Here is a 57,671-nt window from a genome sequence, read left to right as displayed (position 1 = left end):
GCCTGACGAATGTATACATCATTTTTATTCCCGTTTTCTAATTTGAAACATTCATCGTAAGAAAAATTCAATATTTCATCTAAAGAATTCCCAATAAAACATAATAATCTCATAGCCTCAAGTGATTTGCTTTTATTATAATAATCAAGTATCTCATTTTTATATTTTTTAACAGTACCATAATATTTAGTTTTATAAAAGAATGGCGTATTAATAAAATGCTTTTCTCCCAATGCTATTCTTGCAAGAAATATACATGCCAATTCTGAAGCATTATTATTGAACTTCAGTAAATCTGCCAAATAAGGAACAGCCATTTTTGAAGATTTATAAACACTTCCTTGATGAGTAGTTGCTGCATAAAGTCCATAAACTCCGAAATTAACATCATTATCATCATCGCTAGTTAAAGCTTCTATATAATAAGGTGTTAAATCTGCTTTACCGTAAGCATCATAAACATTCTCCCATTTTTCATCATAAAGTCCATTAGGAACATATCTATTTTTTCCAGTTAATGGAGGACGATCTGTTTTATCTGCTTGGAATTTAGAATTTTCATCATTATTTATATAATAATTATCCCATTTTGGAAGTAATTCTATATTCATAATAATTTATGCTCCTTACAAAATTTAATTGCTGCTTCAAAATTTTTATTCGCTAATTCTAATACATAATCTTTAAATTCATTTAAATTATCTTCATCTTCTAAAGCTAACTCATATGATTTATTTATATCTTCAAATGCTTCATCATTTAACTTTTTTAAATCATCAATATTTTTTTTAGCAAATTCAAATTTAATTTCTGCCCTATTTAAATACAAAATCCAATACTTACTGTCTAATTCAATAGCTTTATTGCAATCTTTAATGGCTTCATCGTATTTATTTAACTTATATAAAACAAAACCTCTATTTCCATAAGCCTCTATATAATACTCATCTATCTCTAATACTTTATTATAAAGATTTAAAGCCTTCTCATAATTTTCATTAATATCATAATATAATGCCTTATTAAAATAAGCATTTATATTATTATCAATTTCTATAGATTTATCATAATCTGCTATAATATCTTCTTCATTATAATTTAGTTCATCCTTTACATTTCCTCTGTTATTATAGGCATTACTGTACTTAGGATTTATTTCAATAGCTTTATCAAAATCCATTAATGCATTTTGATAATCTTCTAAATTATATTTTGCAAGTCCTCTATTATAATAAAATTCTGCATCATTTTTATTTAATTTTATAGCACAAGTAAAATCTTTAATAGACTTTTCAAATTCTCCTAATGCTGCATAACATAAACCTCTATTATTATAAACATCGCCAATGGTATTATCAAGTTTTATACTTTTAGTGTAATCTTTAATGGCTTTCTCATAATCACCCATATCATATTCAGTTAAACCCTTATTATAATATATATCTGCATTATTATTATCTAATTTCAAAGCAGTATTAAAATCTTTTAATGCAGCTTTATATTTACCTAACTTGTTATTTGCAAGTCCTCTGCAATTATAAATTTCCGCATTATCTCCATTATAAAATATTAGTTTATCATAATATTCTATTGACTTTTCATAATTTCCTGCATCGAATGCTTCATTTGCTAATTTGTAAAAATCATCAATCATACTTTATCCTTTAAAAAATTATTATAACTCTTTTACTAAACCGCATATTGAAGACACAAATCTTTTATCTAATTCCAAAGGATTGCTTGGACAATTAAAATTAAAATTATTATCTTCATCTAATTTATAAAATACTGCTCTTTCAATATCAACATCTTCTTCCTGTACATAACCAACCATCAAATAATTAAAATGAATAACAAACATTATTTTTGCAATTTCATCTTTTAAATTATATTCAAAAAAAGTTCCAGCATCTAAAATTTCTCCTTTTTTCATATCAAGAGAAGAAGCAAATTTCATTAATGCATAAGGATTTACTTTTTTATCATGATATACTATTTCAAGATTTTTATTTATATCTTTTTCTTCAGGAAGTTCATAAATCATATTAAACTGTTCTATAGGCTGTGCAATATCATAATCTGCTAATTGATTTTTCCATTTCAATAAAATTTCATTATCAAGTTCTATAGGGTGAATTAATGTTATATTTTTTTTATTTTTTAATTCATCTTTAAATATATATTCTTCATCATACACTGTATTAAAAGAACCGTCTTCTGTATATCTGAATGATTCTATTAATTTATTATTATCATCATAAATTCCCCATATAAGTTTTTGAGCGAATATATTCATTAAAGGATTATCCACAAATACTTCTTTAAATCCTTTATAACTCCATTTCCTACCATTAAGCAGAACTTTTTTAAGTCTTATAATTTGATTTTCTACAGTATTTTTTATAGATTTTTTTAATTCTGTTAATTCTTTTTTTGCTTTTGAGGCTGTATCTTTATCATCTTTATTATTTGGAGCAGGAAGAGATTTTATTATTTTATCATTTTGATTATCTTTAATTGATAAACTAAAATCATTGTTTATGCTTATAGTAAAAGTTCTTTGAGCCTCTCCTCCATAGGATAAAATCTTTTGTCCTTTATTGTCAAAATCAAAATCAGGTATTATTTTATCAATAAGTTCACCTCTTGTAATTCCAAGTATAGAAGAAACATTTTCTAATGCAGTTTTAGCAGCATTTTTAACTTGATTATTTTTATATTTTAAAGAAATAGAATCAAGCATGACAAGTACCAATTTATTTCCATTCAATGCCATACATTGTACTATATGTGCAGCCAATGCTCCTCTGGCATTATTAGTTAAATAATCTACTTCATTTTTTAATTTTAATACTGTTTCATCATCCATATATAAAGAGTAAAGAATATATATATTTTTTAATTCTATAGGATATTTCAAATTAACAAATTCATTATATATATTTGACAAAGCATTTCTGAAAGATTCTATATCAAAATGATTAATGATTTTTTTCTATATCTATTAATTTATTTATTTCTTTTAATGCTATATATTCGGTAAAAATATACTTCATTACTTTTAACGGCACTAATGTTTTTTTATCTTTAAATAATACATTTGATATTTCTTTTTCTATAAAATTATATTTATTGATTTTTTCTTCGTATCCTTCATTATAATATTTATCTACATGAGAGTTTATTTCTTCTATATTTTCAAATTCAAAACTTTCATTAAATCTGCTCATATCCCAAATTCTTATTATGCTTTTTAATGAAGTTTCAAATTCTCCTTTAGATTTACCAAGTTTTTGAAGTACATCATCTTTTACTTTACTTTCTGATTTTTCTAATATTTTAATGCAAGTCTTCTTTATCTCTTTTGATTTAGATGTTTCAAGAAGTTTTAATACTAATTTATAATTTTCTATTTTACTTTCTTTATTATATAAAGTATTCAAAAGATGTATGGTGAAATTAATATCCTTAGAGATCTTTTTTATAAACTTATCATCATCTATAAACTTATAAATATCTTCTAAATAATCATTGCCTATTTCTGTAATATTATATATATTCAATAATGTTTTTTTCTTGTTATCTGCAGAATATATGGCACTCGTATAAATATAGTAAGTTAAATAAATATGTGTTATGTTAACTTTATCATTTAAAGTAAATATTTCTTTTACAATATTAAAAACTGTTTCATCATATAAATAATTTCTAGCTGAAATAAAACTATTTATTGTAATATAAGAATAAAGAGTAGAGTTTATGAAGTTTTTAGCCTTATCATTATAATCATATAATAAAGCAAGCATATATGTATGATACTCAAATATATTATGTATCAAATATTTATAATCATTATAATCATCATAACATTCAGGAAGCGGGTATAAAAAATTAAATAGAAAATCTAGAGCCCTATCAATTACATTATTATCTATAATTTCATTTTCTTTTTTATTAAATAAAAATGCAGACATAAGCAAATAAATATCAATACAATTGTCTACAAAATGCATGTTATTATATTTTAATTGAGGGTTAGAATTATTATAATCAAGCAAAACAGATTCCTGATATAATTTATGCATATTATAAAAATTATCTTTATCTTCATTGTATAATGATTCTATTAATTCCAATTTGATATTCTGAGAATTAGATTTAAATAAATAAAATATTTTTTGTAAGATTTGAGGAAGTTCATTGATAAATGGATATGTTAAAGTTACATTATTATATTTATTATCAGATGAAGTATAATTAACATCTATTATATATCTTATAAAATATTCGCTTTTATAAAAAACATTAATATCCTTCATAAATAAAGCTGATGAACCTTTATTATTTGATAAAATTTCTACAAATTTATTTTTTATTTCCTCTGATACATCAATTATTAAAAACAAAGAATATAAAATATTTCTAATTATTATATTTTCTCTGTCTTCTATTTTTGAAATTATAGATAATAATTTATTAGCCAAGTTTTTATCTTTGGTATGTATTATTAATTGAGATAAAATATATAATGGGCAGTATATTTTATAATCTTTATATTCATTAATTATTTCATCATCAGTTTTATTTTTTATTTCTTCTATAAATCTATTAAAAGAATTTTTTATTTTATTATCTATTTTCACTAAATCTTTAAAAATTAAATTATAGCATTTTAACAAATCTATAAAAAAATGAATTCCTATAATATTTTCTTTGTTTTCAAAAATATAATAAAGAAATGCATTTTTTACAGACTCATCTAAATAATAAAATTTTATAATATTATAAGTATTATTTTCTCTATATTCATAATTATTATGTATGTAAAGGATAAGAAGTCTTTTATATGATTCTCTCTCATCTTGTCTACATTTACTTAAATCATTAATAAAAGCATCAAAATCATTTCTATTCATTATAGAATGAACTCTTTCAGGTACTTTATCACTTTTTAAATATACATAATCTTCAATACTGCGTCTAAGCTCATCTGAAATATCTTTATTATTTGTAACTTTTTTTATATGACTTTCTATACTTCCCATAATTTATTCTTATATAATTTAAATAATACAAAAAATATATAATGAAACTATTTTTTAATCAATTTTATTGTTATTGAGATATGTTATAAGTGTTTATTGATTGATTAATATAATAATATTAGATTGGAATTTAGAAAAATCATTTAAAAAAATAAACCGCTTTTGTGGGATGAACAAAGCGGCTTATTACAAATATAGTTATTGGGGGGTAGTCCAATCAACTAAGTATATTATCGGCCGCTCATAAATTAACTTTAATATTTTATAAAAATTATAATTTAATAAAAATAATATTCAGGAAATTAATATTAATTTTTTTATAAAAATATATTTTTTTATAAATTACATTGACAATTATATAAAAATAAATTATATTAATAGTGTAAGCATAAGTTATGCTTATTCGATCTTTCATAGAAGATGACTTAACTATTATTTAATAGTTCCATATGGATGGGTTTTTATTTTTAGTTAATTTAGAACCGTCTGCTATAAAGCAGATTTAACTCATCTACGGAGGATTATTAATGAATAAGTTAGGCTTACCATCTTCATTACAATCTTTTTATAATTGTACACTATCATCAGGTGTATCTTATCAAATAAACTCTGTTGTTTTTATTTTATCAGATTATAGGCTAAAACTTTATTCTTATAATCCTCCTCTAGATGATATAAAAATAATAATTCATCATAATAAGGAGGACTATATGTCATTAAAAAAATACTAAACAAAAATAATATTAACTTATTAAAAAAGACTCTATTAATTGCATTAGTAATATCATTAAATTATTCCTTAGCATTTACTAAAGAAATAAAAGAAAAACAATACGATGTTGCAAAGTTTTATCTAGAGAAAACAAAAAGTGTTACAATAATGCCTATCAATGGACCAGTTCAGAAAGATAATGAAATATTATATAACTTATTATCAATCAAATTATCAGAAATACCTCAATTAAAATTCAAATCTGCTAAAAATAATATTATAGATGCATATATAAAAAACACTATGAATAATAATTCATATGCTAAAATGTCAACTCTTAATTATGAAAAATTTGTAGCAGACAATCTAAAACATATAGAATCGAGTTATGTATTAACAGGAGATATAGTACCAAATACAAAAAGAAGTGTACTATTCATAAAATTTTTGGATAGAAACGGAAACTTAGTTAGCGGACAAGAATTTTATTTTGAAAATGACATCATGGATTTAGTAAAAAGAATTGATAATATATCTTATTCCATCAGTAATAAAATGCTAGAAAACTATATTAATTGGTACTAATACTATATGTGGTTTGGGTATCAGGATAGAAAATATTCTGATGCCCCACAAGAAACTTAATAATATGATTAATGATATAACAATATGATTAATCATATGATTATGTTTCAACATAACAAATAGCTCTTTGACATAACAATGAATGGTGGATTTTATGAGGGGAACAAATCCAGCATTAATAAAAAATAATAATAAGGAGGTACATATGATTAAAATTAATTCATTATTACTGTAATAAAAAATAATTATTATGGAGTTTTTTATGAGTAAAAGAAATTTATATATTACAAAATGACAAGGAGAATTCTATGAGAAAAAAAATATTATATATATTATTAGTATTAACAGTTATCTGTTCTTCTGCATTCGCTAAATCTAATTATGACAGTGTAAAAAGTATAGGTATAATCACATTCCAAGGTCCTGATGATGAAACCAATGTTGCATTATCTAGTTTATTCGCAATCAAATTGGCTAATTCTGGAAACTTCAATGTAATAAGTGGTAAAGGTGAAAAAAGTCAAATAGAATCAGAAAATACTTACAGTTCTTTGTACTCATCTGACTATGAGAATGAAGCTATAAGAATAGCAAAAAAACTTGATGTTAGCTACATACTTCTAGGACAGATCAATAGATTGGGTGATAAAAATAAACTAATGATAAGAGTAATAGATGTTAAAGGAAATCATATAGCTGGTGCTCAATGTAGTTTCGAAGAATATGAGGATATAGAAAGATGGATAGATAGTATGTGTATGAAAATATCGTCTGATATAGATTCCAACAACAGTCAATACTAATTAGCATTTTTGGTATGGGTGTTAGGATAGAAAATATTCTGACACCCTATAAGAAACTTAATAATATGATTAAATAGCTCTTTGACATAACAATGAATGGTGGATTTTATGAGGGGAACAAATCCAGCATTAATAAAAATAATAATAAGGAGGTACATATGATTAAAATTAATTCATTATTACTGTAATAAAAAATAATTATTATGGAGTTTTTTATGAGTAAAAGAAATTTATATATTACAAAATGACAAGGAGAATTCTATGAGAAAAAAAATATTATATATATTATTAGTATTGACAGTTATCTGTTCTTCTGCATTTGCTTACAATAATAATAATAAGAGTATAGTTGTAATCACATTTCAAGGTCCTGTTGATATTGACAATGTAACTCTATCCAATTTATTTGAGATAGAATTAATCAATTTGGAAGGTATAAAAGTTAAAAGCGGTAAAGGTTTATATAACTCTTCATATGATAGAGGTAAAGTAAGCGATAGTAAAGAATACTACAGATCATTATATTCATCTACATACGAAAATGAAGCTATAAAGATAGCTAAATATCTTCGCTCTGATTATGTACTAATAGGACAAATAAATAAATTGGGTAATAAAAAAAGATTGGTAATAAGAGTAATAGATACTAACAGAAATCATATAGCTGGTGCACAATGTACATTTGAAAATCCAGAGGATATAGCAGGATGGATAGCCACTATGAGTAAAAGAATAGTTGATGGTATAAATAATTCAAGCAAAAGATATTAATTATTAGGGAGGTACAATAAGTCGGTATGGTTATAGCATAATCATGCCGGCTTTTAAATATAAAATTAAGGAGTTTATTTATGTTTAGATTTTTAATAATATCAATGTTAATTACATCAAGTTTATTCTCAGAAACATTAATACTATTTCCATTTAACGGAATTGAACACAATGATAATATAAGCATATTAGAAATGTTCAATGAACATATATCAAAAACAGATACTATCAAAATAATAAATCCTCCATTAATGAATTATGATTTTAATTCATTAAATATGAAAGAATATAACGAAATAATGATGAATTATGCTATAAAATCAAATGCTGACTATGTATTGTTTGGTTATCTAAGCTATATAAATGAAACAAAAAAATTAAATATCAAAGTAATGAATATAAAAAATAACAACATTATATATTCATATCCATGGTCTTTTGAATATATAGAAAGAATAGAATATGAAATATCTCAAAAAATATATCCTGATATAGTTATAAAAATATTAGATGATTCAAGTATGCAATTTTAATAAAAAATTAAAGGAGTTATATATTATGAAAAAAACGATTATCGTTTCATTTATTATATTAATGGCAATTATTTCATGTGCTAAAGCTACTAATCCGGAAAAAAAAGAAATATCATATTTTGCAGGAAAATATGAAGGGAGCATGTACTTTAAATATCCAAATGTAATAATATCAGAAAATTACACAACAGTATATATCAATGAATCAGAATCTCTTACTATCAATAATAAATATATACACAATGATTACTATAGTACATATATAAGAAAGCTAGCACTATATTCATTTAAATACACTGATAATAATTCAGTTTATGATGGAAAAATAGATATATTAATAGCAAACAATTCATTTACATTAACTATGACTGTAAGTAAAGATAATGAGGTACTAATACCTATATTCAATGTTGTTAAATATAATCAAATATAGACATTTATATTGTATATATCTAAAACCTAATAAATGGAGGAATATATGAGAAAAATTATTGTATTAAAAATAATATTTATATGCTTTTGTATGAATGCTTTGGCTGAAATTCCAGGTAGTATAAAAAAATTAGAAAAAAATATATAAAAAATAATGAATACTTATATTCTATAGGAGAAGGTATGAGTATTAAAGAGGCAAAAATAAATGCTTATATAAATATGGCTGATAAATACTTTTATGTTGGATTTAAAGCAGATAGTATATTCCTAGATAAATATAAATCAAAAAATATTAATATAGCATATATACCTTTCTTGGAAGAAAACAAAAGTTTGCAGGGTTATGCTGAGATATTTGATATAGAATTCATAGAAGAAAAATATAATAAAGAAGAAAATAAATATTATGTATTCTCTATAGTTAATAAAATAAAACTATATTCTATTCTAAAAAATAGAATTCTTAAAAATGAAAATAGTATCAATACATATAATGAATATTTAATATCTGAAGAAGATCCTTTCAATAGATTTGTATATTTAGAAATGATGTATATTCTATCTAGAAAGAATCATACTTATAATAAGCAAATTGAATATATGAATTTTGAATGCTTGGAGCTTGAACATAAATATGATGATATTTTACCTAAATTAAAAGAAGCAGAAAATAAATTAACATTTAAAGTATCCCCAACTGGTATAGGAATAAGTAAACAAATAATAGATGTACTAAATTATGATATTAACCAGTATGGATTCAATATATCTTCAGATGATAATGCATCTTATGTATTTCAAATAAATATTACATTAAAACAAGTAGAAGATAAAGACACACACAGAAATAATTATGAATCACATTTTAGTTTATACATTTTAAATAATAACGTTACTATACACACTTTTCAATTCCAAAAAATTCCTGAAGATAATTATATAGATAATTTTGAGAAAGCTAAAGATTTAGTTAAGTATAATGTAGAAAAAATATTAAGAGAGGAGTTCTCTATAAAATTAAAAGAATTCCTTGATAATAAAATAAAAATTTATAATTGGAGTATTAATAATATGAAAAAATATTTATTTTATTTATTGTTTTAAATGCTTTCTATATTTATGGCCAAACTAATGATCATATAGAAAATGGCAAGAAAAGAATTATATTAACATCATTTGATAAGCAAAACATCATTGATGATGATAATGAATTTTATAATAATGTATTTGTAAATCTATCTAAAATTTTGATAAATGAACTTAGTAATCATGAATATAAAAATTTTGTAATCTTAGATAAAGATATAAAATATTATAGAAATGAAGAAATTGACTATCAAAGCTATAATTTAAATTATGAAAATGTAAACAGTTTCACTAATAAATACAATGCTGAATATATAATGATTAATAAAATATCAAGAAGCCCTCTAAATGAATATTTTTTAAGCAGTAAAATGATAAATATGATAAATGGAAAAATATATTTAAACAAATATGAAAAAATAGATAACTATGAAGAATTCTTAACTAATTCAAATGTTGTACTTGAAAAAATAACAAATTTAGCAGCATCAATATCTGCTCAATTAAAAAAATAAATTAAATAATAAGGAGTTAATATATGCAAAAATTTTATGCTTTATCAATACTATTTTTAATGCTTTTCGTAAGTTCATTATCAGCAAACGTTAACGATTACAAAAATTATAGAATATCAATAAGACCTTTTAATTTTGATCCTAATTATGACACTTATATAGAAGAAATAATAGAAAGTGTTTTAACAGATAATGGATTAAATGTTTTTAATAGGGATAAAAATATTGATAAAATGATGCTAGAAGAGCAAGAAAATATAAAAATAAATAATCCAGATGCACAATCAATAAATAAATCACTAATAACACATGTTGTATCAGGTAATATCATGAAATTAGAAGATAAATATATCTGTTCAATATCCATAAAAAATATTAATACATACGAGCCTGAAAAATCAGTAACTAAAGTTCTAAATGATTTGAGCTATAACAATATAGTAAAATTATCTTTAGACTTATATGAGAAAATAACAGGACAGCAATCACATATTAGAGTAGAAACTCATCAAGTTCTACATAATTATAAGATACAAAATACAATACCAACTAAAAAAATCAGCAGAATACCAGCTATGGTAACAGGAGTATTATTCATAGCTTCAGGATTAGCTGGCACTATATATTCAAGTGTTGAATTAGATAGTTGGCATCGTGAGATAGGAGGAAGTGCAGCAAATGAATACTATCTTTATAAAAATCCTAATTCATCTCTTTCAGGAGTAATACAATACAGAAAACTAACTTTATACAATGCTTGGAAAAAAGGAGAAATTAATACAAAACCTGATAATATGCCTTACTTTACTCCTGTAGGAAGCAGTATTATATTAGGCACATCTATTGCCTTTACTATAATAGGTCTTGGTTTATTTGGATGGTCATTATCAGATCAGCCATACTTTGCAAGCAATTTCGATATAAAACCTACCATATTTGATGAAAACGGATGCTTTGATTTAGGATTGCAAGCTACATTCATTTGTAAACTATAAAAAAGGAGTTAAACATATGAAAAAAACATAATAAACATTACTGCCATAAGCCTATTAATAATGAGTATTATATCATGCACTGCTAATACTAAACCTAATATTTATCACTCTTTAATAACAATAAAGTCTGAATCACATACTAGAAAACCTATGTCTATTTATGTTTCTAAAACTACAGAAAATAACTATGAGCTTATGGGAATAATAACTACTGATAAATATTCAGAAGAATATGATACAGGAAAAGATTCATATAATATATCATTCTATCTAGACGGTGGAGTTTATGATATAAAATTTATTTGGTACGAATATAAAAGTGTGTATCCTGATCCGCCTTACAAAGACTATAAAGAATATATATTACAAGGTAAACAAATTGAAAAAGGTATAAATTATAAAATTGATATAGATGAATTAATAAAATGATAAAAAATAATAGGAGTAATCATATGAAAAAAATAATATCAAATATATTCTCATTAATAAAATCTATTATAATCATAATAATATTATTACATATTGCAGATATATTTTTGTTTGGAAATACATTAAATATTCCTAAAAAAGGAAGGCAAATATTTAATAAAATTTCTCAATATGATTCAAAATATTTTATGGATTCGGTAAAAAACATAAAATATCATATAAACAATAATTTTAATAAATATAAATCAAAATGGGAGAATATATCATCAGGTAATGATAAAGCTGTATAGTATTTTAATTTAGTAAAAAACTCAGGTACTCTTATGAAAGCTAATTTTTAATTAGTGTACTAATAAAGCAGCATTTGAGTTATGGTTTACATAGTATTGTAATATAATAAAATATATTTCTATTAGTCTGTAAATAAAAAATAAATATTTATTTGCAATAGATGATATAAATTATGAAAATTATTTTAATTTAATATCATATTATAAAAAATTAATACTACATATATAATTTATCTCTCACATTTGATGCCCATTCTTTTATATTTACTATTGAAGCTTTATTATGTAAACCTTTAAAAGCTATTTTATATCCTGCCCCAGTGATCTTTGATAAATCTATTATTATTGACAAAGCTTTATCAATATTGGATTCATTATCCATTAATATTTCTATTAAATATAATGAAAGCATCCTCATATAATTAAAAGTACCTAATTGACCTTTCATAAAAGAATAACATTTTTTCAAATATTGAGTATCAATCTCACCATCATTATATTTATATAATAATAAGCCATATTCTTTTTGTATATCTACATCTTCCAATGATACTATATTATTTTCTATAAAATGTTTATGATTAGTAATTAATAAATTAGCAATTTCTTTTGATTTTTTGGTTATTTTAAATGTATTACAGTATCTTAAAAGTCTGATAACAAAAAATTCATAGCCTTTATCTTTATTAGATAGAGATAAATATGTATCAATTTTATTATTCAACTCTACAATATTTTTATAATCATCTGATATTAAATTCAAATATTTTTCAGTATATTCTAAAAATTCATTTTCATCTTTAGCAGTTATAGCCACATTCTGTAAATAACTATATTCTCTAATAATTTCAAGATTATTATTATTAAAATAATTTATAGCCTTTATAAATGCATCTTTTGCATTAATCAAATCATTTGTATTATTTGTAATATAATAATTAATATTATAGCTTTGTCCTAAAGTTCCATGTAGTCTAGCTTTTTCATAGTCTTCTATTTCTATATTTTTATTAGATAAAGTTTGTTTTAATGCCTTTATAGAATACTTAGTGTTATATTTATACCAATATACAATAGAACTTATATTATCAAATAATACAACTATATCTATAAAATCAACACTTTTAAGCACATCATCTCTGTAATTTTTATTATCTTCTACTACTTCACGAGCCTTTTCATCATCATCTGCATGATTAAAAACATATAATTTTCCTGTGTTAATAGCAAATATAATGGCACCGTTTAAAACTTTATCGTTTGTTAAAACATTATTCTTTGCTAAATCTATCAAAACATTATAAGAATCTATAATATCGCTATAATTTCTAATAAAATCAGATTGATATTCAATATTTTCTAAAATAGATTTTAAAGCTCCAACTATATATCTATTTTTATTTGTATGATTATCAGTTTTTAAATATTCGATAATTTTTGCTACTAATTTTTTAGAATATTCTCTTGTATATTTGGTTACTTTATCAGAACTAGATATTTTTTTATATAAAATAACTCTTTTTAAAATATTATAATAATCTTTCATATTAAAATCAAAATCAATTTCACTATTAAAAGGATTATATTCAATATTTGTATATATCATATATCCAAAAATATCTATAAGATTTTTTAATTCTTCTACTTTAATAAAATTAAAATAGAAATTACAAAAATAATCTGCAATAACTAAATCAGGAGTCATAGATGCCATTTCAAAATCAAGTATTTCATAGTCAATATTCTTAGTATTTAAACCGTATTTTATTTTAACTTGTTCTATGCCATCATATATAACAGGCGAAATATCTAATTTTTCAATATATCTCTCTCTTGTTAAATATTGATCAGCATCACTTTTCCATTTATCTAGTATTTCAGAAACTTCTATTTTAGAATCTATAGCATTTGTCAAAAATTTTTCTACATCTTTAAATTTAAATGTTATACTATTATATTGATCTTTATAACTCCTAGATGATACTTTTATTATTAATAATAACTTATCATCTATTAAATTTATTTTATTTTCTACAATTATTGTTCTTACAGTATACATAATTAATTCTGAAAGAAGTGAAATATAATATCTCCTTGAAAATAAATTATTTTTAACTTTATTTTCACATATAGAAATAAACTTTCCATTATTTATTTTAACAAAATTAAATACATCATAAGTAATATTCTTTTTTAATTTTTTATTTTTTATTTCATTTCTATGATATATAATTTTTTTATTTGAGATATTATTACTATATTTACCTAGTATATTATAAAATAATCTTCTTGCTTTCTCATTCCAACACCTAAAATTTATATCTTCTATAAAATAACCACCTACCAAAAATTCTTCATTATTAATTATTTTTCCGCTTTCGTCTATATAAATATTATATATTTTTGTATCTGCAAATATAAAATTTATTATATTATCATCTAATCCTAAATTAATACAATACATATAAATATCTTTATCAGAAATACACTGTCTAAAAATAATTAATAAATATAAAAACGGTAAATCAAAATAATCTTTATTAAAATTTTCTTGCCAATTCTCTAATTTAAATAAATAATCTTTAAAATCTTTTTTTGATTTTTCTATTGTTTCAATAATAAACTTTCTTGTTTTTTCTTTTAATTTTTTTAATTCTTCATTATCTAAATTACTTATTTTTAATACTTTATTATCTTTATTATCTTCTTTATATACAATTTCTATTTCATACTTTTCTTTATCAATTTTTGTCAATAAATCATTTATAATATTTATAAAGTTGTTTCCAAATAAATTCAGTAAATCTTTGAGATATATCAATTTTTTATTTTCCAATAAAACTATATTGTTTATTCTTATCAAATCAGTTGAATCAGCATTATTCTCTGAAGCAATCGCTAACAAATAAACAATAGGTAAATTTTGAGTATCAGCCTTAGATATTTCTTCTATATAGCTGTTAATCTCTTTCATTTCTAATGCTTCTTGTTTAAGTTTAAGTTTTTCGAATTCTGTTTTTATATATTTTATATCATCAGAATTAATATTATTAATACTTAATTCATAATCATCATTATTTATATTTTTTATTTCTATGGAATTTAGTATATTCTTTATATTAGTATTAGAATCATTTTTAGAATTTTTTTAGCTATATATATAAATTCTTTCAATCTTTTTTTTAATTCTTGATCCATTTCATTAATTGCTTCTACTGCATATATTAATTCATAACCATATTCCATAAATATATCCTTATATAATTTTTATAAGTTATTAGAAATATTATCATAAAATACTATAAATACAAATATTTTTATATAATCTCAAAAATTATAAAATTTAAGCTATAAATACTTGAAATAATATAAAAATTTTATTATAATATAAATATACAATTATTAGTTCTTTTATATATTATTTCTTGAATATAGATTAATTATTTTTAGTACAAATTGGAATCGTGATATTTTCAATATCATTAAATCTATATTAAAAGGAGATAATATGAAGAACATATTAATACTATTTATACTTATATCTTATAATGCTTTTACTTATAATTTCGTTTCTATAATTAATGATTATAGAATAGCAAATGGAAAGCATCCTATTAAACAAAATAACCAGTTAGATAGAGCTTTAGCTAAGATGGCTAAAATGTATGCTCATAAAGGTTATATCGATTATGAATATATTTCAGATGCTAACTTAAATATTACTGATTATTCAATAGTATATACATATGGATTTACTTCTTCTAGTTCATTAGTTAATTTTTGTGTACATAATGATAATTTTTTAAATAATTATGATTATGCCTCAGTTGCTGTTTATAAGATTGAAAATTATAATTATGTGGTAGCTGGTGTTTTTAATGGAATTAATTATGACGATGAAGTTAATGAAGTATATGATTTAATAACAGAAAATAGAAACAATAATGGAGCCATAACAAAATTAAAAAGAGATAAAAATTTAGAAAAAATGGCAATGGCTAGAGCAAAAGAATTATTTGAAAAGTATTCGCATACTAGACCAAATGGAAAAGAATTCTATACAATAATGGAAGACTTGAATATAGAAAATTACTGGAATGGAAATGGAGAAAATATAGCAAGCGGATATAAAAATGCAAAAGAAGTTATGAAAGCATGGATGGAATCTAAGGGACATAGAGAAAATATTCTTGATAAAAGATATACAAGTGTTGGAGTAGGATTGTATGTAAAAAATGGAAAAGCTTATTGGGTACAAATATTTGGAATAGATAATCCTAAATATAAAGATACTGACACTGAATATCAAGACAATAATAACAGCACTTATGATTCTTATAAAAACTACGATGAATACGGAGATAATTATAAAAATGATTCCTTATATTGAAAGTTTATTATATATATGATAAACTTTATCAAAGTTGGCGGAATTATGATTGGTGTAGTTAGGTGGTCTCGATACCCTGTTGCTTATGGATTAAAGAGCAGTTTTAATAAACTGTTTCTGGATATACAGGAAAGCGGGATTATACGACATTCCATCGGTGCTTTGTGTAGTCTCGATACCCTGTTGCTTATAGCTTAAAGAGCAGTTTTAATAAACTGTTTCTGGATATACAGGAAAGCGGGATTAATAGCTCTGTTAAGGTTCAAAATCTTGACAGGGCTTTTAATATTTTAATTAGATTTTTTATATGTTTATGCTTATTAATGATATTAAATTGTTTCTACATATAAATAATGTATTTATTAAATTTGAAATTAACAATATATACTTAAATAACTATATTTTGTCAAAAATAAGTTTATATTTTTGTTTTTATATCTGGGGCTTTGCCCTTACAAGGTACACAGCGTGCAGCACCCAAGTTCTTTTACGACCGAAGGAAGTACTGTAAGTATTGGTATAAGGCGACGCCCGCCTAACGAAGTGTGCCTACGGCAGGCGAGAACCTATATCCTCGACAGGTTAGTATACGCTTCGCGAACAACTGCATTTTTACCCTAAAATTAGGGTATTACACCATATTTAATAGATATTCTTAAATATAAAGTTCTAGTAATTGAGTTTTTCGCGTAGCGTATCCGAAGGATAAAAACTTTGACGAAGTCCGCAGAGCGTGTGCAGCAAAAAAGTTGATAAAATTTAGATAAAGTCCATCAGTTAAGAAAGTTAAAAATTTTTAGTATATGCCGAATATATACAACTGAAAAATAAATATGCATTATTTTTTATTGTATTTATTATTTTTTAGATATACATCTTGTAAAGATTTTTCTAAAGTTCTTTTCATAGCATCATCTAATATAGATATAGCAGACTTATAATTAAGTTCACAACTTTTATCAAACAATCTTCCATGAGCCAACATATTTCTAACATTTATTATTCTAATATCAAGAGCAGAATTATTTTTATGATTATCTAAATATTTTATTTGTTCTATATTTTTATTATGTAAACTAACTAAATCTCCGAAATTGAAATATCCATCTTCTCTTGTTAATTCATCTATTTCAGCTTGAGTATATATTTTATTTAGTGTATATATAATATTAGCCTCCATATTACAAATAAAATATAATAATTCCTTTTGAGCCCATATCAAAACTTTTACCATATCTTTTATATTATCTGCATTTAAAATATCTTTACCAATCTCTGCAGAAACTTTAGGACATTTATTTTTTAATATATCGTGAGAAGTAATGATTTTATAAGATCTAATAACATTAGTAAGACATTTCTGTAAATCTTCCTTTCCTTCAATTTTACCTTCTTCTTTTATTCTTGAAACATCAAATATCCAATTTAAAGCAGAACGTATATCTTTTTTCATATAGTCTTTTATATCAATCTTAATGATAGGATTTAATTCCCATATTAAATTAAATTTTAAAGGGCTATTATCAGTTTTATCCTCATAACTTTCTAATCTGAAATAAGAATTTCTATTTTTATTCATATTATTAACATATTGTAAAGATATATATGTTAATATCATTTCTTCTGCTATAATATTTCTAATTTCTTTATTTCTGTATTTATCTATTTTATTATTTTTAATATAATCATTATATATATCAACTAAATGAGGCGGAGTCATTTTTTCTTGTTCAAAAACTTTTGACAGTATATCAAATAAATCCGCATTTTTATTTTTAATATCATATTTAGTTTTTATATTATTCCATTGAAGTATGTCTGAAATTTCTTTATTTTTCTCATTATAAGGAAGAAATGCAAATTTACTCCAAGTTTTAAAAAGTAAATTATCAGAATCGTTTTTTATTTCTTTATTGGGAATAGTAAATAAAGTAAAAGATTGATTAAGCATTTCAGATAAAGTATGACATTTTAAGATATTTTTCACTTTATCAGAAAAATTACTTGTATTAACTTTGTATCTATGCATAACAGCAATAATATCATCATATACATTTCCATTTCTATTATCCAATAAATATAAAACTCTAGCAAATTCCTGAAAGAAAGCAACACTATCTCTGTTATGTAATTCCTCATTTTTCATGGCACTTCTTCTAATGACTTTAATTATAAAAGAAGCCTGCTGATATCTATTCCAATTTTCACTTTTCTTTTTAATAGCATCAATTAATAATCTATCATTATTAACTTTATTAGTTTCTTTATTATTAGAAGGGGGGCAATTATCTGATGCAGTAGTTTTTAATTTTTTGAATTCCACTCCTCCATTAATTAAAATAGAAGTTATTAATGCTCTTAAATTATATCTGTTTAAACTATATCTTTCTGCATTTTTTTTACTGTACACTATTTTATATATGGAATGTAATCCATTTTTTGAAGGCTTAACTTTTCTTCTAACATCGAATAATATATCATCATTAGGCTCAATCCATATAATAGTATTTCCAGCTATAGTCCAAGTATCATTTCCAAATTGACTTTTATATTTTAAAGATAAAAATTCAGCTGCCTCTTTAATAAAAATATCTTCATTTCTAAACACATTAGTTAATAAAGGTATAATATTTTTATAATCAGTTTCCAAACTAGGTACAGGCTGTTTTATTAATTTTTTATTATACTCTACTTTAGCATTATGCTCTTCGACATTTCTATTAAACTCTATTATACCTTCAATTTTATTTTTATTGGCATTCGCTATTTCTTTCGCTTTAAACTCTCTTATTAAATCTTCAAATTCTTCAATCTTTGGGAAACTTGTTCTATAACTATAGAATTTCAAAATCTTTTTATAAACTGCAAAATCATTATTAACATCAATATCATTAATATTGAAATATGATAAGTTTTTTTTAAGTCTTCTTCCTGTAGTAGAAACTTCATCATTAACTATGTATTCATTTTCTATCTGTTTTAAATATAATTCATCATCTTCTAAAGAAATACCCGGAACAAAAGTTTTATATCCGCCTCTTAAAGAAAATGAAAGTATAAATTCTTCAATAAATTTTTTCAATTTTATTAAGTCCAAAATATCTTTTATATACTTACTTTCAACAAACATAGCCAATATTGATAAAGCATATATAAATGGTACATTGGCAAAATTTTCTCCCATTCTTTCAGCATTCATTTCCAATACTTTTTTTATATATTCATTTTTAATCTCAAATTTATCAGATGATAATTTTATACCTTCTTCTTTATTTTTTTCTTTTAATAAAGATTTTTGTTTATCATTGATTCCAAAAGCAGCCTTCATATTAAGTATTAAAAATGTAAATAAATCTCCTTGAAATTTTTTAAATTTACATCTTGAAAAAGTATCTTCTTTTACATTTTTATGCATCATTATATTTCTAAAATCTCTTAAAAATACTGCAGCCTCAGTAAAAGCATTATTGATTTTATACTCCAACACATTCTGTCTAATAAGCATATTATCTTCTTTGATAAATTCATCTTTATATTCTGAAGGAAGTTTTTCAAATCTATTTCTTATAACAACTGCAAAATCTTTTTTAAGATGTGATTTTTCATCTTTAAATTGTTTATTTTCAACAATAAATGTAAGAAGCGGTATTAATAGTTTTTTAATTTTATTTTTATCTCTATCATTGTTCTTCTTATCTTCTCTCAAAAAATAAGATAAATAATATATTTCATTATTATTTCTGTTATTATTATTATTTCTGTTATTATTATTATTTCTGTTATTATTATTATTTCTGTTATTATTATTATTTCTGTTATTATTATTATTTCTGTTATTATTATTATCGCTGTTTACAGTATTTTCATCAGAATTAAATAATTGATCAAATGGATTATAAGTTTGAGAATCGGGTGTATATGAATATCTTTTTTTACTATGATTATTAGACATATAAAAATCCTTTAAGAATATGTAATTTTATTATATTATAAAAAATTATAAAATCAATGATATAAATTATAAAATAATATTAATATGTTATGATCATTGACATATTAATGTTTAGTGTTAAAATAATATAACTAAATCGTAGTTAATATACGGATTCGCCCACCAGTCTCGATACCCTATTAGATATAGGAAAGCGGGATTTATTTCATTCGGTGACATGCTATATTTGTCTCGATACCCTGTTGCTTATGGCTTAAAGAGCGGTTTTAATAAACTGTTTCTGGATATACAGGAAAGCGGGATGTTAATTGGTCCTATAATTATTTCTACAAGTCTCGATACCCTGTTGCTTATGGCTTAAAGAGCGGTTTTAATAAACTGTTTCTGGATATACAGGAAAGCGGGATATAAAAATTATTTTCTATTATAGTTTTATAGGTTTTATTTGATGTTGATAGAAAATTTGATAAAAACGGCTTATAACTCTTTTGTTGTAAGCTGTTTTTTATCGATTTAATAGATTGAATGAAATTAAATTATTGAAATGTTTTTTTATAATTCTTAAAAATATTTACAGATGATTTAGGTTATTAAGATTTTAGATAGAAGATTATTTTATTAATAAAGTTATATTTTTGTATTGACATAAATATAAAATATGTTAGAATATACTAACAAAAGAAAACGTATACCTAACAAATAAAGCTCTTTGTATCTTTAATATGATACTATATTTTATAACCTTCATTTAATTAAATTGTATGCCCCCTATTTTTAGGGGGCATAAAAAATAAATGCTTCCTTATATTAAAACCGCATATAAAAAAATATGTAAAAAAATATTACTATTTGACATTATAAATAATATTGCTATAATAAAATAATATTGTTTATGTAGAATATTAATAATTGTTATGGATAATAAAAAATGAAAGTTATAAAATTGCTGAAAAGAATAAATAAAGAAAAAGAATTAGATATATCAGAATATAAAAATAAATATGTAGAAACTAAAAAAGATAAATTACGTTTTGATAAAATGCTTCAAAAGTCAGTTTCTATGGGACTGGTAATGAAGAAATCTAATACTTTAAAACTTACCAATGAAGGAAAAATATATTTAGAAAGAGAATTAAAACAAATAACAAATAAAGAAAGAGATATATTAAAAGATAGAAAGTCAAAATCAAAAAATAAAAAAAATGATACAGGCAATAAAAAAACAAGCATACCAAAACCAGAAATAAAAATAGATGTTAATAATGCTAAAAAAGATGCTGAGATAATAGCAAAAGCATATAATGTGCCGACTGAATTTCCAAAAAAATGTTTGGAAGAAGCTAAACTATTACCAGACAGCATGGAAAATGTAGAATTAGAATTTGACAGAATAGATTTAAGAGATATAAGGACTGTAACAATAGACGGAGCAGACTCAAAAGATTTTGACGATGCAATAAGTATAGAAAAATTAAATGACGGTTATAAATTAGGTATTCATATTGCTGATGTTAGTCATTTTGTAGTTATGGGAAGTGCTTTAGACAGAGAGGCAAGAAAAAGAGGAAACAGCGTTTATTTAATAGATACAGTTTATCCAATGTTCCCGCATGAGCTTTCAAATGGAATATGTTCTTTAAATGAAGGTGTAAGCAGATTCACGATGACTGTATTTGTAACAATAGACAATCAAGGAAATGTAAAAGAAAGTACTTTTCATAAAAGCGTTATAAAATCAAGCAGAAGATTAACTTATGATTATGCTCAAGATGTTTTGGACGGTATAGAACAAGATGAAGATTGGCTTGTAGAATTACTAAAAAATGCTGATGATGTAAAAAAAATACTTCTTCAAAAAAGAATAGACAATGGAAGTATAGAGTTTAATCTTAATGAAACTCAAATAATATTGGATAAAGGCGGAAATCCTAAAGACTTCTTTATCGGTGAAAGAAAAGAAACTCATAAAATAATAGAAGAATTAATGCTTATTGCTAACTGTGAAGTAGCTAAGAGATTAAAAAATATAAAAGGTTCTATATACAGGGTGCATGATAGTCCAGATCAAGAAAAGCTAGACACATTCACAAGAATAGCATTTAATAGAGGCTACAGAGTTACAAGAGATGCAGACGGTAATTTGGACTTTCATTCATTTATAGAATCTATAATGGGGAAACCGGACGAAAAATTGCTTCTTACCCTACTCTTACGTTCTATGAAGCAAGCTATATACGATGTTAATAATATAGGACACTTCGGATTAGGTTTTGAATATTATACCCATTTTACTTCGCCTATAAGAAGATACACTGACTTACTAACTCATAGACTTTTAAAGCAGGCATTAGAAGGAGTAAATAATTTAAAACCTACTATGCAGCAGTTTTATACTAATTCAGCTCAATGGTGTTCAAAAACTGAAAGAATAGCAGTTGAATGCGAAAGAAGTTTGGATAAAGTAAAAGCTGCAAGATTTATGAAAGACAAGGTTGGAAATGAATATAACGGAATAGTAAGCGGCGTTACAAATTTCGGAATATTCGTTGAAATAGAAGACAGAGGAATAGAAGGTTTAATAAGATACGCTGTTTTAAAATCACATTACAGATATGATGAACATGAACAGGCGGCCTACAGCGAGGAAGATGCTAAATGGTACACATTGGGCGACAGAATAAGAATAGTAGTTTATAAAGTTGATGTTAAAGAATTATTCATTGACTTCATACCTGCAAGCGAATTTGATAATAGTTTCGATGACAGAGATATAATAGACAGTAGAGATTTTTTGAAGAAAAAGAAAAACAAAAAAGAAATATATTCAAGAAAATCTCATAAATCAAGCAAAGATAGAAAAAGAGGTTCAAAAGACAGAATAAATAGAAAAGAAAGAAAAAAATCAAAAAAGAGAAGATAATATTTAATTAATATATTTAATCAATAATAAAAGGCTTACTTATTCATTTAAGAAAGCCTTTTTATTTATAATTATCAAAAGCTATACAATAAAAAAGGCTTCTCATAATACAATGAAAAGCCTTTTTTTGTTTATTATAAATTTTATTATGGCACTACATAACCTACTTCTTCTTCACCGTACATATCTCTATACTGCACTTTAACATTCAAAGCCCTAAACTGTCCTGACTGAGCTAAATTTTTAAAGCTGTTATAGTATATAAAATATCTTCCAAAATTTATATTCTTCATTTTATCAAGCTCATCAGTATAATTTATAGAGTGATCAGCATCTATAATATAACCATAAGTATTCTTAGTCATTAAATCCAAGAAATAATTAGACTTATTTGTACCTATATAAACTTGGTTTAGTGATACAGCATTGTTCTTAGCAAAACTTGCTACATCATTAAAGTTCATCATATCAAATACTCTGTCATCAGGACTAGTTACAGAAAAATGTATTATAGCAGTTTTCTTAAAGCTATTTCCTGAAAGTCTTATTGCCTCATAATAAGCATCATCTAAAGCAGATATTCCTCCTGTAAAATGGAAGTTATTAGCATTTTCAAGTATTCTTAAATTTCTTGCATCATAATTATCAGCCTTATAAACCTGATCATTATAATGTATAACTAAAACTTCATCATTATTAGTTAAACTCATAGTAAAGTTACTAATTTCTTCTTTTATATTACTTTCATAAGCCTTGGCTGCAAGACTGTCTTCTATTAAATATATAAATCTGTATTCATGTAATTCAGGGGCATCATAAAAATTAACTTTATGAGAAACACTTGAATTCTCTGTAACAAAGAAATTCTCAGGAGTCAATCCAACTACAGGATTCATAGCTCTATCTCTTACTGTAACAGAAGCTACAACAACAGGGAATTTATTTAAATATTCTCTGTCTACAAATACATCCAAATTAGCATAATATTCTTCTTTTCTAGTATATACATCTATTCTTCCTGACATAAAGTCTGTCAAATATATATTACCATTAGGACTTTCAGCAACAGATGTAGGAGTTACAGTATATCTTTCAGAATTATTAAATATAGTAAATTCAGATTCAACTATATCATAATAAAATACTTTACTACCATCAGCTATATAAAGGTTTCCATCTCTAGCAAAAGATAAACCTCTAGGCTCATTAAATAAATTATGCTTAATAGTTTGTATATAGTTTCCGCTCAAATCAAATTGTTGTATTCTTTTATTACCCATATCAGCAACATAAATATATTGATCATTAACAGCTATACCAGCAGGAGAAAAGAACTCTCCATTATTTTCCCCAAGCTTTCCAAAACTATATAAGAAATTTCCTTCTACATCAAACACAACTATTCTATTATTTCCTGTATCAGAAACATATATATTACCTTCTTTATCAACAGCAACAGCAGAAGGGCCAAGAAGCTGACCGTTACTTACTCCTGTTACACCAATATTTGTAATATAGTTATGATTAGAATCATATTTCAATATTTTATCTTTTTTAGTATTTGCTATATATATGTATCCATTTGAATCTATATCAAAACCTCTAGGGTTTTCTAATTTTTCATAAGGATAAACTTTAGCCACAAACTGAAGTACATTTTTCCACCAGCTAGTCTGCTGTTTTTCCAATCTTTTTCCATGTGCTATTTTTCCTATTAATCTTCCATTAATATCAAATTTTTTCAAAGAAGAATCACTGTAATCTAAAACATATAAACTTCCATCAGCCATTACTTTTATCTGTATAGGCTGATTTATATTTTTTCTAAAATTAAGATTAGTAGAGAATGCTTTTAAATAAATAAAATTACTCAAAGTATCTTCTTTTTCTTCATTAACATTTGCAGAATCATATTTGTTAATTTTAGAAAGTATTATAGGATCCTCATAACCCATTCTTGTAATATTAAGCCATTCATTAATAGCCAAAGACATATATCCGGCTTTATATAAAGACTTACTATACCAATATCTTATGAACTTATCAGTAGGATTTGTATTAAGAGAGTTTCTAAAACTAGCTATTGATGCATCATAACGTTCTTGATTATAATAATGCACCCCTCTCAATAACTCTCTGTATGAGTCATAAGTTTCTGTGTTTACATAATATGGAGTTTTGTCGAAAGCGTATGAAAGCGATATAGTCATTAAAAATAATACTATACCAGCTAGAAGTTTTATTCTCATAAATCCTCTTTTATAGTTTGTGATATTTTTCTTTATAATAGTGAACAAAAGCCCGCTATCGGGATCGAACCGACGACCCTCACCTTACCATGGTGATGCTCTACCTGCTGAGCTAAGCGGGCAAATTTGTAAAATATTATAAAATTACAGAATAAAAAAGTCAAGTAATATGTTAACTTACTTTATATATCCTATAATGTTTTTAACATAGTTTTGAGTTTCCTCTATATTAGGAATTCTCTGTAATCTGTCTACCAAAGCAGGTCCGGCATTATAAGCAGATAAAGATAAATCAAGTCTTCCATTATATCTGTTTAACATCTGTGATAAATATCTGCTTCCAGCCATTATATTAGTATATGGATCTTTAAGCATTTCTTTATCTGTGATACCTAAACCAACACCTGTTTGAGGCATTATCTGCATCAAACCAACAGCACCTTTATTACTAACAGCAGTAGGTACATAATTTGATTCCTGCTTTATAACTGCTTTTATCAAATTTTCAGGTAATGAATATTTTTCAGCAGCCTCTTTAATTATATCATCATATTTAGTAGGAAAACTTTCTACTGAAGCTTTTTTATAAGCATTTATAGCCTTAGCAAAATTATTTGTAGCACCATCATAAACGCCAAAAGATATATTTCCTTTGAAAGCATCAGAAGAAGTATCTCCGCTAATTACTTTTCCATTATCTAATTTTTTATTTGTATCATTAACAATAGAACCATCAATATTATTTACTTTGTTTTCAGTATTATTTTCAGCCATAGCCTCATTTAAATGCTCTGCAAAAGGTTTAGTAGGAAGCTGAGTATTAATAGGAGCGAAACCTAATTTATTAAAAGTGTCCTGAATCTCACCTATTCTGGCATGTATTCTTTGTACAGACTCTATCATAATAATACCTCTTAATTTTATCAATATTCATAAGCATCGCTAGAAACATATTCTTTCTTCCATTCATCTAGCTTAGCCTGTTCTTCTTTATTCATTAATTTTTTATATTCTAATAATTTCTTTTCTTTTAAAAGTTCAACAGCTCTTCTCTGCCTTGAAGCCTCCTGTAAAACTTCCTGCCTTTTCCTAAGTTCAACACTTATTTCAGCCATATTATCTTCATGAATAGCTATCTGAGAATTCAAAGCACTTATATATTCTCCAAGATAAATACTCATAGTTAGCATTTCATTATTATCTTCCATACTATCAACGATTCTTATACCATCATTGATTTTTGAAATGCAGTCATCTTTTCCATCTCTTTCTTTATTATATAGAGCAGAAACCTCAGCCACTTCAGCTTGTTTTTGCTTTTCTATATTTTTTCTAAGTTTATATAAAGGCTCAAGTTTAAAATCAAATTTCTTCATAATATTACCAACAATTTATATTATCTTTTTTCTACAATATTACAACATCATTAGCATATTCTACATTGTCGGAAATATCTGTTCTGTCAGCTGCTTTTTTTACGTCGCCGCTATTTACTAAATCCTCTTCTATCTCTTCCTGAGAATAGAACATAGATAAAAGAGCCTCTTTACTATCAGCAAAACTTGAAACTTCATATACATCTTGCTGTAAATATCTATCCATCATAGGCTTATAATCAATAGCCCTGTCAACCTCAGGCATACTTCCTTTAGCATAACCGCCTATCATTATAAGTTCTTTAGCTTCATTATAGTCAGCACTCATTTTTAAAAATTCTCTTGCTGCTCTCTTATGCATATTAGAAACTACTTCATTCATAATCCTAGATATGCTTTTATTAACATCAATAGCAGGGAAATGTCCTCTATTAGCCAAATCTCTAGATAGAACTATGTGTCCGTCTAATATACCTCTAACAGCATCTGTAATAGGTTCGTCCAAATCATCACCTTCTACCAATACATTGTAAAATGCTGTTATAGAACCTTTATTTGAAGTACCAGTTCTTTCCAAAAGTTTAGCAAGTTCAGAGAATACACTAGGAGTATAACCTCTAGTTGTAGGGGGTTCACCTCTTGAAAGTCCTATCTCTCTTTGTGCCAAAGCAAAACGTGTTACAGAGTCAACCATAAACATTACATTTTTGCCTTTATCTCTGAAATATTCAGCTATAGTAGTAGCAGTATATGCAGCACGCACTCTCAAAAGCGGAGCATCATCACTTGTAGCAACTACCAATACACTTCTTTTTAATCCTTCCTCTCCTAAATCTCTTTCTATAAAATCTCTTACTTCTCTTCTTCTTTCACCAATCAATGCAATAACATTGACATCAGCATTAGTATTTCTAGCTATCATAGATAAAAGTGTAGACTTACCAACACCTGTACCGCTCATTATAGCCATACGCTGTCCCTGTCCAACAGTGAGAAGTCCGTCTATAGCTCTTACACCTGTTTGTATATGTTTTTTTATTCTAGGTCTGTTCATTGGGTTTACGGCATTATGAGAAACTGGAATAGGAGTTTCATAAAAATTATGTCCTCCTCCTGCAAGCGGTTTTCCTCTTGCATCGAGTACTGTTCCTAATATTTCATCACAGCACATAACGGATAATGGTCTTTCAAAAGAATAAACCATATTACCGAAAGTTATTCCATTAACTGGTCCAAAAGTAGCTAGAAGAACATCTTGATTTCTAAAACCTATAGCCTCTGCATCAAGATAAGTGTCATCATTCATATATATACGGCACATATCTCCAAGTTTGCAGAAAGGTCCTTCACTAATAACCAATGAACCTATAACTTCTTTAACTTTACCATAAGATTTTAATAAAGCTACATCATCAACTACTTTTCTATATTTTTCAAATGTCTTTTTTACTTCTTTATCAAAATCTATATTTTCATCTTTTATCATAATATCATCAAGCCCTAAAATAAATTATAGTATAATTAGAAACCTTTAATAGGTTCTACTTCTTTAATAGCAGTTTCTATTTCATTCAATTGAGTATTTATTCTAGCATCTATATCGCCGAAGTCTGTTTCTATCATACAACCGCCAACATCAACATTAGGGTCTTCCAATACTGTTACGCCCTCAATCTTATCAAGCATTTGATAAAATTCATCTTTATGTCTTGCAGAAACTTCCAAATCATCAATATTAACTCTAATAGTGATTTTAGTTCTGCCTTTAATTCTTCTTAAAGCCTCCTGAATATTCCTAATAACAATACCTTTATCTCTTTCAGTAAGCATTTTTACAACACGCTTAGCTATAAGTACAGCAACCTCAATAACCTGAGCTTCTGCTGCATCTATTATTTCATTTCTTTTATTAATAGTTTCAGCTAAGATTTTTTTCATCTTTTCTGTTAATTTTATTAAATCATTATTACTGTCAGAGAAAGATTTTTCAAAACCTTCATCATAACCTTTTGCATATCCTTCTTTATATGCAGCATCTTTTATAGATTCTGATTCACTTTGTATTCTTTCTTTTTCAGCATTAGCATCTTGTATTATTCTTGAAGCATCAACTTTAGCCTGTTCTGAAATAACATGTGCTTCATTTTGCTTAGATTTAAATATCTCAAAAGCCTGTGTTTTAGCATCTTCAATGATTCTGTCTGCCTCATCAACAGCCTTTCTTCTCATATCTCTTAAATCTTCTTCCCATTGAGCTCTAAGACCTGCAATTTCAGCTTCAATTTCTTCAATGGAAGGGCCTCTATATTCCTCTTGAGATTCCTCATAATCAAGTTCTTCCTGAGATTTATGATGAGGTACTGCAATATTAACTTTTTGAGTAAGTTCAACAATACTTCTGGATTTAAAAACCTTTTCTGGCATAATTTACTCCCAATTATTTTTATAATTATTATCCTAAAAAATCACACAACCATTTCATCTTCACCGGCACGAGCAACAACAATATCACCTTGCTCTTCAAGCTTACGGATGATATTAACGATTTTCTGCTGAGCCTCTTCAACGTCTTTAAGACGAACAGGTCCCATAAAGTCCATATCCTCTTTAAGCAATGCGGCAGCACGTTTGGACATGTTTCTGTAAACTTTATCCTGAGCATCTGTATCAACACTCTTAAGTGCTTTAGCCAAGTCGCTTGAATCAACCTCACGAAGTACCTTCTGTATAGCTCTGTCGTCAAGCAATACGATATCTTCGAATACAAACATACGTTTCTTGATCTCTTCTGCAAGTTCCGGATCGTCTTCCTCCAAACTCTCGATAATACTTTTCTCAGTAGATCTGTCAACACTGTTAATGATTTCTACTATAGAATCTATACCGCCGGCAGAAGTAAAGTCTTCACTAGCAAGAGTAGAAAGTTTTCTTTCAAGTACTCTTTCAACCTCTCTTAAAACCTCTGGAGATGTTCTGTCCATTATAGCGATACGTTTAGCTACATCAGGCTGAATCTCTGTAGGTAAAGCTCCCAATATACTAGCAGCTTTTTGTGCTTCCAAATAAGCCAAAATAAGTGCTATAGTTTGAGGGTGCTCACCTTGTATGAAGTTAAGCAAGTGTGCAGGGTCTGTACGGCGTATAAAATCAAAAGGTCTAACCTGTAATGAAGAAGTTAATCTATTGATTATATCGCTAGCCTTCTGACTGCCCACAGATCTTTCAAGCAAGTCTCTTGCATAATCTATACCACCTTGAGTTATGAAGTCCTGAGCTATCATCATCTCTTGGAACTCTCTAAATACAGCATCCTTATCAGCGGATTCTATATTTTCAAGTCTGGCAATATCAAATGTTATCTGCTCTATTTCTTCCTCTCTCAAATGTTTAAATATTTCACTTGAAGTTTCCATTCCAAGAGATACTAAAAATATAGCAACTTTTTGACGGCCGCTTAGCACTCGTTGTTTTTTATCTTTTTCTTTCTCTGCAGGCATAATTTATACTCCTAGTTTTTATTATACTCAATTTTATTATTTACATTTAACTTTAATTAGCTTTTATCATCAGCCATCCAAGTACGCAACAACTGTGCAACATCATCAGGTCTTTCATGACTTACTCTTATAACTTCATCCATAAGTTTCTTACGTGCTGCATCCTCTAAACTCATTTCGCTTATAGGTTCTTCATTAGCATTCATCATAGCCTGTCTGCGCATTTCCATCTGTTTGCGTTCAAGCTCTTCTTCTCTAAGTCTGCGTCTTCTAGCAAGCTCTTTCTGTATAGCTCTTATTCCTAATGCTAATACGAATAATATTAATAAAGAAATCATTGTTATTATCAATGTTTTTCTTATAAATCTATCTCTCATAAGTTTAGCATCTTCAGCATTGAATCTATCCCAATGGTCAAACTGAATATGTGTTACGCTTACTTGGTCGCCTCTTTTCAAATCATAACCTATAGCAGCTTGTACTAAAGAAGTAACATTTCTTATTTCTTCTGCTGTTACAGGATGATACTCTCTTACATAAGAACTTCCATTAGTTATTATAGGGTCTCCGTTTTGGTCATAAGCTTTAGTCCATCTTCCGTCCAAAGCAACTGCAGCAGATATTTTTCCTATTTGATAACTTCCCTTTTTAATAGCTTCATATCTTTTGCTTAATTCATAGTTATCCTGTGAATCAGTTTTAGTATATGTCTGCCATCTGTCGCTTTTATCTTTATATCCCGGAGGTACATTTTCTTCAGCACCTGCAGCACCTTGAGGTATGAACTGCTGTCCTTTCCAATCCTCTGTAACTGTACGAGTAGATACCTGAACCTTATTAGTAAATTGGCTGTCATCATAAGGTGTTGCTGGATCATCTTCTTTTAATATTATAGGAAGAACTAAATTATTTGTTATACTAACATCGTCCCAAATAAGTTCTAATGCTATTGTTGTTTCTACTCTGTTAGTATATATTCTCCCCAATGTTTGTCTTATTTTATTTTCAATTTTCTTTCTTTCTCTATCAACTATTTTCAACTCTTCCTGAGCTACTTTTAATTTTAAATTAGCAGCTTCATCTGTAAAATCAGTTAATACATATCCAGTACTATCTGTGATTGTTACAAATTCAGGTTTTAATTTATCAACGCCCATAGCTATTAATTGCTGCAAGCCTCTTACTGTTTTTGGATCTCTTAATACTTCCTCTTTGAAAGGCTGTGCTTTAATAACTACTGATGCTGTAACAGGTGAATCTATATCTGTTAAATATTCTTTCTTAGGAAATGCTAAATCTACTGTAGCTTCCTGAACGAAATCTAATTTAGTTAAAAGCTGAGTTATAGCTTTAGTTAAAGATCTTCTTTTATTAATATCAAGCTCAACATCTGTTATACCAATACGAGGAGCATCAAATAATTCCCATCCGTCAACTCCTGTAGGCATTCTGCCCTCTTTTACCAATTCTAATTCTGCTTTAGCTTTATCAGCCTCGCTATTAAGTGTGATAAATCCGTTTCTGTATTGATATCTTATGTTATTAGCATCCAATACTGCTATAACATTTCTAGCATCCTCTTGAGTCAATGCCTGCTGAAACAATAATGTTCCTGTTCTTCTTGATGTAAGCATTATTGTTGCTATTATTGCCCCAAGACCTATTACTAAAATACCTATTAATACGGCTTTTTGCAATGTTGTTGTCTTAGCAAAAATATTTTTTATTTGACTTGTTAATTTATTTATAAAGTCCTGCATTAGAAACCACCTAATAAAAGTTATCTTTAGAATTTATCGGATATAGTTATGTTTACTTTATAAAAAATTATGTTTATTAATGAGTTTACATAACTATTTTTCTTTTTTATGAATATTAGTTTACATAATTATTTTTGTCAACAAGTAAACATAATATTTTTGAATTTATAATGGACTTTTTATCTTTTTTTGTTAAATTGCCTTATTTGATATCAATGTTATTATAGACTAACATTTTTTTATGAAATTCTCAATTAAATTCAAAGAAAACATTACACTTTGCTCTCTTACCTCTTGTCTATCTCCTGAAAATATATTCTTATAAGCTTTAATATAGCCTTCTGCCGCTAAACATATCCATACTAAGCCCACAGGTTTATCATCAGTTCCTCCGGAAGGACCTGCTATTCCACTTATTGCTATTGCTATATCACTTTTCATAATTTTTCGGCTATTTTCCGCCATCTCTAAAACACATTCTTCACTAACAGCACCATATTTTTCTAATGTTTCCTCTCTTACATTTATCATTCTATGTTTAATTTCATTGGAATATGTTACAAAAGAGCCTTCAAAACATCCTGATGAACCTGAAACCGATGTTATATGTGCTGCAAATAATCCGCCTGTGCATGATTCTGCTGATGTTACTTTTAATCCTCTTTGTATTAATAAATCAACAACTTCTTTAGCTTTATCATAATTCATATTAAAAACCTTAATTTTCAGTATATATTAATAAACATAATAAATTATAAAAAATAAAATTCATTTAATTAAAAAATATTATTACTAAATATTAAAATAAATGTTTTTAAATAAAAATAATAATCTTAATATAAAAAATTATGAATAATATAAATAAAAACATAGAAGAATTAATAAAAGAAATAGAAAATTCAAATAATAATAATCCTGTTTGCAATAAAGCTTTAAAAGAAATTAAAAATATATTTAAAAATTTAAATGATAATGATGCTGATAATTTCCTAAAATTATGTGCAGTTACAGTTGATAAACTTTTTTATTTACAGCGTTACAATGATATCATTTACATCAAAGAAAATATTTTTAATATAAAAGACAAATTTCAAAATATCAATGACATTTTATTTTTATATCCATCAGCAATAAGTAATTTAATGCTTGGTTTTAATGATAAAGCTATAAAAGAATTAGAAGAATTGATAAATAATTATGATATAGAAAGCTCTCAAATTTCTCCATTACAAAATTTTTTAGCTGAAGCATATTTAAGAGAAAAGAAATATCAAGAAGCTGTCAATTATTACGAAAAATTCATACATTTGAATGTTACTAATGCTATGATGTGGAATGATTATGGATATGCTTTAGAACATATCGGAAGAAAAGAAGATGCTAAAAACGCTTATTCTAAATCATTAGAATTGGATCCGTCATTTATATTTGCAAAGAGAAATTTAAAAAGACTAAACCCAAAAGAAAATTTATTCAAAAAAATATTTTCATCTTTTAGATTATGAATTATAGATTTTATTAAATATTTAATTAATATTATAAAAGGCTTTTATTTCTTCAGCAACTTTTTCTAAATCATTTTCATTGATTCTTCTATGCTCTTCACGTCTGAACCAAGTTAATTGTCTTTTAGCAAAATTTCTTGTACGTTTTTTTATAAGTTCAATAGTATCTCCTAAACTCATAGATTCATTGACTAAATAATCATAAATCTCTTTATAACCTATAGCCTGCATTGATGTATAACTATTATCTATTCCCATATCAATAATTTTTTTCACCTCGTCAAGCAAGCCTTTTTCAAACATTATGTCAACTCTTTTATTAATATTATCATAAAGAGTTTCTCTATCTATATCAATGACATAGCTTAAATAATCCAAATTAACTACAGGTTTTCTTAACTTTTTTAATTCTGAGAATTTTTTTCCTGTATTATAATAAACTTCCAAAGCTCTTACAACTCTTCTTGCATTGAATCTGTCTATATTTTCTGCTGCTTCTTTATCAATATTCAAAAGCTCTGAATACAAACTTTCAAGACCATATTTATCTATTCTTTCATAAAGTTCTTTTCTTATTTTTTGAGAAGATTCCTGATTGTCATTTTCCTCATCAAAAATACCATATTTTATAGCATCAATATAAAAACCTGTACCTCCTACACCGAATATAGGCACATTATCTATACTATTTATTACATTTTTAAATATATCAAGGTATTCTTTTATATTAAAATTGACAGAAGGTTCTAATATATCAACCATTTTGTAATTATATTTTTTTATTTCTTCTGGGGAGGGTTTGGCAGAGCCTATATCCATATATCTATAAACTTGTATAGAGTCTATAGATATTATGGCGGCATTATTGAAATAGTTATCTATTAATTTATGAGCAAAACTGCTTTTACCTGAAGCTGTTGCTCCTGATATAAATACAATATTTTTCACTATTTATTATTCATCTTTTTTCTTTGAAGATTTTTTCTTCTTTTTTGATTTTTCTTCGTCTTCTGAATAGTCATCATCGAAATCATCATCAGCATCGTCTGTATCAGCAACTGCATATTCAGTATCATTTTCTTCTTCTGAAGAATCATCTTCTGAAGCATATTCACTTTCGTCATAAGCAACTTCAGAATGCTTAAAAGGTGCTTCTTCATCTACAGTCATATCTACACCTTCTTCATATTCATACTTAATTTTTCCGTCAAGTATGTTTTTCATAACAGTAGGTATATATTTTCCGCCTCTGTATTTAGTTTCACCTTTAAGAAGTGTACCGCCATTTTTAGCTAATTCTATCATAGCTTTACTGAGTTCATAGCGGTTTCCTTTATATTCTATAAGTTTCTCTAACGGTATTATACCCATATATTAAACTCCATATATATAATTTTAAATTTATTTATAATTTTGAATTGATTGCTTCTTCTAATTTTTTATAAGCTTCTTCAACATCATCATTTTCTATAATGATATCGAATTTATCTTTATATTCTAATTCTCTTTTAGCATCCCAAATTCTGAGTTTTATGCTTTCTTCAGTTTCAGTTCCTCTATCTTCCAACCTTTTTTTAAGAATTTCCATAGAAGGAGGGGTTATGAATATATAATTAGCATCTATTCCCTTGCTTTTTATATATAATGCACCTTGAATATCTATATCAAGTATCAATATTTTATCTTCATCATCAGCTTTTTCTAATTCTTTGAATGAAGTTCCATAATAATTATCATGAACTGATGCCCATTCTATGAAATCGCCATCATTTATCATCTGTTCAAATTTTTCTTTATCTACAAAATAATAATCCTGACCGTCTACTTCATTTGCTCTTTTAGGTCTAGTGGTATAAGAAACACTAAAAACTGCATTAGAATGATTCGCCATATACTTTTTTATTAAAGTAGTTTTGCCGGCTGCCGAAGGGGCTGTAATAACAACAATATTGCTCATAATACACCAAATATAGAATTGCAGCTTATTATATTATATTAACAAAAATATTTCAAGTTTTATATTAAAAATATTCATATATTAGTAATTAAAATACAAAATTATTCACATACAACACATATACTACAAAAAATTATTAAATTTGCTTAAAAATTTATTTTTGCATAAAACTGTTATATTAATTGATATTTATTTATTTTAATGTATAATAGGTCAAGTTTAAAAATCAAGGAGTAAATTATGTCGGAAATCAGAGTTCGTTTCGCTCCATCTCCAACAGGTTTTTTACATATAGGAAATGCTAGAACTGCATTATTCAACTGGTTATATGCCAAAGCTATAAAAGGAAAATTAATTCTAAGAATAGAAGATACAGATCAGGAAAGAAGCACTAAAGAAGCTGTTGATATGGCTATAAAATCATTAAAATGGCTTGGTATAGATTGGGATGAAGGCCCTGAAGTTGGCGGAGATTATGGTCCGTATTTTCAGTCTGAAAGACTAGATATATATAAAAAATATACTGAAAAACTTATGGAAGAAGGAAAAGCATACTATTGTTTTTGTACTTCCGAAGAATTAGAAAAAAAATCTAATATGCAGAGAACTCTTAATCAGCCTATTATTTATGATGGTAAATGTAAAGATATACCTTTAGAAGAGGCTAAAAGAAGAGTTGCAAACGGAGAACCTGCTAAAATAAGATTCAGAGTACCAAAGAATCAAATAGTAACTTTTGATGACTTTGTTAGAGGAATAGTAAAAACTAACAGTGATGAAATAGGTGATATCATAATAGTAAGAGAAAACGGCTTCCCTACTTACAACTATGCTGTTGTTATAGACGATATGCTTATGAAAATTTCACATGTCATAAGAGGAGAAGACCATATATCAAATACTCCTAAACAGATACTTATTTACGAGGCATTAGGTGCTGAAGTTCCTAGATTTGCACATACTTCTTCAATACTTGGTAATGACAGAAAGAAATTATCAAAAAGACATGGTGCAGCTACTTTAATGGAATACAAAGATGAAGGATATCTTCCTCAAGCTATGAGAAACTTCTTAGCTTTACTTGGATGGACTCACCCAGAAGCTATGGAAACTATGGTTGATGATGATATGATTAAAGCTTTCAAATTGGACAGATTCTCTAAAAGTCCTGCTATTTTTGATACTGCTAAATTAAGACACTTGAATGCTTGGCATATAAAAAATATGAATTTAGATGAAGTTACAGAGTTATTTATACCATACTTAGTTAATGGCGGATTCTTGAAAGAAAATTACACAGAAGAAGAACATGCTTGGGCTAAAAAACTTGTTTCTGTTATAAGACATAACTGTGTTGTTTTATCCGACATTGTAAAGTATGTTCCTGTATTCTTTGAAAATGATTTTGAGCTTACTGATGAAATGAAAGAAATGGTAAACAAAGAAGAAAGCAAAAAACTTCTTCAATTCATCAAAAATGATATAGAAAATACTGATGAAATTACTGATGAATACATGAAAGCATTAATCAAGAAAGCACAGAAAGAAACAGGATTAAAAGGTCCTAATCTATATCACCCAATAAGATATGTATTGACAGGAAGTTCTGCTGGAAGCGAATTATCTCATATATGTGAACTTTTAGGCAAAAAAAATGTTCTTTACAGATTATCTAAATATATTTAATAATAATTGGGGTAAAATATGATTAATGGTAAACCTTTAATACTTGCTGTAGATGATGAAGAACCTATTAGGGATCTTATAACATACACTTTTGAACCTCATGATTTTGAAATTGTTACAGCAGAAAATGGTAAATCAGCAATAACTATATTAGAACATAATCCTGTTGATGTTATAATCACAGATTTGCTTATGCCTTCTATGACTGGGCTTGCTCTTATTAGAGAGATGAAAAAAAGAAAAAGCTCTATACCTATTATAATAATTACAGCTTATGGTAATACTGAAATGGTAAAAGAGATAATAGCAGAGGGAGTATTCAGACTCATAGAAAAACCATTAGATTTTGATACTTTAATTCCTATAGTGCATGAAGCTATAGAATACAAGAAAAATCAAGAAAAATAAATAATTAAAAATTTAATTATATAAAATATAAAAGGCTTGAGTTTAATAACAACTTAAGCCTTTTTATTTATATATTGACATATAATAACATTAATATATAATATATCAAGCTCCAAGCTCCAAGCTCCAAGCTCCAAGCTCCAAGCTCCAAGCTCCAAGCTCCAAGCTCCAAGCTCCAAGCTCCAAGCTCCAAGCTCCAAGCTCCAAATAAATTTATAATTTCTAATAATAATTTATCAATCAAAAATATACAATTAATAAAATACATCATTTCTTTTGTCGTTGCAAAAATTTTAATTAATGAAAATTTAATAAATATATTTTTTAAGGAGAAAAATATGAAAAAACTTTTAATTACACTAATAACGCTATTATCTATATTAAGCATTAGCTGTGAAAAGAAACCTACAGAACCTACAAACAATAATAACAATAATGCCAATCATTCACAATCTTTTACAGGTAATTTTACATTCGGAACATTTGGAAATGTTTCTGCATTATTTATTAATGAAGACGGAAGTATTTATATGAATATAGAGAATGGACTATTAACAATAAAAAAAGAAATGATTACTAAAATATCAGATTCACAATATACAATAAAAGGTCAAATGCCTACTATAAAATATGACACTTCATCAGCAACTTCAAAATCAATAATGTTTGCTCAAAATGCTGCTGATATGAATGCAGTAGATGTTTCACTTAATTTAAGCGGCAAGAGTTTATCATTATCTGGACAAGTTAATAGTGATAATGTAAATGCTAATTTAACAGAAGTAAGCGGATATATACCAAACGATTATGCAGGTGTGTACTATATAGGTGATGGTATAAATGATTATGGATTTGAGATTAAATCCGATGGAACAGTTGTCAATATAGAACTTCAAAATGGTAATGTTATATATCATAAAGGATATACTGATAAATTAATAAAAGTGTCTGAAAATGAATATATATTAAACATAAATTCTTTAGAAAATAACACACCTTCTACAGGTCCAATAAGTTTTGCTGATGCAGAAATCATTGTATTAACGGAGGCTGAAAAATATTATAATATATCTGGAAAATATACTCTAAAATTTGAAAACAACACTATGTCAATTATAGGCGGAGGCTACACAGTTCATTATAAAGATGTAGATACAATAGGAAAATATATTGAAGAAGTTGCAAAAGACAGATCATATACAAACCAAATTGACTATTCATTATTTACATTTAAGTTAGGATCACCAACTACTGACACATTTACTAAAAAATAATAAATTATATAAACTAGCAATAATAAAAGGCTTGAGTTCATAAAAAACCCAAGCCTTTATTAATTTAACAGATTTAAATAATTAATATCATCAATCTACAATATTTTCTATTTTCTCTCCAGCTTCATCTAAAGCTTTTTCAGCCTTTTCGCCAGCCTTTTCTATTTTGTCTCCAGCTTTATCTATTGAATTTTCTATCTTGTCAGTAACTTTGTATATACTTTTTTCAACTTTATCATCTTCACAAGATATAAAAATCATTGATAATACAATACAACAAATAAAAATAATTTTTTTCATAAGAATTTACTCCATTTTAATTTATTTTAATATAAAAATATTATTTATTCGGCTAATGAACAATAAATAATAGCCCAATAAGTATTTTTAGCATTCTTGTATATTCCAATACCTATATGAGTATAATCCATATCTAATATAGAAGATGAATCGCTTTGATCTTTAATCATAGCTTTAAAAACACCGCTTGCTGTTTCATATCCTGTTCTTATAGATTCACCGTAATATGCAACTCTTATACCATTTTCTGAAAATACAGTATGCATTTCGCTTCCGTCGGGTCTTTTAGATTCAAAAACTTTTGATATCTCTTCTGCCCTAACAGCAGCTGCATTTTGTAAATCTTCATTTGTTTCATATGCCTCAAGTCCTGCTTTTTGTCTTTCTTCATTTATTAATTCAAGAAGTTTTGCTGACTGCTCCGGATCTTGAGAAAATAAAGGCAATGCCAAAAATAAAACACTAAATGTAATTAAAATAATTTTTTTCATAATAAAATCCTAAAAAAGTTTATATGATATAAAATCATTATTAATTATAATCGTAAAACATTTTATACTATTTTTACATTAAATAGCCGCCGCTTTTTTCCAAAACTTCAGCATATTTTTTTACACCAGTATTAACATTCATAAAACTCTTATCATAACCAATAGCTCTCAATTTATTTAAATCAGCCTGAGTATATTTCTGATATTTACCTTTCAAAGCATCTGGGAATGCTATATACTCTATTTCAGCCGATTTATAAACTTCTTTCAATGCCTTAGCTATTTCTACAAAACTTTCAGCATTTCCTGTACCGCAATTAAATATGCCGGACTTATCAGGATTAGCAAAAAAGAAATTATTTACAGACACAACATCATCTATATGTATAAAATCTCTTAAGAACTTTTCACTTCCTTCGAATATTTTCATTCTCTCGCCTGCTTTTATCTGATTAAACAAATGAAAAGCGACAGAAGCCATTCTTCCTTTATGATTCTCCTGAGGGCCGTAAACATTAAAATATCTAAGTCCTACAACCTGACTATTTACTTTATTTTCTTTGAATAATTTATTTAAATATCTGTCGAATTGATATTTTGAAAAAGCATAAACATTCAAAGGATATTCATTTTTTTCATCTTCTTCAAAACCATTCTCACCATTTCCATATACAGAGGCACTTGAAGCATACAAAAATCTTATTTTCTTATCCAAACAAACATGAAGAATATTTTTTGTATATTCATAATTATTTTTCATCATATATTTACCGTCTGTTTCCATAGTATCAGAACAAGCACCCTGATGAAATATTGCCTCAACTTTATTATCATTCACAAATGAAGTTAAATAATCTAAAGTAAAATCTTCTTTATCAATATAATCTTTAAATTTAATTCTATTTAAATTTTTATGTTTAGAAGCGTTTTTCAAATTATCAACTATTAATATATCATCAATTCCTAAATTATTTAATCCTCTTACTATATTAGAACCTATAAATCCGGCTCCTCCTGTTACTATAATCATATTAAATCCTCCGATTTTTATTAATTTATATTATTAACTATTAATTTTTTTTATAATATTAGTAGTAGAATATCCATCAACAAAGTCAATGAGTACTGTTTCTTTTGAATATTCTCTTCCTACAACATTTTCTATTTTATAATCTCCGCCCTTTACTAAAACATCAGGCTTTACTATTTTTATTAATTCAAGAGGAGTATCCTCATCAAATATAGATATATAATTTATACATTCTAAAGCAGCAAGTACAATGGCTCTGTCAATTTCATTATTAATAGGTCTGTCATTTCCTTTTAAACGCTTTACAGAATCATCACTATTAAGCCCTAGAATAAGCAAATCACCAAGTTCCCTAGCCTTTTGTAAATACTCCACATGTCCGCGATGAAGTATATCAAAACAGCCGTTTGTAAATACTATTTTTTTATTTTCTTCTCTATATTTATTTAATACACTGTTTAAATTATTTCTTTCTATGAGTTTTTTATTTATCATTATTGACTTATTCCAATTTTATATTTATTGAATTAATTATATCATGTAACATATTAATAACAAGAATTAAAACAAAGTTAATAAAAAGATATTAATTTTTATACTCTAAAAAAGAAATAAGCTCTATATGATAAGTATCAGCAAACATATCTATAATATTTAAATCCGATAAATTATAATACTCTTTTAATAGATTAACATCTCGTGCAAAAGTCATAGGGTCGCATGAAACATATATAATTTTTTTTGGCTTGATTCTTATTATTTCATCTATTACTTTTTTATCAATTCCTTCTCTAGGAGGATCTAATATTAAAGCATCAATATCATAATCAATATTTTTTAATGTTATTAAAGCATCTTCATTTTTTATTTTTAAATCATATTTATTTGCTATCAGCACAGAATCTTTATTTATCTCTGAAGCAATGAATTTACAATTATTATTAAAACTTTTTATTCTATTTTTTAAAGCAGATGTAAAAAATCCGCTTCCGGCATAAAGCTCAACTATAGTACTGTCATTATCATTCAAATATTTAATAACATTATACTGAAAATCATCAAGAAGATATAAATTGCTTTGAAAAAATGTTTTATGCCCTATTGGTATATTACCATACTCAGTTTTATAAAGTATAGTATCAGTTCTGTAACTTTTAATGTTTTTATTATGCTTTACTGTTATCCCTTTAAAATATTTTTCAAAACATTTTATATTTATTTTTTTATTAAGTTCAATAAATGCAAGAGCTTCGTCATTGTTATTTTCTATTGCATAAATACTTCCTGTGATATTGTTTTCGGAGGAAAAATTTTTTATCTTTTCAAATAAACTTTCTTTTAAAATAATACATTCATCAATATTTACAAAGTCATTGCTTTTAAATCTATAAAAACCAATTCTACCATTATCAGATATCATATTAACTCTAAGTCTATAATTAAAATTATTTCCGCAAATTATTTTTATATCTTTATTAAAATTAATATTTCTAATAGCATTTAAAACAACATTCTTTTTTATATCTAATTGTTTATTATATTCTATATGATTAAATAAACATCCTCCGCAAATACCGGAATACTTGCATTTTGGTTTTATTCTAAACTTGGAAGATTCTATTATTTTATTTATAGAGGCATAAGAAAATTTTTTACTTTCTTTAGTTATAGTTATATCTAATATATCACCTTCAACACTATGGGCTACAAATATAACCTTTCCATTTTCATCTTTGGCAATTCCATATCCGCCATAAGCAGTATCTATAATTTTGACTTCCATAAATTTATATTAAAGTTTCTCTATTTCCTCTATAGTTAATCCAGTATTTTCACTTATAAATTTATTATCTAAACCTGATTTTTTAAGACTTCTAGCTATAGATATGGCTTTATTTTTTTCTCCTTGTTCAATACCCTGTTCAATACCTCGTTCAATACCCTCTTTTATACCTTCTTCTTTTCCTAATCTTCTTTCTTCATCAAGCATTATTTGATTACCATATAGATATGCTTCTTTCTTCTCATATTCCATCATCATCAATTTACTTTTTACAAAATTATTATATTTTTTTTGCACCTCTTCCATTATAGGTTTTTCTTTTACTATTTCAGACATAGAAGCCTCCAAATTTTTGCTTGTAAACATTTTTAACCAACAGTTTAAGTCTTTAGTTAATATGTTTTTCTTGAATTTTTTTAATTCTATTATATGTATTTGTAAATGATCTGTTAATAACTTTTTATTATTCATCTCATAAAGCATATAACAGGAATGTATATTTTTACTTTTATCTAAATTAAAATTTAATAAATTAATACTTATTACAGGAGTAAGTTCATCATATCTTTCACCATGCTTTAATAGCTTACTATAATTAGCTGCCCAATAATAAAGTATTCTCTCTGGAAATCTTGAATTACCTTGTAATTGTATTTCTATTATGACTACTGAACCATTTTGAGTAATACACTTTACATCTAGGCGTCTGCGACATCTGTCCACCTTGCGTGCCACCTTCGGTGCTATCGTTTCTTTTAAATTTTTATTTTTTTTTAAATTAAGGCGACTGCCCGCCTTCGGCGAAGGTGTTAAAATTTCAACTGAGCGGAAAGTCTTCATATTAGCATTAATCATTATAGAATTTATAAAGTCCAAAAGTATAGACTCACTGCTTCCCTTATCTGTGAAAAGATATCGTATAAAATAATCGTTTAAAGGATTAAAAGTTTTTACAGCATTTAAATTTCTTCTCATAAATATATTATACTGAAAATCATAAAGTTTGTCAAAATAAATTCATTTGTATACAAAAATCTAAATCAAAAATAATCAGAAAAATAAACCTGCTCTTTAGGTATAATAGATTCTAATAAATTTATTCCTTTTATGCTTGATTCTATTCTTCCTATTCTATACAGATAAGAAGGAGATTTATAACTCATAAGCATCGTTGTAAGAGTTTGAATATTCATTCTTATGATATATCTGTCTTTACCGTTTCTTTTATATTCTTTATTGAGTCTTTTACAAACTGTATTTTTATTCTCGTCCCAATAAATTAAAAAACTTCCATTATTCCATTTAGCCATATTATCTTTTATTATTAAATTGATTTTTTTATTTTTAGGCTTTCTCAAAAATGGATAATCATTAATGAATCCTTTGACATCTGTAATCCTTGCCATTATATAAGGTCTTATAGTTTCTTTTATCTCACTGTCTTCAAGTAAAAATGCAATAGGTTCATTGGTATAATTATAACCATGAACTTTATCCACCATAGAGAAATGTGCTGATATATAATTCCAAAGCCCAAGCCTAGCCTCAAAATTAAGATATACTATTTCTTTTATATGAAAAATATCATTTTCTATCACATAAACTAAAAAACCTTTAGCCTCTTCTTTTTCATTATAATATATAGCCACTATAGTATCATCTACATCCCATCTCCAATACTCTTCCCATTCCAAATCACCTCTAATCAAAGCACCATGCCTCATATGTGAAAATTCATTATAAAGCTCTATTAAATCCTCACTGTCAGAAGCAACTCTCTCCACTCTGCCTTTATTAGTTATAGTTTTTGGAAGCTGAGTGTCTTTTATTTCAAAACTCATTTTATCAGAAATAATTTCCCAGCCTTTTCTTCTATAGAATGGTATTGAATAAGGATATAGTACGGATATAGTCTGACCTTCCTTTTTCATGTTCTCAATACTCTTTATCATCAAATCATTCATAAGTCCGAGATTGGAATATTCAGGATAAGTGGCAACACCAGTAATACCAGCCATTTTATATATAACGCCATGTATATTCATTCTCATAGGATAAACAGCAATTTGAGAAGCTAACTTTTCACCGTCAAACCAGCCTAAAACTTTAGCCTTGCTTAATACGGCAGATTTGGCCTGTTTTATTTCGTCAATTTCATAACCAAGATTTATAAGTTCATTATTGCTCACTTGAAATGCATATCTTAATAAATTATTAAAATCATCTAAATCTTCTAATGTTAAATATCTTATTCTAAATTTATTTTTCTTTTTCTTTATTATACTTTCTTTAGAATCTTCTTTATTATGATGAGTGCTCATAAAAATTTACCTATATTTTACATAATACATAGTTAATATAATAAAAATATTTATAATTGTCAATTTATAAAATTATGAAAGCAAATGAAATACAATCAATTATTGTTAGAATTTTCAATATTTGCCATAAATAATTCATCTGAAGGAAGAACTAAATTTTCAATATTATCTTCTTTACCCTGACATAATTTAAAGAAATCGCAAAATTCACAATGCCTTCCAACCTTTTTATCAAAAGCTCTATCATACCTTATATCATCAACTATTTCATCAAACCATTCTCTTAAATAATTAATAGATTCAGGAGTAAATTCTATAGTATCTAATTTATCGTCTTCAAAATGATAATAGGAACCGCTTGTAACCTTACATTTAAGACCATCCAATATACAAGCATATAATTTTAGCTGTATGGTTTTTCTATCTCTCTCCTCATTATCTTCACCAACATCATAATACTTTGTGGTTTTATAATCTACAATCTGTAATGTACCATCAGCAGATAAATCTATTCTGTCTATTCTTCCAAATAAAATATAATCTCTGACTCTATTTTCCATATAGCTTTCTATCTTGTAAGGTACTTTCTGGCCGAATGAATTAAAAAAGTTAGAAAGCATATAAAGACCTCTTTCACCAAGTTCCTTTTCTTCTTCCCTGCTATTAAAAAAGGCTCTTATACCACTTCTTTTCCATACATTTCTAAAAATATTATATAGATTCTCTAAACTTCTTTCCTCTGCTCTCTGTTCATAAAATTCTTTACAAGCCAAATGTATAGCATTACCAAAAATAAAATAAACATTAACACTTCTCTTTTGCTTTTTAAAAGGTTTTTCTATATAAGTATATCTATACTTTCTAGGACAAAGCAAATATGTAGACAAGCTGTATTCACTAAATCTCTGTAATTTTTTGGCTTCCATAAATTAAAATTATTATTAATCTATATATTCATAATAGTTATTGTGCTTTTTCTGTTGTATTATTTTCAGTTTCAGCAGCAGAAGTATATTTATTAAGCAAGGCTTTTATATCTGTATCAGTAGTAATATCTACAGGCTTTTTTCCTTCTATATCAGCTATATTAGCATCTGCATTATTTTTCAAAAGTATTTCTACTGCTCTATAACTATCAGAAGCTGCTGCAAAATGTAAAGCTGTCCATCCATCATCATCTTGGAAATTAACATCTGCTTTAAACTTAAGCAATGCTGCTATAACTGTTATCTGATTATTCATAGAAGCCCACATTAAAGGAGTAGTTCCTGTATTATCCCCAACATTAACTATATCTATACCAGAACTTCTTGCAGCAGAAGAATCTAATATCACGGAAACAACATTAGCATTTCCTCTTGCTGAAGCAATATGTACAGCCATAGCATCATCTATACTATCTTTAGCAAGTACATCAGCACCATAACTTAAAAGCATATTTGCTATATCGGCATAACCATAATATGAAGCAAGTAAAAGAGGTGTCTGACCATCAGCATACCATTTATTATCTCCTTCCATTAATATTGTATCAACAGGAAGTACAGGATTCATATCAATCCATTTTTGAGATAATAATTCTTTTACTATAGCGGCATTATTAGATTTTACTGCCACATGCAATGCTGACCAACCTTCTGAATTAGTACTGTTAGCATTTGTTCCTTGTCTTAATAACTCTCTGACTTTAGTAACATCACCTTTTTCTATATAATCAAAAAATTCATTGCTGGAGTTGGTAAGTATATCATTTTGCGAAGTTTCAGAATTTGTAATATCTTGTGAATATAATATAAAACTAAATAAAAACAAACTAACCGCAATAAATATTTTTTTCATAAAAATACCCTCAACTATATTATATTTCTATAAATTATAGTATATATTTAAAAATATACAACAATTAATATAATAATTTTCACATTCTGATACTTGATATATTATCCCATATAAAATAATATATCTAATATTTAAAAAAGGAGATTTTTTATGGATCAGTATAATAAAAAACATTATAAAAACTTAATTGGTAAAATTATTTTTTTTATTTCTTTATTTTTTGTATTATGTTAATTAGTATAAACAATAAAGCATATTCACAAACTACAAATACTAATAATATAAAGAGATACGGACAATTATCAGCGTCTTTAGAAATGGTAGCCTATGGAAGAATGAGCGATTTAATAGAGCAAACAGGAAATGAAGATACTTTAGGTGTTTTATTATACGGAGATTTACATTACATAAAAGAATATAAATATGCATCAATAGAAGCTGCATTCAATGCCAGATTCTATGAACCATTATCACATAAAGCAAGATTTTATAAAGATATGTCACCTCCCGTATTTGATTTCTCTAAAATGAATATATTTGTAAACTTTAAATATGTAGGAATAAGAGCTGGAGTTTTAGAACCATATACAAAAAATATACCTATGACATCATATTTTCCTACATTATTTTACTATCATACAGTAAGCAGTAATAAAGCAACAGTATTGTCAGGACCAAGAGATATGCCTATAGGATATGACAGCCAATTTATACCAAGATATGATACAGGTATAATGGTAGAAGCTAATTTCTTTGGGGTATTTATAGGTGTGGGTATGGTTAATGGAGAAGAAGGACTTGATGCTAATTCATCTAAAGGATTAATGGCTAAAGTTGCATATAGCAATGATTATATTAATACAGGAGTGGCAGGAGTTGTTACAGAATTAGGCTCTATACCAATAAAAGAATGGGGAGATACGGTTAATGCATTTTTTTATTTTAGAAATGGAAGAGATGGAAGATTCACTGTAGGAATAGAAGGTTTTTGGTTCAGACATGGTATAAGAGCATATAATGAATATTTTCCTGGTGAAGATAATACAAATAAACATCATTACAATGGCGGATATTATACAGATTTCTCCATACAAACTTTTAATGGACAAAATCCATATTATGGTATGAGCGGATTCATATTTTTTGAAGCAAGAAGATTATGGAAATTTGATATAACAGCCCATTTCGGCATACATGATAATAATATATATTCTGATGCTGAGGATATTTATCAGTTAAAATACAGAGCCTTCCTAAAAATAACATTTAATGTAACTGATGACTTTAAAATAATGCTTTCTGATACATTTACTTATGACCCTGTATACAAAAATAATTATCAATATTATGAATTAGAAAATAGAAATCAGGTAGGCGTTATTTCTTATAATGAAAAAAGCGGGCATTATACTGTAGATAATGACTTTTATTTGGGTTTAAGTTTCAAATTCGGTGGAGTATGGGGAAATAAATAGACTATTTTAAAATAATTAAAATTAAATCTTTATTTTTTTATTATATCGTTTATAATACTTCGCATGAAAAATATAGATTTAAATAATATAAATAGAATAGTATTCAAATTTGGTACTAATGTTTTGAGAAATGATGAAGGATATATATCTTTAGCTAGAATATATTCTTTTATAGAAGCCATAGCAAAATTCCATAGAATGGGAAAAGAAGTTTTAATAGTTACTTCAGGAGCTGTTGGATTAGGTGCTAAAAAGATTAATGTAACAGATTTAGATGAAGTAGCTTTAAAACAGGCTTGTGCTGCTATAGGTCAATCACAACTTATGTCAATATATGAAGATGGATTTTCAAAATTTGATATAGTTACTGCACAAATACTTCTAACAGAAGAAGATTTCTCCAATAGAAGAAGATATTTAAACTTGCATTCTACTTTGAGTATGCTTTTAAAATATAAGGTTATACCCATAATAAATGAAAATGATACAGTATCAAGTGATGAGCTTAAACAATTATATGATGTTACTCAAATAAGTTTTTCTGATAATGATAAACTTTCTGCATTGGTAGCAAGCGAATTGGATGCTGATTTACTTATAATACTTTCAGATATAAATGGGCTTTATGATGATAACCCTAAAACTAATCCTAATGCTAAATTTATACATGAGGTATTTGAAGTTACAAAAGAAATAGAAAATTTAGGTCTTGATGCTTCAAAAGGCGGAAGAGGTGGAATGAAAACAAAACTTCAGGCTGCTAAAATAGTTACAAGATCCGGATGTGCATTATTCATAGCAAATGGTAAAAGACCTAATGTTCTTAATGATATTTTTGAAACAAAAGAAAAAACTATATTCTATCCTGTTGAAAAAGATGATGAACTTTCAACCAAAAAAAGATGGATTGCTTATGCTACAACTATAATAGGAAAATTAATAGTTAATGCCGGAGCTAAAAAAGCTGTTTTAGAAAAAGAATCAAGTCTTCTTCCTATAGGAATAACAAAGGTAATTAATACCTTTAAAAAAGGCGATATAGTAAGCATTGCGGATGAAAACGGAACAGAGTTTGCAAGAGGCATTATAAATTATAATTCTGATGATGTTCAAAAAATAATAGGACATCACTCTGATGATATATTGAAAATATTAGGTTATAAAAATTATGATGCTGTAATTACAAGAGATTATATAGTATTATTATAATATATTTCTTAACTGCTGTGTAGCATCTTCAGGTGTAATAGAATTGATAAATACTCCGCTTCCCAATTCGTAACCTGCTAATTTACTCATTTTTGGCATTATATCTAAAAACCAATGGCTAGAATTTTTATACTTGTTTTCAAGTGTAGGCAAAAGAGTATGAAGTACATAATTAAAACCTACTTCACCTAAAAGCTTATATAATCTGTCAAATACATCCTTTAATATACTAGAAAAATCTAAAATATTAGAACTAGAAACATGTATAATGCTATCCGAATGCTCCTTAGGAATTATATATATTTGATATGGAGATCTTGAAGCAAATGGTGATATAGCTATAAAATTATTATTTTCGCATATTACTCTTTCATTTAATGATTTTTCTTCTTTTATTATATCGCAATATACACATCTTCCATTTTTAGTATAATAGTCTAAAGCTCCGCTAATTTCCTCATACATCTGAACAGGTATAAAAGGAGTGGTTATAATTTGAGAATGTGAATGATAAAGACTTGCCCCTGCTTCCGGTCCGAAATTCTTGAAATACAGACTATACATCATATCCTCATTTTTTCCTAAATCTTTAAGCCTCATCATAACAGCTTTAAATATATAGAAAAAATCTTCTGTTTGTGCATGATAAAAATTAAAGTAATGATTAGGATGCTCTATAATAACGTCATGAAATCCCTTAGAACTACTGGCATGAAAAAGTTCATTTTCTTCAGGCAGTTCATTTTCATGAGTTTCAGATATTATAGGATATTTGTTAGGTACAATTCTAACCTGCCAAATTTCTTCCTGTTCAGCATAAACAGTATAAACAGGATCCGGAGTTTTCATTTCATGTCCCCTGCAAAAAGGACAGCTAAGCTCAGAATTAGCAATCTGTCTTTCAGTGGAATTTACATAATCGCTAGGTCTTCCTGTTCTCTCAGATGAAATGATTACTGACTGTTTTGTTACAGGGTCTTTACGGATATGGGGCATAGAAAATATTAACCTATAAGTCTTTTTATCTTATCTTTAATCTCTGTAAGATTGCCTGATTTTAATATATAACCATCAGCATTCCAAACAGAAAACTCATGTCTATAATTATTATATGCTGTACATATTATGATAGGCAATTCTCTATGTTTTTCTCTAACCTTAGCCAAAAAATCTAAGCCGTCCATTTTAGGCATTTTTATGTCTAATGTTATTAAATCAATATGAGGAGTACCTTTATCAAGCATTTCTAAAGCTTCCTCACCGCTATCTGTGGATACTACATCATATCCTTCATCTTTAAACTCTTCTTCAAAAAGAGTTCTAATGCTTTTTTCATCATCTAAAACTAAAATTGTCTTCTTAGGCATAATGTTCTCCAAGTATCTTATACTCATATTATAATAATTGAGTCAAAAAAGTCAAATAGAATTTTTTGTTTTGATTATTACAATATTATACTTTACAAATAAATAATTATAAAAAAGCAGTATTTTATACTACAATTTTTACTTTTTTTCACTTTCTATAGATTTATTATAGCTTGCAATAACGCTTTCTATAATACCACTTCTAAGTCCTTTTTCCTCCAAAACTTCAACTCCCTTTATAGTAAGTCCTCCAGGAGTACATACACCATCTTTTAATTGTGCAGGATGTTTACCTGACTCCAATACCATTGCCCCTGTTCCTTTGAAAACCTGTGCTGCCATTTCTATAGATGTTTTTCTATCTATTCCCATAACAACACCAGCATCGCTCATAGCTTCTATTAATATATACATAAATGCAGGAGAACAGCCAGCCATAGCATTATATGCATGTATTTGCTCTTCTTTAATTACCTTAACCATTCCAACTCTCTTTAACAATTCAACAACACCATTCTCAACAACTTTATTTTCTGTTTCCACAACTGATATAAAACCATTACAAGTTTTAACAGGTGTATTAGGCATTATTCTCACTATTCTGCTTCCGCTGAAATATCTTGATAAATCCTTTTTTGACACAGAAGCTGCCACGCTTATAATAGTAGCACCAACTTTAATTGATGATGATATCTCAGCAGCAATAGCAGGAATCATATAAGGCTTAACTGCCAAAAATAAAACATCTGCCTCACTAGCTACTTTTCTATTATCAGTATAAACTTTTATTCCAAGATTCTTTTCAAGATAATCTTTCTTCTCCATAGTTTTTACGCTTGCTACAATATTCGTATACTCTATTCCAGATTTGATAAAACCTTCTATTAAAGCTCCGCCCATAGCACCGGCACCAATGAATCCTATTATCATATTAACTCCTTTTCATATAAAAAATTCAAAATCATATATAAAATAATACCAAAATATTACAAAATGTAAAAATAATCTTTCATTAAAAATTATCTATTTATCACTAAAATACTTTTTTCCTAATTGCCATAAATACATATCTATTTCTTTAAAAGTATAATTATCTAATTTATAAAATTTCATAAATTGTGTAATTATATTTTTAAATTTACAATATTCTTTTAAATCATCATTTTTAAATTTATAAAAATTATCTTCTCTTCTAAAATATCTAAGTATAACATCAACATATTTATCATATATTGGATAATATTCGGGTTTATGATGAGAACAATATTTAGTGGCAAATGAATAAAAATTTCTTTCTTTTTCTTCATTATCTTTATTTATAATTTTTACTTTTTTTATATCATCTACTAAACTTACATCTTCTTTATTTAATCTTTCATCTATAGAAGGTTTATTTTTTATATGATTTAAACTTTCTATATGTTTAGCAACATCGAAAATCTTAAATATATTTGTACTATAAAAATCATTTAAAGTAGCTGCCTTTATCAATATACTGCTTATATCTTTATTATCAGGACATAATTCAAAAAATAATTTATTTAAAGCTTTTTCCTGATAATCATAATTCTCTAAACTATGCCATTTTTTTAAATAAGATTCAACCTCTTCAATTGATGGTTTTGGTATATTATTAACATCTTCTAATTTTTTCATTTGTATAAAAAATCAATTATAATGATTTGATATCATCTATGCTCAAACCTGTAAGTTCACTTATAAGCTCAATATCCATATTTTTATTTTTCATATTTTTTGCTAATGAATATTTTTCTTGTTCTATACCTTCTTTTATCCCTAATTTTCTTTCTTCTTCTAACATAATTTGATTACCATATAAATATGTCTGTCTTTTATCATATTCACTCATCATTAGTCTATCTTTTATAAAATTATTATATTTTTTCTGTACTTCTTCCATTATTGGTTTTTCTTTTACTATTTCAGACATAATTTCCTCCCTATTATCTTTTACTGTAAAAAACTTTAACCAACAATTTAAATCATATTGCAATAAATTATGTTTAAATTTTTTAATTTCTATTATATGTATTTGAAGATGATCAGTTAGAAGTTTTTTATTATTGGTTTCATAAATCATATAGCATGAATGTATATTGTCATCATCATTTAAATTAAAATTTAATAAATTTATACTTATTACAGGAGTGAGAACATCATATTTTTCACCCTGTTTTAATAGTTTGCTATAATTAGAAGCCCAATAATATAATATACGTTCTGGAAATCTTGAATTACCCTGTAACTGTATCTCTATTATTACAACTGAACCATTATGAGTTATGCATTTTACATCAACAATAGTTTCTTTATCTTGATAACTTTCTTTATAATTAAATGGTGTTAAAATTTCTAAAGATCTGAAAGTTTTCATATTTGAGTCAATCATTATTGAATTAATAAAATCCAATAATATCACTTCACTTCCTTTATCAGAAAAAAGATATCTTACAAAATAATCATTTAATGTATTAAAATATTTAAAATCTTTATAATCACACATAATAAATATTATAATAAAAAATACATAAATTGTCAAAATACACAAAACATAAAATATCTAAATAGAATTGAGTTTATTTATAGCTTCTTCTATAGACTCTATTTTAGAATCGTATTTATTAATATTTTCTAATCTATTTATGCCATTACAAGCCTGCCACAAAGAAATTAAAGCTACATAATCTTCGGCTTTATTTTTTACATTATAATTATCGAAATTGCACATTATATCAGATAATACATGTTCAAAATCTATTATAACAGATTCATATATCTTTTCAGCCTTTTCAAAATCTTGTATCTCTTCAAAGCATAAAGCCGTTTTTATTAAGTCAGGCCCAACCAACCCTTTATAATCAGACATGATATTACAGGTTATATAGCTTTTATAATACATTACATCTGCCTTATTTTTTAAATCTCCATATATAGCGTAAAAATCACTGAATACATCAAATATATATCTGTATATAGAAGAAGTTATATATATACTTAATTTATCAGCTAAATTTGCATTTTTAAAATTAAGTACAATATTGCTAGTGATAATTAATATAAACTCATGCATCTTATTTAATAAAATATTAAGTTCTTCTCTTAATCCTCCGAAATACAATGCATATATAAATCTCACAAAATCTCCATATAATAAAGCATTATTTACAGTCAAATCGAAATTTATATTATCTATGCCGCTTATATTTTTATTATTAATCAATTCTTTTATAACTCTTAAAACGCTTCCGTCATCTTCATAATAAAAATCATAATTATTAGAAGTAAATAATCCTATAGCCTGCAGTTTGCGTTTAGATGAAAAATCTTTTATATATGAATCTAATACAGATTTAGCTAAAAAGATATTAGCAGATGATAATGGCTTTAATATATCAGAATATTCTCCGTTAAACAAATTTTCTTTTAATTGTATTAATTCTTCTTCATTCATAATTTACCCCTATATTTACAATATATATTATACTATATATTTGTAAATAATTATATAACAATAAAAAAATTAAATATATACTTTTTATTCATTTTGATATAAAATAAACCGCATTAAAAACTAATAGGATATAAAAATGGAACTTTTAGCACCTGCTGGAAATAAAGAAAAATTAGAAGTAGCATATCATTATGGAGCTGATGCTGCATATATAGGCGGAGCTTTATTTAATTTAAGACATCAAAGCAAAAATACAACTATAGATGAACTTGCTGAATGTGCACAATTAGCTAAAAACTTAAATAAAAAAATATATTTAACTTTAAATGCTTTTCTTCATGAATATGATAAAAATAATTTAAAAGCATATTTAAAAGAAATACAGAATCTAAATATAGATGCATTCATAGTTTCTGATTTAGGAGTACTTGGAATAGTTAAAGAAACAATACCAGAAGCAACTATTCATATAAGCACTCAGGCTTCTGTTACAAATAGTTATTCATGCAAAATGTATGAGAGTTTAGGGGCAAGCAGAATAATATTAGCCAGAGAACTTTCTTTAGATGAGATAAAAGAGATTAGAGCAAATACTGATTTAGAATTAGAGAGTTTTGTGCATGGTGCTGTATGTATGTCTTATTCTGGAAGATGTTTGTTATCAAATTTCTTAAACAATAGAGATGCTAACGGCGGAGAATGCTCTCAGGTTTGCAGATGGAATTTCAAAACATATATAGAAGAAAAAACAAGACCTGGAGAGTTCATGGAAATTGAAGAAGGAGAAAATCACACTACAATATTAAGCAGCAGAGATTTACAAATGGCTGAATATCTTCATTTACTTCAAAAAGCTGGTATTGATTCTATAAAGATAGAAGGAAGAATGAAAAGCGTATATTATGTGGCTAATACTGTGAGAGTTTATAGAATATTATTAGATTTACTTGACAGAATCGGTTATGATTCATATCCTGAAGCTATAAAAAAAGAACCTATAGCAAGTTATTTGAAAGAGCTTGATACTATAAGCAGAAGAGAAAGTGATACAGGGTTCTATTTCGGAAGAGATAATATAAAGCCAACACTCAAAGGATATTTAAAAGGCAGAAGACTTATGGGAATGATATCAGATGACAGCGAGGAATATGCTAAAATTACAGTATACAACACTATAAAAAACGGTGATGATTTAGTGTATATAGGAAAAGATTTTATAAAGCATAATGATAACAGATTTAAACTATTTATAAAAACAGAAGAAAATGAATTTGTAGAAGTAGATAATATTAGAAACATAGATAATGCCTATATAAAATCAGGGGTACATGATTTCAAAAAATACGATATTATCACTGTAGAAGAAGATTAATAAAATAAGAAGATTAAAATATGGTATTAGGTGTTGACTTCGGAAGAAAAAAACAGGCACTGCTTTTATGGATATGGATATAAAAATTCCTTTTCCATGCAGGCTCATAGAAGAAAGCAATGCTAGAAAAGTAAAACGTGCTTTGATGGATATAATAGAAGAAAAAAATATTGATACTGTTGTTTTTGGTTTGCCTTTATCCGATGAAGGAAAAGAAAGCGAATGGTGTGCTGAAATAAGAAGATTTTCCGAGTTTCTTCTAAAAAGTGTAAAAGTTGATATTGTATTTGTTGATGAATATGGTACTTCAAAAGAAGCTGACTTTATATTGAGAGGCAAAAAGAAAAAAGTAAAAAGTAAAGCTAATGATTTAATAGCGGCAACTTTGATATTAGAAAATTATTTAAATGTTCTTAATATGAATAATAGAAATCAATAATATAACTATTTACTATTTTTATGATTAGATAGTTATATATATTAATAAAAACTATAAAAAGGTAATATAAATATGAATAATATAACTAAAAAATATATAACATTATCATCTATAATTGTAATTTTAATAATTATATTAATCGCAATAACTTTTATGAAAAACAGAGGATATTCATTGCCTGAATTAAAAAAAATAAATTCAAATATATCTGAAATAACTATAAAAAGAGGGGCAAATGAAACTATACAAATAAAATATAATGATAATAAATGGACTGTAAATGATAAATATAATGCTGATGATAATTTAGTAACTTCAATTACAAATGCATTAAGCACTATACAGCCTATAGAAATAGTTTCAAGAGGAGATGATAACAGCATATCAAAATATAAATTAACAGATGAAGAGGCATTAACAGTTGTGGCATTAGATAGCTCTTCAAAAGAAGTAAGAAATATAAAATTCGGTATGAAATCAACTTTCGGAAATAGCGTATATTCTAAAATAAATAACGACAACAATATATATCTTCTTGGAAATACTCCTACAAATCCTAAAGATATATTTGATAAAACTGAAAATGATCTTATAAATAAAACTATATCTAAAGTACGCAATGATGATATAGCACAAATCACTATAGAATACAATAATAATTCATATACATTATCAAAAAATACAAATGATACTAATAATACTTGGATAAAAAATTGGAATGCTAACACTGTAAAAGGAAATGATGTTTATACAAGCATATTCACTTTGGCAAATTTAAATGCTGACGGATTAATAACTAATGACAGCACAAGCAAAAATGCTTCATTATATAAAATCAATATACAGGCTTTAAATGGAAATGTATCTTATGAAGTATTAAATAAACTTGATGACAATAATTATGAGATAGTAAGCCCTAATGATAATAACAGATACTATATGACAGAAAGTTCATTTAATACATTTTTAGAAGCTGTTAATTATATAATTAATTGATCATATTATAATTGAAAATAAATAATAAAAGGGGCTTTAATAAGCTCCTTTTTTAATGCTAAGTAATACCAATAAAAAGAAAAAATTTACATAGTGAAAGATTCGCCCAAATAAACTTTACGTGCTAATGGGTTGTTAATTATTTCATCCGGTGTGCCTTTTACCAATATTTGTCCGTTACCCATTATATATGCTCTGTCTGTGATTCTTAAAGTTTCGCGTACATTGTGGTCTGTAATAAGTATTCCTAATCCTTTTTCTTTTAAAGAAGCTATAATATTCTGTATATCTATAACGGCAATAGGGTCAACTCCAGCAAAAGGTTCATCTAATAATATGAATTTTGGATTTACAGTTAATGCTCTTGCTATCTCGCATCTCCTTCTCTCTCCTCCTGAAAGAGT

General features: G+C 26.1%; 55 protein-coding genes, 1 tRNA gene and 2 pseudogenes (2 of these 58 running past the window's edge). 22 read left to right on the top strand and 36 right to left on the bottom strand.

The window, feature by feature from the left end; translation table 11 throughout:
- The 4 genes in view from BINT_RS05610 to BINT_RS14410 are tightly spaced (at most 31 nt apart) and all read right to left on the bottom strand, a layout consistent with a single transcriptional unit that may run on beyond the window.
- Positions 1–611, bottom strand: partial view of a hypothetical protein gene (locus BINT_RS05610; RefSeq protein WP_014487580.1) — the start only. It extends 1,219 nt beyond the left edge of the window; only the first 611 of its 1,830 coding nucleotides appear in the window; the start codon lies at positions 609–611; the stop codon falls past the left edge of the window.
- The gene (locus BINT_RS05605) at positions 608–1,654 is read right to left on the bottom strand and encodes a tetratricopeptide repeat protein (protein WP_014487579.1); all 1,047 of its coding nucleotides are present in this window, start codon (positions 1,652–1,654) and stop codon (positions 608–610) included. Before BINT_RS05605 ends, BINT_RS05610 begins: the two co-directional genes overlap by 4 nt.
- A gap of 21 nt (positions 1,655–1,675) precedes the next feature.
- Complete coding sequence (locus tag BINT_RS14415; protein WP_049783493.1) at positions 1,676–2,950, bottom strand: DUF4132 domain-containing protein; 1,275 nt, start codon at positions 2,948–2,950, stop codon at positions 1,676–1,678.
- A gap of 31 nt (positions 2,951–2,981) precedes the next feature.
- Entirely contained in the window at positions 2,982–5,045 is a 2,064-nt protein-coding gene (locus BINT_RS14410; protein ID WP_049783492.1) for a hypothetical protein, read from the bottom strand.
- 527 nt (positions 5,046–5,572) lie between these two features.
- Here BINT_RS14410 and BINT_RS05595 point away from each other — a divergent pair.
- The 11 genes from BINT_RS05595 to BINT_RS05545 all read left to right on the top strand — a co-directional run bounded on the left by BINT_RS05595 (position 5,573) and on the right by BINT_RS05545 (position 12,199).
- Complete coding sequence (locus tag BINT_RS05595; protein WP_041177287.1) at positions 5,573–5,776, top strand: hypothetical protein; 204 nt, start codon at positions 5,573–5,575, stop codon at positions 5,774–5,776.
- A gap of 149 nt (positions 5,777–5,925) precedes the next feature.
- Positions 5,926–6,342, top strand: a complete 417-nt coding sequence (locus BINT_RS05590) for a hypothetical protein (RefSeq protein WP_014487578.1) — start codon at positions 5,926–5,928, stop codon at positions 6,340–6,342.
- Positions 6,343–6,650: 308 nt separating this feature from the next.
- Positions 6,651–7,145 (top strand): hypothetical protein, encoded by a 495-nt coding sequence (locus tag BINT_RS05585; RefSeq protein WP_014487577.1) that lies wholly within the window; start codon positions 6,651–6,653, stop codon positions 7,143–7,145.
- Positions 7,146–7,406: 261 nt separating this feature from the next.
- A complete protein-coding gene (locus tag BINT_RS05580) occupies positions 7,407–7,916 on the top strand; it encodes a hypothetical protein (protein WP_014487576.1) in 510 nt (169 codons plus the stop codon).
- 80 nt (positions 7,917–7,996) lie between these two features.
- Positions 7,997–8,449 carry a hypothetical protein gene (locus BINT_RS05575; protein WP_014487575.1) on the top strand — a complete coding sequence of 151 codons (453 nt, stop codon included), beginning with the start codon at positions 7,997–7,999 and terminating at the stop codon, positions 8,447–8,449.
- A 25-nt stretch (positions 8,450–8,474) separates the two neighbouring features.
- Positions 8,475–8,882 carry a hypothetical protein gene (locus tag BINT_RS05570; RefSeq protein WP_041177286.1) on the top strand — a complete coding sequence of 136 codons (408 nt, stop codon included), beginning with the start codon at positions 8,475–8,477 and terminating at the stop codon, positions 8,880–8,882.
- 182 nt (positions 8,883–9,064) lie between these two features.
- On the top strand, positions 9,065–9,988 hold the full coding sequence (locus tag BINT_RS05565) for a hypothetical protein (RefSeq protein ID WP_014487572.1): 924 nt from the start codon (positions 9,065–9,067) through the stop codon (positions 9,986–9,988).
- 143 nt (positions 9,989–10,131) lie between these two features.
- The gene (locus BINT_RS05560; protein WP_014487571.1) at positions 10,132–10,485 is read left to right on the top strand and encodes a hypothetical protein; all 354 of its coding nucleotides are present in this window, start codon (positions 10,132–10,134) and stop codon (positions 10,483–10,485) included.
- A gap of 23 nt (positions 10,486–10,508) precedes the next feature.
- Positions 10,509–11,480, top strand: a complete 972-nt coding sequence (locus BINT_RS05555) for a hypothetical protein (protein WP_014487570.1) — start codon at positions 10,509–10,511, stop codon at positions 11,478–11,480.
- Positions 11,481–11,540: 60 nt separating this feature from the next.
- Entirely contained in the window at positions 11,541–11,909 is a 369-nt protein-coding gene (locus BINT_RS05550) for a hypothetical protein (protein WP_014487569.1), read from the top strand.
- A 23-nt stretch (positions 11,910–11,932) separates the two neighbouring features.
- Positions 11,933–12,199, top strand: coding sequence for a hypothetical protein (locus BINT_RS05545; RefSeq protein WP_041177285.1), 267 nt, complete (start codon positions 11,933–11,935; stop codon positions 12,197–12,199).
- A gap of 217 nt (positions 12,200–12,416) precedes the next feature.
- Here BINT_RS05545 and BINT_RS05540 read toward each other — a convergent pair whose 3' ends face one another.
- Together BINT_RS05540 and BINT_RS15280 are read right to left on the bottom strand one after the other, a co-directional pair.
- Entirely contained in the window at positions 12,417–15,173 is a 2,757-nt protein-coding gene (locus BINT_RS05540; RefSeq protein ID WP_014487567.1) for a hypothetical protein, read from the bottom strand.
- Between the two features lie 140 nt (positions 15,174–15,313).
- Positions 15,314–15,445 (bottom strand): hypothetical protein, encoded by a 132-nt coding sequence (locus tag BINT_RS15280; protein WP_014487566.1) that lies wholly within the window; start codon positions 15,443–15,445, stop codon positions 15,314–15,316.
- A gap of 262 nt (positions 15,446–15,707) precedes the next feature.
- On the opposite strand from BINT_RS15280, the gene BINT_RS14405 reads away from it, so the two are divergent.
- Positions 15,708–16,589, top strand: a complete 882-nt coding sequence (locus tag BINT_RS14405; protein WP_014487565.1) for a CAP domain-containing protein — start codon at positions 15,708–15,710, stop codon at positions 16,587–16,589.
- An 838-nt stretch (positions 16,590–17,427) separates the two neighbouring features.
- On the opposite strand, the gene BINT_RS05530 is transcribed toward BINT_RS14405, so the two are convergent.
- Positions 17,428–20,541 carry a hypothetical protein gene (locus BINT_RS05530; RefSeq protein WP_014487564.1) on the bottom strand — a complete coding sequence of 1,038 codons (3,114 nt, stop codon included), beginning with the start codon at positions 20,539–20,541 and terminating at the stop codon, positions 17,428–17,430.
- Positions 20,542–21,469: 928 nt separating this feature from the next.
- Here BINT_RS05530 and BINT_RS05525 point away from each other — a divergent pair.
- Positions 21,470–23,461: a ribonuclease R family protein gene (locus tag BINT_RS05525; RefSeq protein ID WP_014487563.1), complete on the top strand. Its 1,992-nt coding sequence runs from the start codon at positions 21,470–21,472 to the stop codon at positions 23,459–23,461.
- A 146-nt stretch (positions 23,462–23,607) separates the two neighbouring features.
- Here the strand turns inward: BINT_RS05525 and BINT_RS05520 are convergent, their stop codons facing one another.
- From BINT_RS05520 to BINT_RS05480, 9 genes are all read right to left on the bottom strand, one after another.
- A complete protein-coding gene (locus tag BINT_RS05520) occupies positions 23,608–25,710 on the bottom strand; it encodes a 6-bladed beta-propeller (protein ID WP_041177284.1) in 2,103 nt (700 codons plus the stop codon).
- A gap of 49 nt (positions 25,711–25,759) precedes the next feature.
- Positions 25,760–25,832: transfer RNA gene (locus BINT_RS05515), tRNA-Thr, on the bottom strand.
- Positions 25,833–25,887: 55 nt separating this feature from the next.
- The gene (locus BINT_RS05510) at positions 25,888–26,613 is read right to left on the bottom strand and encodes a lytic transglycosylase domain-containing protein (RefSeq protein WP_014487561.1); all 726 of its coding nucleotides are present in this window, start codon (positions 26,611–26,613) and stop codon (positions 25,888–25,890) included.
- A 20-nt stretch (positions 26,614–26,633) separates the two neighbouring features.
- Complete coding sequence (locus tag BINT_RS05505) at positions 26,634–27,086, bottom strand: flagellar FliJ family protein (protein ID WP_014487560.1); 453 nt, start codon at positions 27,084–27,086, stop codon at positions 26,634–26,636.
- A 31-nt stretch (positions 27,087–27,117) separates the two neighbouring features.
- Positions 27,118–28,572 (bottom strand): FliI/YscN family ATPase, encoded by a 1,455-nt coding sequence (locus BINT_RS05500; RefSeq protein ID WP_014487559.1) that lies wholly within the window; start codon positions 28,570–28,572, stop codon positions 27,118–27,120.
- Positions 28,573–28,607: 35 nt separating this feature from the next.
- Positions 28,608–29,510 carry a flagellar assembly protein FliH gene (gene fliH / locus BINT_RS05495; protein WP_012670212.1) on the bottom strand — a complete coding sequence of 301 codons (903 nt, stop codon included), beginning with the start codon at positions 29,508–29,510 and terminating at the stop codon, positions 28,608–28,610.
- 41 nt (positions 29,511–29,551) lie between these two features.
- Complete coding sequence (gene fliG, locus BINT_RS05490) at positions 29,552–30,583, bottom strand: flagellar motor switch protein FliG (RefSeq protein ID WP_008724563.1); 1,032 nt, start codon at positions 30,581–30,583, stop codon at positions 29,552–29,554.
- A gap of 56 nt (positions 30,584–30,639) precedes the next feature.
- Positions 30,640–32,343, bottom strand: a complete 1,704-nt coding sequence (gene fliF, locus BINT_RS05485) for a flagellar basal-body MS-ring/collar protein FliF (RefSeq protein WP_014487558.1) — start codon at positions 32,341–32,343, stop codon at positions 30,640–30,642.
- A gap of 228 nt (positions 32,344–32,571) precedes the next feature.
- The gene (locus tag BINT_RS05480) at positions 32,572–33,051 is read right to left on the bottom strand and encodes a CinA family protein (RefSeq protein ID WP_014487557.1); all 480 of its coding nucleotides are present in this window, start codon (positions 33,049–33,051) and stop codon (positions 32,572–32,574) included.
- A gap of 140 nt (positions 33,052–33,191) precedes the next feature.
- Here BINT_RS05480 and BINT_RS05475 point away from each other — a divergent pair, with 140 nt between their 5' ends.
- Positions 33,192–33,848: a tetratricopeptide repeat protein gene (locus BINT_RS05475; RefSeq protein ID WP_014487556.1), complete on the top strand. Its 657-nt coding sequence runs from the start codon at positions 33,192–33,194 to the stop codon at positions 33,846–33,848.
- Between the two features lie 21 nt (positions 33,849–33,869).
- Here the strand turns inward: BINT_RS05475 and miaA are convergent, their stop codons facing one another.
- The 3 genes from miaA to gmk are packed head-to-tail and all read right to left on the bottom strand — an operon-like array spanning position 33,870 to position 35,805.
- Positions 33,870–34,796, bottom strand: coding sequence for a tRNA (adenosine(37)-N6)-dimethylallyltransferase MiaA (miaA, locus tag BINT_RS05470; RefSeq protein WP_014487555.1), 927 nt, complete (start codon positions 34,794–34,796; stop codon positions 33,870–33,872).
- 6 nt (positions 34,797–34,802) lie between these two features.
- Positions 34,803–35,219, bottom strand: coding sequence for a DNA-directed RNA polymerase subunit omega (locus tag BINT_RS05465; protein ID WP_014487554.1), 417 nt, complete (start codon positions 35,217–35,219; stop codon positions 34,803–34,805).
- 34 nt (positions 35,220–35,253) lie between these two features.
- Positions 35,254–35,805: a guanylate kinase gene (gene gmk, locus BINT_RS05460; RefSeq protein ID WP_014487553.1), complete on the bottom strand. Its 552-nt coding sequence runs from the start codon at positions 35,803–35,805 to the stop codon at positions 35,254–35,256.
- 240 nt (positions 35,806–36,045) lie between these two features.
- Here gmk and gltX point away from each other — a divergent pair, with 240 nt between their 5' ends.
- Together gltX and BINT_RS05450 are read left to right on the top strand one after the other, a co-directional pair.
- Positions 36,046–37,491, top strand: coding sequence for a glutamate--tRNA ligase (gltX, locus tag BINT_RS05455; protein WP_014487552.1), 1,446 nt, complete (start codon positions 36,046–36,048; stop codon positions 37,489–37,491).
- A gap of 18 nt (positions 37,492–37,509) precedes the next feature.
- Positions 37,510–37,899 (top strand): response regulator, encoded by a 390-nt coding sequence (locus tag BINT_RS05450; protein ID WP_014487551.1) that lies wholly within the window; start codon positions 37,510–37,512, stop codon positions 37,897–37,899.
- A gap of 67 nt (positions 37,900–37,966) precedes the next feature.
- Here BINT_RS05450 and BINT_RS14665 read toward each other — a convergent pair whose 3' ends face one another.
- Complete coding sequence (locus BINT_RS14665; RefSeq protein ID WP_148258781.1) at positions 37,967–38,170, bottom strand: hypothetical protein; 204 nt, start codon at positions 38,168–38,170, stop codon at positions 37,967–37,969.
- A gap of 67 nt (positions 38,171–38,237) precedes the next feature.
- Between BINT_RS14665 and BINT_RS05440 the strand changes: the two genes are divergently transcribed.
- Positions 38,238–39,173: a hypothetical protein gene (locus BINT_RS05440; protein ID WP_014487549.1), complete on the top strand. Its 936-nt coding sequence runs from the start codon at positions 38,238–38,240 to the stop codon at positions 39,171–39,173.
- Between the two features lie 90 nt (positions 39,174–39,263).
- On the opposite strand, the gene BINT_RS05435 is transcribed toward BINT_RS05440, so the two are convergent.
- The 9 genes from BINT_RS05435 to BINT_RS05395 form a co-directional block, all read right to left on the bottom strand.
- The gene (locus BINT_RS05435; RefSeq protein WP_041177282.1) at positions 39,264–39,473 is read right to left on the bottom strand and encodes a hypothetical protein; all 210 of its coding nucleotides are present in this window, start codon (positions 39,471–39,473) and stop codon (positions 39,264–39,266) included.
- A 44-nt stretch (positions 39,474–39,517) separates the two neighbouring features.
- Positions 39,518–39,964: a CAP domain-containing protein gene (locus BINT_RS05430; RefSeq protein WP_014487547.1), complete on the bottom strand. Its 447-nt coding sequence runs from the start codon at positions 39,962–39,964 to the stop codon at positions 39,518–39,520.
- A 73-nt stretch (positions 39,965–40,037) separates the two neighbouring features.
- Complete coding sequence (rfaD, locus tag BINT_RS05425; RefSeq protein WP_014487546.1) at positions 40,038–40,994, bottom strand: ADP-glyceromanno-heptose 6-epimerase; 957 nt, start codon at positions 40,992–40,994, stop codon at positions 40,038–40,040.
- Positions 40,995–41,027: 33 nt separating this feature from the next.
- The gene (gene rfaE2, locus BINT_RS05420) at positions 41,028–41,489 is read right to left on the bottom strand and encodes a D-glycero-beta-D-manno-heptose 1-phosphate adenylyltransferase (RefSeq protein WP_014487545.1); all 462 of its coding nucleotides are present in this window, start codon (positions 41,487–41,489) and stop codon (positions 41,028–41,030) included.
- A gap of 91 nt (positions 41,490–41,580) precedes the next feature.
- Positions 41,581–42,777, bottom strand: coding sequence for a class I SAM-dependent RNA methyltransferase (locus BINT_RS05415; RefSeq protein WP_014487544.1), 1,197 nt, complete (start codon positions 42,775–42,777; stop codon positions 41,581–41,583).
- Positions 42,778–42,786: 9 nt separating this feature from the next.
- Positions 42,787–43,752: an Rpn family recombination-promoting nuclease/putative transposase gene (locus BINT_RS05410; protein WP_014487543.1), complete on the bottom strand. Its 966-nt coding sequence runs from the start codon at positions 43,750–43,752 to the stop codon at positions 42,787–42,789.
- A gap of 65 nt (positions 43,753–43,817) precedes the next feature.
- Complete coding sequence (locus BINT_RS05405; protein ID WP_014487542.1) at positions 43,818–45,098, bottom strand: GNAT family N-acetyltransferase; 1,281 nt, start codon at positions 45,096–45,098, stop codon at positions 43,818–43,820.
- A 95-nt stretch (positions 45,099–45,193) separates the two neighbouring features.
- On the bottom strand, positions 45,194–46,024 hold the full coding sequence (locus tag BINT_RS05400) for a RecB family exonuclease (protein WP_014487541.1): 831 nt from the start codon (positions 46,022–46,024) through the stop codon (positions 45,194–45,196).
- Positions 46,025–46,061: 37 nt separating this feature from the next.
- Positions 46,062–46,937: an ankyrin repeat domain-containing protein gene (locus tag BINT_RS05395; RefSeq protein WP_014487540.1), complete on the bottom strand. Its 876-nt coding sequence runs from the start codon at positions 46,935–46,937 to the stop codon at positions 46,062–46,064.
- A 227-nt stretch (positions 46,938–47,164) separates the two neighbouring features.
- Here BINT_RS05395 and BINT_RS05390 point away from each other — a divergent pair, with 227 nt between their 5' ends.
- Both BINT_RS05390 and proB read left to right on the top strand, forming a co-directional pair.
- Complete coding sequence (locus BINT_RS05390) at positions 47,165–48,412, top strand: hypothetical protein (protein ID WP_014487539.1); 1,248 nt, start codon at positions 47,165–47,167, stop codon at positions 48,410–48,412.
- A 63-nt stretch (positions 48,413–48,475) separates the two neighbouring features.
- Positions 48,476–49,621 carry a glutamate 5-kinase gene (gene proB, locus BINT_RS05385; RefSeq protein ID WP_014487538.1) on the top strand — a complete coding sequence of 382 codons (1,146 nt, stop codon included), beginning with the start codon at positions 48,476–48,478 and terminating at the stop codon, positions 49,619–49,621.
- Here proB and BINT_RS05380 read toward each other — a convergent pair.
- The 6 genes from BINT_RS05380 to BINT_RS05355 all read right to left on the bottom strand — a co-directional run bounded on the left by BINT_RS05380 (position 49,616) and on the right by BINT_RS05355 (position 54,460).
- Positions 49,616–50,617 carry a galactose-1-phosphate uridylyltransferase gene (locus BINT_RS05380; protein ID WP_014487537.1) on the bottom strand — a complete coding sequence of 334 codons (1,002 nt, stop codon included), beginning with the start codon at positions 50,615–50,617 and terminating at the stop codon, positions 49,616–49,618. The genes proB and BINT_RS05380 overlap by 6 nt on opposite strands.
- 8 nt (positions 50,618–50,625) lie before the next feature.
- Positions 50,626–50,988, bottom strand: a complete 363-nt coding sequence (locus BINT_RS05375) for a response regulator (RefSeq protein WP_012670232.1) — start codon at positions 50,986–50,988, stop codon at positions 50,626–50,628.
- Positions 50,989–51,126: 138 nt separating this feature from the next.
- Positions 51,127–51,918 (bottom strand): pyrroline-5-carboxylate reductase, encoded by a 792-nt coding sequence (gene proC / locus BINT_RS05370; RefSeq protein ID WP_014487535.1) that lies wholly within the window; start codon positions 51,916–51,918, stop codon positions 51,127–51,129.
- 93 nt (positions 51,919–52,011) lie between these two features.
- Positions 52,012–52,644, bottom strand: a complete 633-nt coding sequence (locus tag BINT_RS05365) for a hypothetical protein (protein WP_014487534.1) — start codon at positions 52,642–52,644, stop codon at positions 52,012–52,014.
- A gap of 16 nt (positions 52,645–52,660) precedes the next feature.
- Positions 52,661–53,512 (bottom strand): Rpn family recombination-promoting nuclease/putative transposase, encoded by an 852-nt coding sequence (locus BINT_RS05360; RefSeq protein ID WP_014487533.1) that lies wholly within the window; start codon positions 53,510–53,512, stop codon positions 52,661–52,663.
- Between the two features lie 57 nt (positions 53,513–53,569).
- Complete coding sequence (locus BINT_RS05355) at positions 53,570–54,460, bottom strand: hypothetical protein (RefSeq protein ID WP_014487532.1); 891 nt, start codon at positions 54,458–54,460, stop codon at positions 53,570–53,572.
- 136 nt (positions 54,461–54,596) lie between these two features.
- Here BINT_RS05355 and BINT_RS05350 point away from each other — a divergent pair, with 136 nt between their 5' ends.
- The 3 genes and pseudogenes from BINT_RS05350 to BINT_RS05340 all read left to right on the top strand — a co-directional run bounded on the left by BINT_RS05350 (position 54,597) and on the right by BINT_RS05340 (position 57,267).
- Positions 54,597–55,832 carry a peptidase U32 family protein gene (locus tag BINT_RS05350; protein ID WP_014487531.1) on the top strand — a complete coding sequence of 412 codons (1,236 nt, stop codon included), beginning with the start codon at positions 54,597–54,599 and terminating at the stop codon, positions 55,830–55,832.
- A gap of 20 nt (positions 55,833–55,852) precedes the next feature.
- A pseudogene (gene ruvX / locus BINT_RS05345) lies at positions 55,853–56,271 on the top strand (Holliday junction resolvase RuvX).
- Between the two features lie 72 nt (positions 56,272–56,343).
- Positions 56,344–57,267, top strand: coding sequence for a DUF4340 domain-containing protein (locus BINT_RS05340; protein WP_014487529.1), 924 nt, complete (start codon positions 56,344–56,346; stop codon positions 57,265–57,267).
- Between the two features lie 86 nt (positions 57,268–57,353).
- Here BINT_RS05340 and lptB read toward each other — a convergent pair.
- Positions 57,354–57,671, bottom strand: a pseudogene (gene lptB, locus BINT_RS05335) (LPS export ABC transporter ATP-binding protein); it runs 518 nt beyond the window's last position.

The organism is Brachyspira intermedia PWS/A, assembly GCF_000223215.1.
In the GTDB taxonomy this organism is placed as follows: Bacteria; Spirochaetota; Brachyspiria; order Brachyspirales; family Brachyspiraceae; genus Brachyspira; species Brachyspira intermedia.
The sequence above is the reverse complement of the archived record's forward strand: the minus strand, read 5'-3'. Positions and strand labels throughout refer to the sequence as shown.

What these genes read in the sequence shown, in the direction of transcription:
- proB (WP_014487538.1), top strand. Translation starts at nt 48,476, where the DNA reads ATGAAAAATATAGATTTAAATAATATAAATAGAATAGTATTCAAATTT.
- BINT_RS14665 (WP_148258781.1), bottom strand. Translation starts at nt 38,170, where the DNA reads ATGATGTATTTTATTAATTGTATATTTTTGATTGATAAATTATTATTA.
- BINT_RS15280 (WP_014487566.1), bottom strand. Translation starts at nt 15,445, where the DNA reads ATGGAATATGGTTATGAATTAATATATGCAGTAGAAGCAATTAATGAA.
- BINT_RS05410 (WP_014487543.1), bottom strand. Translation starts at nt 43,752, where the DNA reads ATGAGAAGAAATTTAAATGCTGTAAAAACTTTTAATCCTTTAAACGAT.
- BINT_RS05350 (WP_014487531.1), top strand. Translation starts at nt 54,597, where the DNA reads ATGGAACTTTTAGCACCTGCTGGAAATAAAGAAAAATTAGAAGTAGCA.
- rfaE2 (WP_014487545.1), bottom strand. Translation starts at nt 41,489, where the DNA reads ATGATAAATAAAAAACTCATAGAAAGAAATAATTTAAACAGTGTATTA.
- gmk (WP_014487553.1), bottom strand. Translation starts at nt 35,805, where the DNA reads ATGAGCAATATTGTTGTTATTACAGCCCCTTCGGCAGCCGGCAAAACT.
- BINT_RS14410 (WP_049783492.1), bottom strand. Translation starts at nt 5,045, where the DNA reads ATGGGAAGTATAGAAAGTCATATAAAAAAAGTTACAAATAATAAAGAT.
- BINT_RS05520 (WP_041177284.1), bottom strand. Translation starts at nt 25,710, where the DNA reads ATGAGAATAAAACTTCTAGCTGGTATAGTATTATTTTTAATGACTATA.
- BINT_RS05590 (WP_014487578.1), top strand. Translation starts at nt 5,926, where the DNA reads ATGCCTATCAATGGACCAGTTCAGAAAGATAATGAAATATTATATAAC.
- BINT_RS05580 (WP_014487576.1), top strand. Translation starts at nt 7,407, where the DNA reads ATGAGAAAAAAAATATTATATATATTATTAGTATTGACAGTTATCTGT.
- BINT_RS05375 (WP_012670232.1), bottom strand. Translation starts at nt 50,988, where the DNA reads ATGCCTAAGAAGACAATTTTAGTTTTAGATGATGAAAAAAGCATTAGA.
- BINT_RS05525 (WP_014487563.1), top strand. Translation starts at nt 21,470, where the DNA reads ATGAAAGTTATAAAATTGCTGAAAAGAATAAATAAAGAAAAAGAATTA.
- BINT_RS05505 (WP_014487560.1), bottom strand. Translation starts at nt 27,086, where the DNA reads ATGAAGAAATTTGATTTTAAACTTGAGCCTTTATATAAACTTAGAAAA.
- BINT_RS05365 (WP_014487534.1), bottom strand. Translation starts at nt 52,644, where the DNA reads ATGAAAAAATTAGAAGATGTTAATAATATACCAAAACCATCAATTGAA.
- BINT_RS05585 (WP_014487577.1), top strand. Translation starts at nt 6,651, where the DNA reads ATGAGAAAAAAAATATTATATATATTATTAGTATTAACAGTTATCTGT.
- BINT_RS14405 (WP_014487565.1), top strand. Translation starts at nt 15,708, where the DNA reads ATGAAGAACATATTAATACTATTTATACTTATATCTTATAATGCTTTT.
- rfaD (WP_014487546.1), bottom strand. Translation starts at nt 40,994, where the DNA reads ATGATTATAGTAACAGGAGGAGCCGGATTTATAGGTTCTAATATAGTA.
- BINT_RS05565 (WP_014487572.1), top strand. Translation starts at nt 9,065, where the DNA reads ATGAGTATTAAAGAGGCAAAAATAAATGCTTATATAAATATGGCTGAT.
- BINT_RS05415 (WP_014487544.1), bottom strand. Translation starts at nt 42,777, where the DNA reads ATGGAAGTCAAAATTATAGATACTGCTTATGGCGGATATGGAATTGCC.
- BINT_RS05480 (WP_014487557.1), bottom strand. Translation starts at nt 33,051, where the DNA reads ATGAATTATGATAAAGCTAAAGAAGTTGTTGATTTATTAATACAAAGA.
- BINT_RS05395 (WP_014487540.1), bottom strand. Translation starts at nt 46,937, where the DNA reads ATGAAAAAAATATTTATTGCGGTTAGTTTGTTTTTATTTAGTTTTATA.
- BINT_RS05440 (WP_014487549.1), top strand. Translation starts at nt 38,238, where the DNA reads ATGAAAAAACTTTTAATTACACTAATAACGCTATTATCTATATTAAGC.
- fliH (WP_012670212.1), bottom strand. Translation starts at nt 29,510, where the DNA reads ATGCCAGAAAAGGTTTTTAAATCCAGAAGTATTGTTGAACTTACTCAA.
- BINT_RS05400 (WP_014487541.1), bottom strand. Translation starts at nt 46,024, where the DNA reads ATGGAAGCCAAAAAATTACAGAGATTTAGTGAATACAGCTTGTCTACA.
- BINT_RS05450 (WP_014487551.1), top strand. Translation starts at nt 37,510, where the DNA reads ATGATTAATGGTAAACCTTTAATACTTGCTGTAGATGATGAAGAACCT.
- BINT_RS05340 (WP_014487529.1), top strand. Translation starts at nt 56,344, where the DNA reads ATGAATAATATAACTAAAAAATATATAACATTATCATCTATAATTGTA.
- BINT_RS05575 (WP_014487575.1), top strand. Translation starts at nt 7,997, where the DNA reads ATGTTTAGATTTTTAATAATATCAATGTTAATTACATCAAGTTTATTC.
- gltX (WP_014487552.1), top strand. Translation starts at nt 36,046, where the DNA reads ATGTCGGAAATCAGAGTTCGTTTCGCTCCATCTCCAACAGGTTTTTTA.
- proC (WP_014487535.1), bottom strand. Translation starts at nt 51,918, where the DNA reads ATGATAATAGGATTCATTGGTGCCGGTGCTATGGGCGGAGCTTTAATA.
- BINT_RS05540 (WP_014487567.1), bottom strand. Translation starts at nt 15,173, where the DNA reads ATGAAAGAGATTAACAGCTATATAGAAGAAATATCTAAGGCTGATACT.
- BINT_RS05465 (WP_014487554.1), bottom strand. Translation starts at nt 35,219, where the DNA reads ATGGGTATAATACCGTTAGAGAAACTTATAGAATATAAAGGAAACCGC.
- BINT_RS05475 (WP_014487556.1), top strand. Translation starts at nt 33,192, where the DNA reads ATGAATAATATAAATAAAAACATAGAAGAATTAATAAAAGAAATAGAA.
- BINT_RS05545 (WP_041177285.1), top strand. Translation starts at nt 11,933, where the DNA reads ATGAAAAAAATAATATCAAATATATTCTCATTAATAAAATCTATTATA.
- BINT_RS05570 (WP_041177286.1), top strand. Translation starts at nt 8,475, where the DNA reads ATGAAAAAAACGATTATCGTTTCATTTATTATATTAATGGCAATTATT.
- fliG (WP_008724563.1), bottom strand. Translation starts at nt 30,583, where the DNA reads ATGCCTGCAGAGAAAGAAAAAGATAAAAAACAACGAGTGCTAAGCGGC.
- BINT_RS05380 (WP_014487537.1), bottom strand. Translation starts at nt 50,617, where the DNA reads ATGCCCCATATCCGTAAAGACCCTGTAACAAAACAGTCAGTAATCATT.
- BINT_RS05355 (WP_014487532.1), bottom strand. Translation starts at nt 54,460, where the DNA reads ATGAATGAAGAAGAATTAATACAATTAAAAGAAAATTTGTTTAACGGA.
- BINT_RS05435 (WP_041177282.1), bottom strand. Translation starts at nt 39,473, where the DNA reads ATGAAAAAAATTATTTTTATTTGTTGTATTGTATTATCAATGATTTTT.
- BINT_RS05390 (WP_014487539.1), top strand. Translation starts at nt 47,165, where the DNA reads ATGTTAATTAGTATAAACAATAAAGCATATTCACAAACTACAAATACT.
- BINT_RS05360 (WP_014487533.1), bottom strand. Translation starts at nt 53,512, where the DNA reads ATGTGTGATTATAAAGATTTTAAATATTTTAATACATTAAATGATTAT.
- BINT_RS05500 (WP_014487559.1), bottom strand. Translation starts at nt 28,572, where the DNA reads ATGATAAAAGATGAAAATATAGATTTTGATAAAGAAGTAAAAAAGACA.
- BINT_RS05550 (WP_014487569.1), top strand. Translation starts at nt 11,541, where the DNA reads ATGAGTATTATATCATGCACTGCTAATACTAAACCTAATATTTATCAC.
- BINT_RS05605 (WP_014487579.1), bottom strand. Translation starts at nt 1,654, where the DNA reads ATGATTGATGATTTTTACAAATTAGCAAATGAAGCATTCGATGCAGGA.
- BINT_RS05530 (WP_014487564.1), bottom strand. Translation starts at nt 20,541, where the DNA reads ATGTCTAATAATCATAGTAAAAAAAGATATTCATATACACCCGATTCT.
- BINT_RS05595 (WP_041177287.1), top strand. Translation starts at nt 5,573, where the DNA reads ATGAATAAGTTAGGCTTACCATCTTCATTACAATCTTTTTATAATTGT.
- fliF (WP_014487558.1), bottom strand. Translation starts at nt 32,343, where the DNA reads ATGCAGGACTTTATAAATAAATTAACAAGTCAAATAAAAAATATTTTT.
- BINT_RS05405 (WP_014487542.1), bottom strand. Translation starts at nt 45,098, where the DNA reads ATGAGCACTCATCATAATAAAGAAGATTCTAAAGAAAGTATAATAAAG.
- BINT_RS05555 (WP_014487570.1), top strand. Translation starts at nt 10,509, where the DNA reads ATGCAAAAATTTTATGCTTTATCAATACTATTTTTAATGCTTTTCGTA.
- BINT_RS05510 (WP_014487561.1), bottom strand. Translation starts at nt 26,613, where the DNA reads ATGATAGAGTCTGTACAAAGAATACATGCCAGAATAGGTGAGATTCAG.
- BINT_RS05430 (WP_014487547.1), bottom strand. Translation starts at nt 39,964, where the DNA reads ATGAAAAAAATTATTTTAATTACATTTAGTGTTTTATTTTTGGCATTG.